The sequence below is a fragment of the Candidatus Dependentiae bacterium genome (genome assembly GCA_013821315.1).
Taxonomy (GTDB): Bacteria; Babelota; Babeliae; order Babelales; family Babelaceae; genus JACDHA01.
Genome location: JACDHA010000002.1, coordinates 1 through 57,671 on the forward strand (window position 1 = coordinate 1; position 57,671 = coordinate 57,671).

53 protein-coding genes (1 of these 53 running past the window's edge) are annotated in these 57,671 nt (G+C 35.2%); 28 read left to right on the forward strand and 25 right to left on the reverse strand.

Annotated elements, in window-relative coordinates:
* Positions 1 to 307 precede the first annotated feature (307 nt).
* From H0X48_00585 to H0X48_00605, 5 genes are read left to right on the forward strand one after another with little or no spacing between them, the layout of a single operon-like run.
* Positions 308 to 1,069 carry a M48 family metalloprotease gene (locus tag H0X48_00585; GenBank protein ID MBA3953804.1) on the forward strand — a complete coding sequence of 254 codons (762 nt, stop codon included), beginning with the start codon at positions 308 to 310 and terminating at the stop codon, positions 1,067 to 1,069.
* 10 nt (positions 1,070 to 1,079) lie between these two features.
* Complete coding sequence (locus H0X48_00590) at positions 1,080 to 1,796, forward strand: hypothetical protein (GenBank protein MBA3953805.1); 717 nt, start codon at positions 1,080 to 1,082, stop codon at positions 1,794 to 1,796.
* Between the two features lie 3 nt (positions 1,797 to 1,799).
* Positions 1,800 to 2,582, forward strand: coding sequence for a hypothetical protein (locus H0X48_00595; GenBank protein MBA3953806.1), 783 nt, complete (start codon positions 1,800 to 1,802; stop codon positions 2,580 to 2,582).
* Positions 2,579 to 3,286 (forward strand): hypothetical protein, encoded by a 708-nt coding sequence (locus tag H0X48_00600; GenBank protein ID MBA3953807.1) that lies wholly within the window; start codon positions 2,579 to 2,581, stop codon positions 3,284 to 3,286. Before H0X48_00595 ends, H0X48_00600 begins: the two co-directional genes overlap by 4 nt.
* Before the next feature lie 38 nt (positions 3,287 to 3,324).
* Positions 3,325 to 4,023, forward strand: a complete 699-nt coding sequence (locus tag H0X48_00605) for a hypothetical protein (GenBank protein ID MBA3953808.1) — start codon at positions 3,325 to 3,327, stop codon at positions 4,021 to 4,023.
* Between the two features lie 81 nt (positions 4,024 to 4,104).
* On the opposite strand, the gene H0X48_00610 is transcribed toward H0X48_00605, so the two are convergent.
* Entirely contained in the window at positions 4,105 to 6,666 is a 2,562-nt protein-coding gene (locus H0X48_00610; protein MBA3953809.1) for an AAA family ATPase, read from the reverse strand.
* A gap of 216 nt (positions 6,667 to 6,882) precedes the next feature.
* Between H0X48_00610 and H0X48_00615 the strand changes: the two genes are divergently transcribed.
* Positions 6,883 to 9,576 (forward strand): hypothetical protein, encoded by a 2,694-nt coding sequence (locus H0X48_00615; protein ID MBA3953810.1) that lies wholly within the window; start codon positions 6,883 to 6,885, stop codon positions 9,574 to 9,576.
* 174 nt (positions 9,577 to 9,750) lie between these two features.
* Here H0X48_00615 and H0X48_00620 read toward each other — a convergent pair whose 3' ends face one another.
* On the reverse strand, positions 9,751 to 11,016 hold the full coding sequence (locus tag H0X48_00620) for a GIY-YIG nuclease family protein (GenBank protein MBA3953811.1): 1,266 nt from the start codon (positions 11,014 to 11,016) through the stop codon (positions 9,751 to 9,753).
* A gap of 251 nt (positions 11,017 to 11,267) precedes the next feature.
* Here H0X48_00620 and H0X48_00625 point away from each other — a divergent pair, with 251 nt between their 5' ends.
* Positions 11,268 to 12,005, forward strand: a complete 738-nt coding sequence (locus H0X48_00625; protein ID MBA3953812.1) for a superoxide dismutase — start codon at positions 11,268 to 11,270, stop codon at positions 12,003 to 12,005.
* A 23-nt stretch (positions 12,006 to 12,028) separates the two neighbouring features.
* Here the strand turns inward: H0X48_00625 and H0X48_00630 are convergent, their stop codons facing one another.
* Positions 12,029 to 12,565, reverse strand: a complete 537-nt coding sequence (locus tag H0X48_00630; GenBank protein MBA3953813.1) for a hypothetical protein — start codon at positions 12,563 to 12,565, stop codon at positions 12,029 to 12,031.
* Between the two features lie 124 nt (positions 12,566 to 12,689).
* Between H0X48_00630 and H0X48_00635 the strand changes: the two genes are divergently transcribed.
* The 4 genes from H0X48_00635 (at position 12,690) to H0X48_00650 (ending at position 15,339) form a co-directional block, all read left to right on the forward strand.
* Positions 12,690 to 13,904, forward strand: a complete 1,215-nt coding sequence (locus H0X48_00635) for a M23 family metallopeptidase (protein ID MBA3953814.1) — start codon at positions 12,690 to 12,692, stop codon at positions 13,902 to 13,904.
* 80 nt (positions 13,905 to 13,984) lie between these two features.
* Positions 13,985 to 14,410 (forward strand): hypothetical protein, encoded by a 426-nt coding sequence (locus H0X48_00640; protein MBA3953815.1) that lies wholly within the window; start codon positions 13,985 to 13,987, stop codon positions 14,408 to 14,410.
* 60 nt (positions 14,411 to 14,470) lie between these two features.
* The gene (locus H0X48_00645; protein MBA3953816.1) at positions 14,471 to 15,010 is read left to right on the forward strand and encodes a hypothetical protein; all 540 of its coding nucleotides are present in this window, start codon (positions 14,471 to 14,473) and stop codon (positions 15,008 to 15,010) included.
* Positions 15,011 to 15,024: 14 nt separating this feature from the next.
* Complete coding sequence (locus H0X48_00650) at positions 15,025 to 15,339, forward strand: hypothetical protein (GenBank protein MBA3953817.1); 315 nt, start codon at positions 15,025 to 15,027, stop codon at positions 15,337 to 15,339.
* A 128-nt stretch (positions 15,340 to 15,467) separates the two neighbouring features.
* Here the strand turns inward: H0X48_00650 and glnA are convergent, their stop codons facing one another.
* The 5 genes from glnA to H0X48_00675 all read right to left on the reverse strand — a co-directional run bounded on the left by glnA (position 15,468) and on the right by H0X48_00675 (position 19,568).
* On the reverse strand, positions 15,468 to 16,874 hold the full coding sequence (gene glnA / locus H0X48_00655; GenBank protein MBA3953818.1) for a type I glutamate--ammonia ligase: 1,407 nt from the start codon (positions 16,872 to 16,874) through the stop codon (positions 15,468 to 15,470).
* 87 nt (positions 16,875 to 16,961) lie between these two features.
* Positions 16,962 to 17,675, reverse strand: a complete 714-nt coding sequence (locus H0X48_00660; protein ID MBA3953819.1) for an amino acid ABC transporter ATP-binding protein — start codon at positions 17,673 to 17,675, stop codon at positions 16,962 to 16,964.
* Entirely contained in the window at positions 17,662 to 18,321 is a 660-nt protein-coding gene (locus tag H0X48_00665) for an amino acid ABC transporter permease (GenBank protein MBA3953820.1), read from the reverse strand. Before H0X48_00665 ends, H0X48_00660 begins: the two co-directional genes overlap by 14 nt.
* Positions 18,318 to 19,085, reverse strand: a complete 768-nt coding sequence (locus tag H0X48_00670; protein MBA3953821.1) for an amino acid ABC transporter substrate-binding protein — start codon at positions 19,083 to 19,085, stop codon at positions 18,318 to 18,320. Before H0X48_00670 ends, H0X48_00665 begins: the two co-directional genes overlap by 4 nt.
* 24 nt (positions 19,086 to 19,109) lie before the next feature.
* Positions 19,110 to 19,568 carry a hypothetical protein gene (locus H0X48_00675; protein MBA3953822.1) on the reverse strand — a complete coding sequence of 153 codons (459 nt, stop codon included), beginning with the start codon at positions 19,566 to 19,568 and terminating at the stop codon, positions 19,110 to 19,112.
* Between the two features lie 147 nt (positions 19,569 to 19,715).
* Here H0X48_00675 and H0X48_00680 point away from each other — a divergent pair, with 147 nt between their 5' ends.
* Complete coding sequence (locus tag H0X48_00680; protein MBA3953823.1) at positions 19,716 to 21,392, forward strand: hypothetical protein; 1,677 nt, start codon at positions 19,716 to 19,718, stop codon at positions 21,390 to 21,392.
* 312 nt (positions 21,393 to 21,704) lie between these two features.
* A complete protein-coding gene (locus tag H0X48_00685) occupies positions 21,705 to 22,388 on the forward strand; it encodes a hypothetical protein (GenBank protein MBA3953824.1) in 684 nt (227 codons plus the stop codon).
* On the opposite strand, the gene H0X48_00690 is transcribed toward H0X48_00685, so the two are convergent.
* From H0X48_00690 to atpD, 3 genes are read right to left on the reverse strand one after another with little or no spacing between them, the layout of a single operon-like run.
* On the reverse strand, positions 22,385 to 23,998 hold the full coding sequence (locus H0X48_00690; protein ID MBA3953825.1) for a DUF87 domain-containing protein: 1,614 nt from the start codon (positions 23,996 to 23,998) through the stop codon (positions 22,385 to 22,387). The genes H0X48_00685 and H0X48_00690 overlap by 4 nt on opposite strands.
* Positions 23,995 to 24,234, reverse strand: coding sequence for a F0F1 ATP synthase subunit epsilon (locus H0X48_00695; GenBank protein ID MBA3953826.1), 240 nt, complete (start codon positions 24,232 to 24,234; stop codon positions 23,995 to 23,997). Before H0X48_00695 ends, H0X48_00690 begins: the two co-directional genes overlap by 4 nt.
* 5 nt (positions 24,235 to 24,239) lie before the next feature.
* Entirely contained in the window at positions 24,240 to 25,709 is a 1,470-nt protein-coding gene (atpD, locus tag H0X48_00700) for a F0F1 ATP synthase subunit beta (GenBank protein ID MBA3953827.1), read from the reverse strand.
* 232 nt (positions 25,710 to 25,941) lie between these two features.
* On the opposite strand from atpD, the gene H0X48_00705 reads away from it, so the two are divergent.
* On the forward strand, positions 25,942 to 27,609 hold the full coding sequence (locus tag H0X48_00705; GenBank protein ID MBA3953828.1) for a hypothetical protein: 1,668 nt from the start codon (positions 25,942 to 25,944) through the stop codon (positions 27,607 to 27,609).
* A gap of 22 nt (positions 27,610 to 27,631) precedes the next feature.
* The gene (locus H0X48_00710; protein ID MBA3953829.1) at positions 27,632 to 29,422 is read left to right on the forward strand and encodes an ATP-binding protein; all 1,791 of its coding nucleotides are present in this window, start codon (positions 27,632 to 27,634) and stop codon (positions 29,420 to 29,422) included.
* 101 nt (positions 29,423 to 29,523) lie between these two features.
* On the opposite strand, the gene lon is transcribed toward H0X48_00710, so the two are convergent.
* Positions 29,524 to 31,887: an endopeptidase La gene (lon, locus tag H0X48_00715; GenBank protein ID MBA3953830.1), complete on the reverse strand. Its 2,364-nt coding sequence runs from the start codon at positions 31,885 to 31,887 to the stop codon at positions 29,524 to 29,526.
* Between the two features lie 222 nt (positions 31,888 to 32,109).
* Entirely contained in the window at positions 32,110 to 34,089 is a 1,980-nt protein-coding gene (gene priA, locus H0X48_00720; GenBank protein ID MBA3953831.1) for a primosomal protein N', read from the reverse strand.
* Positions 34,090 to 34,320: 231 nt separating this feature from the next.
* Between priA and H0X48_00725 the strand changes: the two genes are divergently transcribed.
* The 3 genes from H0X48_00725 to H0X48_00735 all read left to right on the forward strand — a co-directional run bounded on the left by H0X48_00725 (position 34,321) and on the right by H0X48_00735 (position 40,049).
* Positions 34,321 to 36,099: a hypothetical protein gene (locus H0X48_00725; GenBank protein ID MBA3953832.1), complete on the forward strand. Its 1,779-nt coding sequence runs from the start codon at positions 34,321 to 34,323 to the stop codon at positions 36,097 to 36,099.
* Positions 36,100 to 36,213: 114 nt separating this feature from the next.
* Entirely contained in the window at positions 36,214 to 39,015 is a 2,802-nt protein-coding gene (gene polA, locus H0X48_00730) for a DNA polymerase I (GenBank protein ID MBA3953833.1), read from the forward strand.
* Positions 39,016 to 39,170: 155 nt separating this feature from the next.
* Positions 39,171 to 40,049, forward strand: coding sequence for a hypothetical protein (locus H0X48_00735; protein MBA3953834.1), 879 nt, complete (start codon positions 39,171 to 39,173; stop codon positions 40,047 to 40,049).
* Positions 40,050 to 40,131: 82 nt separating this feature from the next.
* On the opposite strand, the gene H0X48_00740 is transcribed toward H0X48_00735, so the two are convergent.
* The 3 genes from H0X48_00740 to H0X48_00750 all read right to left on the reverse strand — a co-directional run bounded on the left by H0X48_00740 (position 40,132) and on the right by H0X48_00750 (position 41,975).
* Positions 40,132 to 40,386, reverse strand: coding sequence for a DUF378 domain-containing protein (locus H0X48_00740; GenBank protein MBA3953835.1), 255 nt, complete (start codon positions 40,384 to 40,386; stop codon positions 40,132 to 40,134).
* A gap of 61 nt (positions 40,387 to 40,447) precedes the next feature.
* Positions 40,448 to 41,362 (reverse strand): ATP-dependent DNA ligase, encoded by a 915-nt coding sequence (locus H0X48_00745; GenBank protein ID MBA3953836.1) that lies wholly within the window; start codon positions 41,360 to 41,362, stop codon positions 40,448 to 40,450.
* 25 nt (positions 41,363 to 41,387) lie between these two features.
* Positions 41,388 to 41,975 (reverse strand): DNA ligase, encoded by a 588-nt coding sequence (locus tag H0X48_00750; GenBank protein MBA3953837.1) that lies wholly within the window; start codon positions 41,973 to 41,975, stop codon positions 41,388 to 41,390.
* Between the two features lie 91 nt (positions 41,976 to 42,066).
* Between H0X48_00750 and H0X48_00755 the strand changes: the two genes are divergently transcribed.
* Together H0X48_00755 and H0X48_00760 are read left to right on the forward strand one after the other, a co-directional pair.
* Entirely contained in the window at positions 42,067 to 42,897 is an 831-nt protein-coding gene (locus H0X48_00755; GenBank protein ID MBA3953838.1) for a hypothetical protein, read from the forward strand.
* A gap of 82 nt (positions 42,898 to 42,979) precedes the next feature.
* Complete coding sequence (locus H0X48_00760; protein MBA3953839.1) at positions 42,980 to 43,888, forward strand: hypothetical protein; 909 nt, start codon at positions 42,980 to 42,982, stop codon at positions 43,886 to 43,888.
* On the opposite strand, the gene H0X48_00765 is transcribed toward H0X48_00760, so the two are convergent.
* A complete protein-coding gene (locus H0X48_00765) occupies positions 43,878 to 44,447 on the reverse strand; it encodes a hypothetical protein (GenBank protein MBA3953840.1) in 570 nt (189 codons plus the stop codon). The two genes, H0X48_00760 and H0X48_00765, sit on opposite strands and share 11 nt — an antisense overlap.
* 165 nt (positions 44,448 to 44,612) lie before the next feature.
* Between H0X48_00765 and thyX the strand changes: the two genes are divergently transcribed.
* From thyX to rho, 5 genes are all read left to right on the forward strand, one after another.
* Positions 44,613 to 45,341: an FAD-dependent thymidylate synthase gene (thyX, locus tag H0X48_00770; GenBank protein ID MBA3953841.1), complete on the forward strand. Its 729-nt coding sequence runs from the start codon at positions 44,613 to 44,615 to the stop codon at positions 45,339 to 45,341.
* Between the two features lie 109 nt (positions 45,342 to 45,450).
* Entirely contained in the window at positions 45,451 to 45,837 is a 387-nt protein-coding gene (locus H0X48_00775; protein MBA3953842.1) for a hypothetical protein, read from the forward strand.
* 478 nt (positions 45,838 to 46,315) lie between these two features.
* On the forward strand, positions 46,316 to 46,570 hold the full coding sequence (rpmA, locus tag H0X48_00780; GenBank protein MBA3953843.1) for a 50S ribosomal protein L27: 255 nt from the start codon (positions 46,316 to 46,318) through the stop codon (positions 46,568 to 46,570).
* Positions 46,571 to 46,686: 116 nt separating this feature from the next.
* Positions 46,687 to 47,592, forward strand: a complete 906-nt coding sequence (gene secF / locus H0X48_00785) for a protein translocase subunit SecF (protein MBA3953844.1) — start codon at positions 46,687 to 46,689, stop codon at positions 47,590 to 47,592.
* A 116-nt stretch (positions 47,593 to 47,708) separates the two neighbouring features.
* Positions 47,709 to 48,983 carry a transcription termination factor Rho gene (gene rho, locus H0X48_00790; GenBank protein ID MBA3953845.1) on the forward strand — a complete coding sequence of 425 codons (1,275 nt, stop codon included), beginning with the start codon at positions 47,709 to 47,711 and terminating at the stop codon, positions 48,981 to 48,983.
* Positions 48,984 to 49,055: 72 nt separating this feature from the next.
* Here the strand turns inward: rho and H0X48_00795 are convergent, their stop codons facing one another.
* From H0X48_00795 to H0X48_00815, 5 genes are all read right to left on the reverse strand, one after another.
* Positions 49,056 to 49,235 (reverse strand): hypothetical protein, encoded by a 180-nt coding sequence (locus H0X48_00795; protein MBA3953846.1) that lies wholly within the window; start codon positions 49,233 to 49,235, stop codon positions 49,056 to 49,058.
* A 59-nt stretch (positions 49,236 to 49,294) separates the two neighbouring features.
* On the reverse strand, positions 49,295 to 50,173 hold the full coding sequence (locus H0X48_00800; GenBank protein MBA3953847.1) for a hypothetical protein: 879 nt from the start codon (positions 50,171 to 50,173) through the stop codon (positions 49,295 to 49,297).
* 10 nt (positions 50,174 to 50,183) lie between these two features.
* A complete protein-coding gene (locus H0X48_00805) occupies positions 50,184 to 51,227 on the reverse strand; it encodes an AI-2E family transporter (protein ID MBA3953848.1) in 1,044 nt (347 codons plus the stop codon).
* Positions 51,228 to 51,308: 81 nt separating this feature from the next.
* On the reverse strand, positions 51,309 to 52,331 hold the full coding sequence (tsaD, locus tag H0X48_00810) for a tRNA (adenosine(37)-N6)-threonylcarbamoyltransferase complex transferase subunit TsaD (GenBank protein MBA3953849.1): 1,023 nt from the start codon (positions 52,329 to 52,331) through the stop codon (positions 51,309 to 51,311).
* Entirely contained in the window at positions 52,328 to 52,999 is a 672-nt protein-coding gene (locus H0X48_00815; protein ID MBA3953850.1) for a hypothetical protein, read from the reverse strand. The genes tsaD and H0X48_00815 overlap by 4 nt, the downstream gene beginning before the upstream one ends.
* A gap of 117 nt (positions 53,000 to 53,116) precedes the next feature.
* On the opposite strand from H0X48_00815, the gene H0X48_00820 reads away from it, so the two are divergent.
* Together H0X48_00820 and smpB are read left to right on the forward strand one after the other, a co-directional pair.
* Positions 53,117 to 53,608 (forward strand): DUF2062 domain-containing protein, encoded by a 492-nt coding sequence (locus H0X48_00820; GenBank protein ID MBA3953851.1) that lies wholly within the window; start codon positions 53,117 to 53,119, stop codon positions 53,606 to 53,608.
* Between the two features lie 76 nt (positions 53,609 to 53,684).
* A complete protein-coding gene (smpB, locus tag H0X48_00825; GenBank protein MBA3953852.1) occupies positions 53,685 to 54,149 on the forward strand; it encodes an SsrA-binding protein SmpB in 465 nt (154 codons plus the stop codon).
* Positions 54,150 to 54,248: 99 nt separating this feature from the next.
* Here smpB and H0X48_00830 read toward each other — a convergent pair whose 3' ends face one another.
* Positions 54,249 to 55,160, reverse strand: coding sequence for a polysaccharide pyruvyl transferase family protein (locus H0X48_00830; GenBank protein MBA3953853.1), 912 nt, complete (start codon positions 55,158 to 55,160; stop codon positions 54,249 to 54,251).
* A gap of 59 nt (positions 55,161 to 55,219) precedes the next feature.
* On the reverse strand, positions 55,220 to 56,053 hold the full coding sequence (locus H0X48_00835; GenBank protein ID MBA3953854.1) for a hypothetical protein: 834 nt from the start codon (positions 56,051 to 56,053) through the stop codon (positions 55,220 to 55,222).
* A 261-nt stretch (positions 56,054 to 56,314) separates the two neighbouring features.
* Here H0X48_00835 and H0X48_00840 point away from each other — a divergent pair, with 261 nt between their 5' ends.
* The gene (locus tag H0X48_00840; protein ID MBA3953855.1) at positions 56,315 to 57,079 is read left to right on the forward strand and encodes a glycosyltransferase family 2 protein; all 765 of its coding nucleotides are present in this window, start codon (positions 56,315 to 56,317) and stop codon (positions 57,077 to 57,079) included.
* A gap of 81 nt (positions 57,080 to 57,160) precedes the next feature.
* Here the strand turns inward: H0X48_00840 and H0X48_00845 are convergent, their stop codons facing one another.
* Positions 57,161 to 57,671, reverse strand: the 3' portion of a protein-coding gene (locus H0X48_00845) for a hypothetical protein (protein MBA3953856.1). Its footprint extends 245 nt past the window's final position; 511 of the gene's 756 nt are visible here — the last part of the coding sequence; its start codon lies beyond the right edge, outside the window; the stop codon is at positions 57,161 to 57,163.

Below are 57,671 nucleotides of genomic sequence, written 5' to 3' on the forward strand. Positions count from 1 at the left end.
ACTAAAAAACATACCAGCGCTTACAGCTATAGTCATAATTTCAGCACTGCTCATATTACACAAAAGGCTAAAAGTATGCGCATTTCCATTTAAGTTGCATTTTTAGTTGTTTTTAACAAATGGATTGCACTTGTAGGTTCTTGAACATTGTTCTTAAACTATACGTTTAGCAAAAACTTTTAACACATTTTGCTAGTGCTAAAGTCATAAAAATTTTTACAAGCAAAGTTAATTATAAAAATGAGGCGGTTGAAATTAACTGTAAAGCGGTTACAGTTAAAATAAACTGCTTTATTTAAAGGTCTCTATGCTAAAAATCTCTTATAAAAACGCTTTTTTCTTGTTTTTTTTAAATGTCTTTCTCGTTACTTGTAGTCATGCTCATGAAGCAGATATAGTTACAAAAATTTTGAGAAAATGTTCAGAATTTACAAAAGGACAAATTACGCCTTTTGGAAAACAAGCTTTACCCCTAAAAGAAGAACAAGAAATTCGTAAAATTTTAAAAGAACTTTCTATAGAAGCCGAGATCCCTCTGTATGCTATGACTAACAGTACAATCGCGAAATTTGGTCATACAAATGCGTTTGCATTTGACGGTGCTCTTTATTTTAATCCCTGTTTTAACGAAACATTATCATATGAAGAAAAACGCTTCCTGGTGGGCCATGAAGCAGCTCATTTAGAAAAAGAGCATTCTAATAAACGTGTACTTATGAGTGTAGCAATCCTAAGTGGTGGCTATGCGGCTCATAAGCTATTAAGTAAATATTTTTGGCCAAAAATTAAAAATGATTATCTAAGACATGCTGCTCAAGCAGCAAGCTATGTAGCAGAAGCGATAGCAAGCGGCTTAATTTCTACAGCACATATTAGAAGTCAAGAACTTGAGGCTGATAGAGTGTCAGCTCTTAAAGGGGGAATTGAAGGTGGTGTACAATTTTTTGATATGTTTGCAGTACATTATGTTAATCCTAGTACCTATGATTCTTATATTAAAAGATTGTTTGTAACACATCCTTCACCTCAAGAACGTAAAGCACAGTTGCTTAAACTCAAAACTAATTAAAGGCTTTTTGATGATTTTTAAAAATATAAAATTACTGGCTTTATTCTGTATAGGTTTAAATCTACTACATGCACAAGAGATCACTCTTAGTCCCTACGCTGAACATTTATCCGGAGGACTGCTTTCACCTGAGCTAGAAAGCACTAGTGCTCAATTGTTTAAAGACTTGGCTATTGCTGTTGTTCCTATGCGAAAACCTTCAAAATGCCTTATAAAGTTTTATCCAAATGTAGTCTATAGAGTGCTCTATTTTAAGCAGTTTAATTGCTGTTATGTTGATGAAGAATTTTTTGCTTCACTTACCTATGATGAAAAGCGAGCTGCTTTAGCATATGCTCTTCATGCTGACAAGTTATCAGGAGAGATTTTTGAAACTAAGATAGAAACAGGATTGACGTTACTAACTACTCAATTAGCAGTTGCTGCAGGATCATATGTTGCTCTTGATTACTATTTTCCTAAAAGCTCAGTTGAGTTAAAGGCATTTGGTACCTGGCCATTATTATTGTGCTCTGCCTTAGTGACTGGTAAGCGCCTAGTGAGATTATTTGAAAATGACGATGTGCTGATTGATGACTCTATAGGTACTAAATTTAACTGTAAAGCTGGTTTGCTTGGTTTATTAAAAAAACAAATCAACATAGATCCAGAATCGAGCTGGCTTTTGTCAACTAACATACATAAACGTATTGCTCACTTAGAAAAAGAACTTATTAAAGGAAACTAATACATGAAAATTAATTATTATATTGTATTTATGGCTTTGTCAGCTATAAATATAATAAAATCGGATGAACCTCAATTAAGCTATTACGGTAAATTTCTTTCAGGTGGTTATATAGCACCCCAAGTAGAAAGTAGAATACAAGGTATCTATCAAGAGTTAGAAATTCCTGTTATGCCGCATATACGTAAAGCAGCACCACATTTATTGGAAAAATTTCCTGAGATAAAGTATAATTTTACCAAATATACCATTATAGATGGTAACTATGTAGATTGCTATTATATAGATGAGGATTTTATAGCCACACTTACTGATGAAGAGTTAAAAGCTGCAGTTATTCGTAATCTATATGCTGGTGAAGCATGGGTTCAGATTACGAATAAAAGAGCAGTTTGGATTGTGCTCTTACCATCAGTTTTGCTCTACGGCTCTATTGGTGTGTCCGCTGGTACTTATCTTTTATTAGAAGAATATTATCCTAAAACAAGATGGCCTAAAAAAAGTTTGGCAGCGCTGGGCTCATTTCTTGTCTTTAATGGTGCAATAATTAAATGTATAGAATTTATAAAAAGAAACGACGAGCTTATTATTGACGAGTACTGTGTCAATAAAGGTAATTGTCGTGAAGGAATGATAGGCTTTCTTCAAAAACAAATTGCTGCTCATCCAGAGCTTGCAAAAGACAAGCTACACACAAGACGTATTGCTCAGTTAGAAAAAAATAGAATAGCACCTGAAGCACCAGTAAACCAACAAAACATACAAATAGAGAAAGAGTCCGTATGATTTCTAAAAAAATATATATTTTACTGATCTTAACTTTTATAGGCTGTAACGGTTTAGCCGTACACCAAGTGCCTTTAAGCTCCTATGCAGAAAATGCATCTGGAGGTAAAGTTGATGAAAAATTGGAAAAAAGAATTAAGGCTATTTTGCAGTCTTTTAAGATAAAAGTTATACCGCACGTACGTAATATTTCAGAAACTATGTTTGATACTGATGCGTCTTCTCGCTGTAATGCTTTGCCAAAGTATGGCTGCTATTATGTTAATGAACATTTCTTTTCTTTACTAACTGATGAAGAGCTGAAAGCTTCTTTAGCTTATACGCTGTATGGTTCTAAGGCAACTGAAGTGCGTCTTGAGCACAAGTCAAATATAACTACCGCTGGTTGGCTGGCATATGCAGCTATTTTAGGCGGGGTGTGGTATAAACTTTCTATAAAAATGCCTCAATTAAGCAAGCTTAGTGCATTTTTATATGCTTCTGCTGCAGGATCCGTTGCTTTTTCCGGATCGCGATTATTCGTTGAAAATATGACTAAAAATGATCGTTTGTATGTAGATAAGCTTATTGTACAAAAGACAAAAAATCCTCAAGCATTAGCAGGGTTTCTTAAAAAATCGGGTGCTTATGATCCTATCTCATTTGACAATGAATCTATGAGAAGTCGTATAGCTGCACTTGAAAATTCTGACTATATATTTTAAACCTTTTTATCTAATTTTATCTTTAGGAATGTATATATATGTTAATAAAATATAGTAAACTACTTTTGCTAGCAGTAATAATGAGCTTTAGTGCTCTCCAAACAGCACAGTTGCCTTTAAGTGACTACGCAGAAAAAAAGTCTGCAGGTAGGCTTTCAGAAAACTTAGAAAATAGAATTGCTACCATACTTGAATCATTTAAAGTTAAGAATATACCCCATATACGCAAAATTTCAGAGGCATTACTTCAGTCTGATCCTGCGGGTTATTATGATGTACTACAAAAGTTTAGTTGTTATTATATTAACGAAGAATTTTTTGCAAATCTTACTGATGATGAGTTGCGTGCATCTCTTGCTTATACTGTGTATAAACCTGAAGCAATGCAAATACGAGCAGCTCAAAAACTAACAACAAGTACTACAGGGGCAACAATTAGTTGGTTAACCTATATTTCGACGTTAGTGTATTTAGACGCTTATTATCCAGCTATTTCTTGGCAAAGGAAACTACTTTCTTGTGGTGCCACTAGCTTATCAGTTTCAGCAGCAGCCGGTTTAGTCAACCGTTCTTTAACCAGTAACGATATTTATTATTATGATAACTATGTTTGTCGAAAAGCTCAGTGCAGAGATGGCCTTATAGGTTTGCTTAAAAAGTTTTATGCTGCTGATAAAGTACTCTTTAATAAAGATGATCTTACTAAGCGTATAGCTCAACTACAAAATAACATTTAGTTGCTTATACAAATTATCAGTAGAGTTTTTAAATAACTTATAAAAGAAGCACTAAAGTCGTTTTCTCTAGTGCTTCTTTTGTTACTCTGCTACAAGTGTGCCATCTTTTACCTTAACGGTAATAGCTGTGCTTTGCGGATTTTTTAATAAGTGCTGCGATACAGGAACACTTATATAAGTTTGAATTGCACGCTTTAAAGGTCGTGCACCAAACTCTGGATCATAGCCTAAATGAGCAGCTTGTTCTAAAGCTTGTGTCGTTACGGTGAGCGTTATACCATTAAGCTCTAAGCGTTCTTCTAGTTGCTTTACTTGTATTTTTGCAATTTCAGTCACATCAGCAGATGACAATGCCTTAAAGAACACGATAGCATCAATTCTATTTAAAAACTCTGGTCTGAAATGCTTTTGAAGCATCTTTTCTATTTGTTGTTTAACAAGAGCAGTAAGTTCTTTTGCTTCAAGAATCAACTGAGATCCTAAGTTTGAAGTCATAATAATAATACAGTTTTTAAACGATACTGTGCGACCTTGACTATCGGTTAAATGACCTTCGTCAAGTATCTGTAAAAAGATATTAAAGACATCCGGGTGAGCTTTTTCTATTTCATCAAAGAGAATAACACTGTATGGGTGTCGGCGTACTGCTTCTGTAAGTTGTCCCCCTTCTTCAAAACCAACATACCCTGGAGGAGCGCCTATAAGACGAGCAACTGCATGTTTTTCCATATACTCTGACATATCAATACGTATGAGTCGTTTAGGATCATTAAACAGAAAATCAGCTAGCACTTTAGCAACTTCTGTTTTTCCTACGCCTGTGGGCCCTAAAAATAAAAATGATCCTATAGGCTTATTAGGATCAGTCAGTCCAGTTCTATGAAGTTGGATAGCATGAGTGATCTCTTCAATAGCTTCTGTTTGGCCAATAACGCGCTGTTTTAAAGTAGCGGCCATATGAAGCAGTCGCTCTGTTTCACTTTTTTGTAGCTTTTCTACAGGAATACCTGTCCAACGAGAAAGTATTGCTGCAATATCATGCTCATCAACTTCTTCTTTGATAAGATGTGTCGTAAGCCCTTTGAGTTTTTCCTGTTGCTGATCAAGCTGTTTATGTAATTCTACTAAGCGGCCATATTTTATTTCTGAAGCACGAGCAAAGTTACCTTCACGCTCAGCTTGAGCAAATTGAATTTGCGCTTGTTCTATCTGTTCTTTAAACTTACTTATAGCATCAAGTGGCGCTTTTTCTGATTTCCATTGATTGAGGAGCGTTTGGTACTGTACTTTAAGCTCACCTAACTCAAGCTCAAGTTCCTGTAGTTTACTTTGAGCCAGACCATTGGTCTTTTCTTTGCTGAGTGCTAATTTTTCAATTTCAAGCTGCCTAATGCGTCGTTCAAGGGCATCGACTGCAGCGGGTTGTGAATCAATCGACATTTTTACCATAGCTGCAGCTTCATCAATTAAATCTATAGCTTTATCAGGTAAAAAACGATCAGGAATATTGCGAGCCGATAATTGGACTGCGTCGATTAATGCTTGATCCTTAATGCGTATACCATGATGTAGTTCGTAACGCTCTTTAAGGCCACGCAAAATAGAAAGAGCATCTTCTTGTGTTGGCTCAGGAACAAGTACCTGCTGAAAACGCCTTTCTAGAGCAGCATCTTTTTCTATATATTTTTTATACTCCCTCAGGGTTGTTGCTCCTATACAGTGGAGTATGCCGCGTGCAAGTGCTGGTTTAAGTAAATTAGATGCGTCCATACCGCCACCAGAAGCTCCTGCCCCTACAAGCATATGAAGCTCATCGATAAACAAAATAATAGTCTCTTGGCTTTCTTCAATTTCTTTAAGAACCCCTTTAAGGCGCTCTTCAAATTCACCTTGGTATTTGGCTCCTGCAATAAGCAGACCTAAATCAAGCGCATAAATAATGCTGTTTTTGAGAGATTCAGGAACATCATTATTAATAATGCGCTGTGCGATACCTTCAACAAGAGCAGTTTTTCCAACACCTGGTTCACCAATTAATACGGGATTATTTTTAGTGCGCCGGGAAAGTATTTGTATTACGCGTCGTATTTCTTCATGCCGCCCAATTACAGGATCGAGCACACCAAGTTTAGCTTGTTGAGTGACATTTTGGCAGTATTTTTCCAGCATTTGATACTGATTTTCTGCATTTTTTTCTTTCACTGTTTTACCTTTACGTACTACTTCTATATGACTAAGTACTGCTTTACGTGTAAACTGCGTGGATTTAAAAAAGCTTTTAATAGATTCAGGTAGAGAATGTGTGTCTGTCCATGAAAGCACAAAAGATTCTAAACTTATATACGTATCACCAAGCTTATCCGCTTCTTTTTTACATGAACTTAAAAACTCTTCAAAACTGCGATCAGCTATCAGTGAGCCCCCTTCAATAGTAGGAAGTTTTGAAAGTTCAGTATCTACGAGCTTTTTAAGTTCTTGAGTTGGTATGGTAAGTACTTTAAAAAAAGAAAGACAAAAGCTATTTTCTAGTCCTGCTGCCAGTAGGTGTAGGGGTACTATACTTGCATTTTTAAGCCTTTGAGCAAGCCCAATAGCCTGATTTATAAGTTCTTGGCTTGACGTTGTAAAAGTATCAAGTGTCATTGTCTAGAGACCTCCACAAATAAGAAAGTTAACACGATACATAACTATTTTACAATAACTGTATCAGTACGCCTATCACCAAATCAAGAAGAGGTCCTAGTCTCTTTAGAGCTTATTAAAAAAATAAGATGCTATTAAGCTTTAATTGCTGTATGCTTGGTAAATAAGTCTATTTTATATAAATATACAATTATTACGTATTGTAAAGCAGTATCTATGAACAAAGCGGTAACAGCTATTTTATTTCTTTTTTGTTTATCATCTAATGTGCTTAAGGCTACCTTGGCATCTATAGCTCTTTTAAAGCAGGGCCAAAAGAAAATTGTTGTTTTAGGTGATAGGCTTTTTACTATTAATAGAAACCCTATTCAATCAGCAGCTCTGTCTAGTAAAGAAGCTTTTACTAAGCTAGATCCCCAGTTAGGTCATTCTGTGCTGGGCTATTTTGATGCACGTGATAGATATCTTGTAAGCGATTTATTGTGCAACTTACAACAATATGCAACTGCTTTTATTTATACTGGTCTTGATAAAAGTTTACTAGCAGCTATTACTAAAAATGATAAAAATGCTTATCTAGGCATGGGTGCTTTATGGCCTTATAATCCTGCATACGGTGCTCTGCAATGGCAAGAAATAAACGTAGGCGGTAAGTTTTTTGAATTTGGATATATATGGGATGCTTTTATATATAGTTGGAATAACGTGCTTAAAGATAAAGGCTTAACGTGTACTACTGTTGAAGCGTTGTGGGCTACTGATGCTCAAGCTAAAAAGAGGTTTTTTACTCAGGATGTTAGAGATTATAAAGTGGTCTTTAAAAAAATTATGGATAGTACGTTTAAGGAGCGTATTAAAATTAAAGACATTGCGCCGTCTATTAAAGAAATTATTTCTTCTCTTAAAAATACACCCGTAAAAAATGTTTCTTATCAAACAAGTCTTAACTCGTATGTTAAAATACTTGAAGCTAGACATGCTCAAGTTATTCTTCTTTTTAATTCTTTTAACCATCCTGGAGACGTAAGCTTGGATGAGTTTTTATTTGAGCTTTTTGAGCGCAGTCAATCATTTTTAAAAATAACCGAAATTGTTCAAGGTACATTAGCGCCTTTGTTTTCTGTGCTTGTCGAAGCGCTCACTATGCATAAGCTCTATCAATCAGTAGAGTTACAAGAGTACACTTTTGTTTTTACTTGTGAAGGTATGGCAAAAACGATAATTAATCAATGCAAAGAAGTAGATTTTGAGGTTGATTATACTATTGCTACCTATAAAAAAGAGGCTGCTACTTTAGAAAAGTCTCAAGAGTATTTACTTGATAGTTATCTTATAGAAAAATGCTTTAGTAAAATAGTAACTTCTAGTGCGTGTATAAGCAGCACAACTAACTCTAGCTCTTTGCCTAGAGAAGTAGAGTCCATCATTGAATGTTTCTCTTGTAAAGAAGCTCTTTCACCACACCAAGCTATAGTTACTTTACCAAGCTCATCTGATAGTGTTTGCTCAAAAGAATGTTTTTTGGATTGGTATGTGCAAGCAGGACCATCTGTTACAGGCTTTAACTTTTTACTTAATACTATAAGCGACAAAAAATTACTAGAGTTTCTTTATCTAGCTCTCTTTTTTAATGCTTATATGCTCAATCCTTTGTTAAGCTGTGTTAAGCTTGAGGATATTTCTTATGATGTGTGTAAGTTTTTTGAGTTATGGAAAAAAGATACAATATATTATTTATCTGAGAATAATCCACTTATTACTCAGATACTCTCCCTTGCATCTATAGATAGAGCTGTTTTAAGTGATCATCTTACTTTGGTATATGCTATTAAGCGAAAATATCTTAAAGAGCTTTTTTTTGCGGCTTGTAACTCTTGTTATGATACATTCTCTCTTAAAGATGATTTGCTGTATGAGTTTGATGCGTGTTTAAAGGTTGTACAAAGTTCTTACAAAAGAAAGTTAGTTAATAATAAAAATTTTGCAGTTAAATTAACCGATATAAAGTTAATTTTATTATATAAGCAGCTAGTATCACTCGTTAAAAATAAGCTTACTAGTACACCAAATGTAGCTAATATTTTAAACTTTTTTTTAAATCCTATGCAAGAAAATCTAGTCCCTGGAGTAGTGAAGCAAAAAAAAGAAAAAAAGATCATAAAAAAAATACCGTTACAAAACAATAATAAGCAAGAAATACAAACTGACGACTCCTATTGTTTTGATACTGATATAGAGGTGCCTTATATAAAGCCCTCTGATTCTACACAATCGCCTAAAGCTCCATTATGCCCATTTTCTGATTATACTAAAAAACAGTATGTCAGGCTTAGTAACATTTTTGCTCATCAAAAATCTACGATAACGCTCTTTAATATAAAAAAAATAGTTCCAAAAGACAGATGTATTTCATATGGCCTTGTAGCACCATTTGAGTACCATCACAGAATCAACTTGTTATGGAATTTGGAAGGTGCCTGGCGCACTAACGAAGCAGGCTGTGAACAAAGCTCTAGCACTCTCTATGGTGTTGAGTGTTTAGCTTTTAATACTATGCAACTGCATGAGTCTATAGCCCAAAAGCTTGATATGCATCATCTATTTTCTAAAACTGTTGATGCCTATGCTTTAGCCTATGGCATTTTTGAATCAGTAGATGATGATAAGCATATTCAGTTGTCTGTTCCTGGAGTTTTTAGTTTTGATAATGGTAGTAGTAGAGTGGGGTTTTTTCAATATGCTTTTAATAAAAAAACGCATCTTTGTTATCATCGCTGTTTTAGAAATTATTACCAAACAGCTTATATAAGCCCCTATTTGCGTAGTTGTTTAACCAACTTTTTAGATATGCATAAACAAACGCTTCCTAAACATTTGCAATCGATTAGCTTAACTGTATCTTGCAGTTGAAGAGCAATCGATCTTTTAAGCGCTATAATTTGCGTGTGTTCTAAAATACCTTCAGCTTCAAGGAAGCTGTCGAGCGTAGTGCCGTAGTGTACATTTTTATGCATAATCATATTCTTCTCGTTTTTTAAATCTTGCTTTATAAGCTTATATTTCTCTTATCGTATTTGGCTCTCTTTAGTAAGATCTCAGGCCCTTATGGCGTAATGTTTTATGATAAGTAACTGCAAAGTGATGAGCATAGTCACGTAGTCCAATTAATAGTTGCCCCATTGGCGTTTGAATATCTAATTTTACCCCTTCAGGATGCAACGCTGTATATAAAGTCTCTTCTCGTTTGGCAAGACTTATAAAAGGCACCTGAGGAAAAAGATCCCGGACAGCACTCAGTTGTCCTTTGCCACCATCAATTAAAATAACATCGGGTAATTGATTGGTATCTTTATAACGACGACTTACTATTTCTTGTAATGCTGCATAATCATTTTGAGTTGTAACGGTGCCAATTTTAAAACGTCTAAAATTATTTTTATCAGGAATGCCATGGCTAAAACGTACGCATGAACCAACTAAATAACTGCTCTGAAAATGGGATATATCAAAACAATCAATTGAGACTGGCCTTGTTGGCAAGTGTAATAGCTCTTGTAATGCTTCAAGCGCTTGTGTTGGATACGATATTTTATAGCTTACGGGCATGGTAGCTAAAGTAACGTCGCTTACATATTTGTTTTCAGAAAAACCAGTTTTTAAGATATCAAAAATAACTTCTAGATCTCTCAAATAGATGCTTAAATGTTTTGATTTTTCAAATTCTAGCTTTTTATTGTGTTCAGTTATTTGGCTTTTAAGAAGTTCTTGGCAAGCTTTATAATTACCTTCAAGTAATTTTTGAGCAAGTTCTAAACGCACAAGATAGTCTTGGCTATTAAAGGAGCTCAAGCAATTACCAGCGCAACGGTTCATATGGTAATCCAAGCAACCTTGTTCTATACGTGTTGAGCATAAGCGTAATTTAAACATACGGAGTATATATTCATAGACTGTTCGTACTTTTTGCTTATAAATAAAGGGGCCAAAATAGAGCCCTTTCTCTTTTTTTATACGCACTAATTTAAGCTGTGGAATAGTGTCTTGTGAAACCATAAGATACACAAAAGGGTTACCACTTTTAAGGAGAACGTTATATTTAGGTTTAATTTTGCCTATAAGCTGCGCTTCAAGCAGTAGGGCTTCTATTTCACTTTTAGTGATTATATGTTCAACTGAAGCATGTTCTTTTATAAGCTCTTGTACTTTCCAATCAGTGGTATTTTTAAAGTAAGAACTTACACGGTTGTATAAATTTTTTGCTTTACCTATATATAACACAATACCTGCAGTATCTTTAAAAACGTAGACACCAGGTAATTTAGGAATTTTTTGTAAAAATTCAGGTATCATACTCTACCTCTTAACTTTATACTTATTTATTATGACTTAGTAGTATACTTATTATAGCAAAAAATTTAATAATTGTATATTTATTTTAGGATAAAGTGTATTAAACTTAGAGTTTATACAAAAATTAAAAAAGCGAGTATCTTCTTAAAAAGTATTTGTTTTATCTAATGCTCTACTGCTTGACGCTAGGAAGCTATACAAGCTATACTGCTCACTATATTTTAGCTTTTCAGTACATGCCAAGGGAACATATGAATAAGACATTTTTTATCTTTTTAGCATTGACTACTATACCTACATTAGGATCAATTGAAAAAAAACAGGTAACGTCTAAAACTAAAGCTATAGCTCAACAAAAAAAGCACTTTACTTTACCTGCTTTACCTTATGCTTACACCGCGCTTGAGCCTTATGTTGATGCCCGTACTATGGAAATTCATCATACTAAACACCATCAAAAATATGTAGATGAGTTAAACAACGCATTAAAGAAATATCCAGAGCTTCAAAAGAAAAGCTTAACTGCTTTGCTCCAAGACTTAGAAAGTGTTCCAGTATCTATACGTACATCAGTACGCAATAATGGTGGTGGCCATGCAAATCATTCACTGTTTTGGAAAGTAATGAGACCTAAAGGTGGTGGCACGCCTCAAGGAGTGCTTAAAAAAGCGATTATTAACACATTTAGTAGTTTTGATAACTTTAAAAAGCTCTTTAACGATGCAGCTAAAACACAATTTGGTAGCGGTTGGGCTTGGCTGTGTTTGGATTCTAAAGGCAAACTTGTTGTAACTGCAACAGCCAATCAAGACACGCCACTTTCTCAAGGTCTTATCCCGCTTCTTTGTTTAGATGTATGGGAACATGCCTATTACCTTAATTATCAAAATAGACGTCCTGATTATATAGAAGCCTGGTGGCATGTGGTACACTGGCCTTACGTTGAAAAACGTTACCAAGATGCTCTAAAAGCAACAGTAAAGAATTGAGCTTTATATAGTAAGTCTTTACTCTATGAAATAGTATAGCTATAGGTATACGAATTTGTTAAGGGATTATATTCGTATAGTGTGTTGTTAGAGGTACTTGATTGTAGTATGTCGCGTATAAGTGCAGCTTTGGTATACCATGTAATAAGTTTTTGATTAAAAATTTTCTCTTCTTGTTCTGCAAGTTGATCAAGCTTTACCATTGCGAAAAACATACCAAGAGTTACAGCTCCAAAACCTAAAGATTTGTAGTTATGTAAAGCTATAGTTTTATACAGAGCTAGACAATCAAGTGGTAAAAGCGCAGTGGCTATATACCGTTTGCTTGATCTAAAGTTGCGTCTATTATTTTCTTCTAAAGCGTTTTTAGCTAGATTGAGCTGTACAGTCGCAGAGCTTAAAGCCAATGTATGCTGATTGTCGGTTAACTGAGAATTTTTCAGGTAGGCTGTTAAGCCAGAAATATCTTGCTCGGCTATGGCTGTGTATACTGCTTTCTCATTTTCACTGTAAGCTTGAAAAATAGGAATCAAACACAAAATAAGTACCATTTTTTTCATTACTGCGTCCTTTTTTTTAGAATAACCACTAACGATCTAAACTATATTTTACTAGTTTCTAAAAAATAGTTATAGTTAATAGTATAAGTAGTTATTAAAAAATAAATACAGCTAAAAGGAAATTATGAGCTCATTAATACGTTATGGTATAGTGTTTATTGGATTGGCTGGAGCCGCTTGGGTAGGATGTAATACGTACGCCTACTTTTTCTCAGAAACTGCACCAACTCTTTCTGTTGCGGGTATTGAGCCTGATAGTTGTTATGCAGGTGATGTTGAGTGTACTGTTACTGGTAAAGATGCCTATAAAGTAGCAACTATATCGTTGTCTCTTGATGATAAACCGCTTGCTGAAAATTTTAAGATCAACAAAAAAGCGTTTAAGCATACGTTTAGTATTCCTACTAAGACATTGAGTCATGGCAATCACAAGTTACATATAGAAGCTCACAATGGTACATTTAATAAAGCTAAAAGTACTAAAGATATCTCTTTTTGCGTAGATAATTTACCCCTGCAAGCTGCATTTGTTAAAGGTGACACAGATGCTAAAGTATTTCAAGGTCGTACGTTACATATCCAGTTTCAGGTAAACAAAGAAATTAAAGAAGCACAGGTAAAAGCCCTTTCTAAAACGTATCCTTGCTTTGCCGAATCTGCAGGATCATTAATTTATGAATGCTATATCCCCACTGAATGTGATGAAATTGCTAATGAATATCCTCTGACTATAGAAATAAGCGATAGGGTAGGTAATACTATTCACCTTGAAAGCAAATTCCAGGTAGTGCTTTTTCCGTTTAAAAAGCAAAATTTAAAATTTGATGCTGATAAAATTAAAGCAGAAAATGAAGCGGGTCTTAGTGAAAAGCATTTGGAAGCTGAAATAGAGGCTCTAACGCATAAATCTCCACAAAAAAAGTTATGGCAAGGTGTTTTTGTAACTCCTACTGAAATTAAAGAGCCGCGTCAAATTACCACTGATTTTGGTGTTATAAGAACTACGCAAGAACGTGGTCTTAGACAACATAAAGCTTTAGATCTGTATAATACGCCACGCAGTGTAGTGTGGGCGCCACAAGATGGTATAGTTGCTCTTAAAAATCGCTATGCTCATAGTGGCAATACGATAGTAATTGATCATGGTTATGGTGTATTATCGCTTATATTCCATTTAGATTCTTTTGCTAATATAGAAGTAGGTGAAAAAATCAAGCGCGGTAACCCAGTAGGATATTTAGGTAAAACGGGCTATGCTACTGGCTATCATGTCCATTGGGAAATGCGTGTAAATAATATAGCTATTGATCCTATGCAATGGACTAAGCACGATTTTTAATGGTAAACTAATTTTTTAATGCAAAGAGCTCTCTTGATGAGGGCTCTTTTTGTATGATTTTAAGCTTAAACAAGGATACTATGAACTATTTTTTTGCTACTCTTTTTTGCGCTTGTTTATACTTTACTAGTAGCTTTACTATGCATTTAGATACTACAAAAATGACCTCACTTGATAAGAGCAACTATATTGGGTATTTAGAAGATAAACTAAAACAAAAAGATGCTATGTTTACTCACCTTCTTAATAAAGTAGAAAAAGCACAAAAAGATATTAAATTGTATGAGCAGAGTAATGCTGATGCTGTTGTGCATACTCAAGTTACTTTAAATGAATTGAGTACTCAACTGTATTATAAAACTGTAGCTCTTTATTGTGTCTCTGCAGGCTTAGTGCTGAGTATATTAGCGTATATATATAAACCTGAAGCTTCAAAAAACAAAGACAAACAAAAAGAACTCACACCAGATCTTTCACCAGAGAATTCTCAAGATGAAAAAGCTTGAATTTCTCTGGTCTAGTAAGTAAGCTCAAAAGAAAAGATTCAAGAGTACAAGAGAGTATGTGTGAGTATTATAAGTTATTATTACAAAAGCTATTTTTACTTTAGTAGATTGCCACGGACAGCCCAGTACTGTGTAACCACTACCTGTATTGCTTTATCAGTATTGTTTTGGTGGTTGCTTTGTTATACGCCTATTAGAGCATCAGTTGCTTACTATAACAAAAACGTTACTTATTTAAACAAGCAAAAACAAAAATATGTAACTTATTACACACAAGACACTCAAGCACATGCTATAAATAAGCAGCCGCTAATACAAGACGTGCAAATACATCATGCTCTTGCATGGGTTATTGATTGTGCTCGATCTCATGGGCTACTTATTGATAGTTGTAAAGCTCAAGAAAACTATGATAAAAAAGAGTATACAAGCGCGTCTTTTGTGTTTTCTTTTCGTGGTTCAGTAGCAAGCTTACTCTCTTTTTTTAAGTGTCTTGAGCGCTCTCGTTATGTAGTAAGCTGTCTTTCAAGCACTATAAAACGCATAGATGATAGTTTTGTGCACTGTACATTTGAGCTTGAATTTTTTACAGCCCCCTAAGAGCCAGGTACCCTATGAACAATTATTTCTCTTTTTTGTTTGCTTTAACGTTAATGAGCAGTAGTTTAGCAGAAACTCCTAGAAATCCTTTTAAGTACGGACATTCATGTCTAGCTCGTCCCTTTTGTGAATGTATAGCATTAGGACAAGTAGGAGCAGATCCTTTTGGCTTAGTAAGCGTTAATGGCATACTCTATACAGTTAAAAAGGGTGATAGAGTAGCTGGTTATGAAGTAACACACTTTACACATAAGGGTATTATTTTTAATAACAATAAAAATCAAGAAGTGCGGCTTTTTTTAAAACAAAAAGCCCTTCAACTTACATAAGCTGAAGGGTTAGGGGGGTGAACAATACTAGGATGTATTGTTCGTTTAGGGACGTTTTGTAGTCTTAATTAATGTGATGATCGTAACAGTGTATTTTGTTATTGTCAAGCTAATACTAGAAACATTTTTTATAGATAGTTTTCACGTTCCCAATCGGTTACTGCTCTATCAAATTCTTGGCATTCTTTGCGCTTAAGAAGTAAATATTCATGCCACGCCTTTTGGCCCAAGAGCTCTTGTGCTAAAGTGCTCTTTTCAAGTTCATCAAGGGCTTGTGTTAAGCTTGTTGGCAATGACTCTATGGCACGTTCTTTAAGCGCTTCTGGTGTTAGCTTATAAAGATTATCGGGTATTGCTGGTGCAAGCTGCTTATTGTTTTTAATACCGTCAAGTCCTGCTTTGATTAATGCTGCACATGCTAAATAGGGGTTACAAGTTGCATCAGGACATCTTATTTCTGCACGTGTGCCTTCAGATGCATCTGCATGTATTTCGGGAATACGAATAAGAGTACTTCTGTTTTTATTGCCCCAGCAAATATAAATAGGGGCTTCGTACCCAGGAACCAAACGTTTGTAAGAGTTTATCGTAGGGTTAAGTAACGAGCTAAATTGTTTAATTGATTCGAGTACGCCAGCAATAAATGATTGTGCTACTGGTGACAAGTGGGTACTTTCTTGTTCGCTGTAAAATACATTACGTTTTGTAGTTGTATCGTACAGACTAAAATGGATGTGCATGCCACTGCCATTTTGATTTCTATGCGGTTTAGGCATAAAGCTTGCATGCAATCCTATATCTTGAGCGCGTACTGTAAGAGCATGTTTAGCCACTATTAATTGATCAGCTAAAGCAAGAGCGTTGCCATACTTAATGCTTATTTCATGTTGTCCTGAGGCAACTTCGTGATGAAGTTTTTCTACTCCTACACCAAGCAGTTTAAGATCTTTTATTATAAGTTGTTTTTCTTGGTGTTTTTTGTTGTTTGTCTCTGGATCAAAATATTTTTTTGCATCAGAGGCACTCGCTGTTGGATTACCGTCTTTATCTCTTTGGAACAGAAAGAATTCAAGCTCTGGGCCTACATTAAGTTGGTATCCCAAGTCAGCAAGTTCTTGACAAGCTCGTTCTAAAATATAACGTGGATCAGCTTCGTACCGTTCAGTTTTGTTTTTGTATATGTTTGCTATAAGCCAGGCTGTTTTGGTATCCTCAGTTGTCCAGGGAAGTATACGCAAAGTAGAAATATCAGCTTTCAGAAGTAAATCACTTTCAGTGATACTGCTGTACCCATTAATTGATGATCCGTCAAACATAAGTCCATCAGCTAGTGCATTTTTTACCTGATCTAGAGGTAAAGTTACTTCTTTTAAGTTACCCAGTAGATCACAAAAAGAGAACATAACAAAGCTTACCTTTTGATCTCTTAAATGTTTTAAAATACTCTCTGTCGTTTGAGAGCAGAGTGCAGGAAAGCTTATATTTAAACTTAAAAATAAAAATGCTTTAGCTACTCTATGAAACTTCAGACTCATTATAACTCCTTGATACTAAAAACAGTAGAAATGGGATGCCTAGGTATGAGTTATAAATTATTGTGTAAAAATTAGCAATACTTGAACTTAAGATCCTTCTACAAATTTCTTAATGTCTGGATAAGCATCTTTATTTAAAATAAAATCTTGAGAAGAAGCTGTTTGTGCTAGAGCACCATTTTCCATAAGATAGATCGTACAGTTTAGCTTATCAATAAGTACCGTATCATGGGTAGCTATAAGTACTATATAGCCTTGACGTGCAAGATCTTGTAGTGAGGCTGCTACTTGACTAGTAAGTAAAGGATCCAGTGCTGATGTTGGTTCATCTAAACATAAAACACGTGGTTTTAAGGCAAGACTACGTGCTAATGCTAAACGTTGCTTTTGGCCGCCTGACAGATTGGTAACAAGAGTTTGCTTTTTATCAGCAAGACCGTAAGTAATCAGTAGTTTATGAGCAATCTCTTGTGCTTCTTGAGCAGTTTTTCCTGCAGCTCGTTCAAGCGGAAAGGTAATATTACGCTCAACGGTCATGTTGTCAAATAAATTAAATTGTTGAAATACCATACCAACTAAGTGCTTTTTTATAGCTTGCTCTGGAGTTAACGTTACCCCGTCAAGTACAATCGTGCCTTGAGTATAGTCTTCTAGATTATTTAAAATACGCAGAAGTGTTGATTTACCTACACCTGAAGAGCCTAAAAAAAGAGCTATTTCTCCGGTTTTAACTGTAAGGGATATATCATTAAGGAGCGCGCGTGAGTGGTAAAATTTTGAAAGATGATTAATTTCGAGCATGACGTAACGACTTTTCAGTTTTATTGACTATAAAAGATACACATCCTGTCATAAGCAAATATAAAATGCCGGTAGCAATATAGACAGGTAAGGCTTGATGTGTTTGTGACATAATAATAGTGCCTCGTTGATATAATTCCATAACACCAATTAAAGATGCTAAACTTGAATCTTTAATAAGTGTTACGAGTTCATTGCCTAAAGAAGGCAATATAGTGCGTAATGCTTGCGGTAAAACAACAAAACGCAGCAGATCTGATTTGCTTATGCCTAAGGTTTGAGCAGCTTCAATTTGTCCATAAGGCACTGCAAGAATACCCGATCTTACCACTTGGCTTATATACGCACTACTATTAATGCCGATAGCAAGTACTGCTGTAATAAACGGATGTACATGGATACCCGCGTAAGGCAATATAATAAGATCCAAAAAGAATATTTGTAGTAGCATTGGTGTGCCACGCACAATAGTTACAAATAATGCTACAAATCTACGCAGCATGGGTGAGCCTTGAGTTTGAGCTATACCAAGCAATGTACCGCCACTAAAGCCTAAAGATGCTGCTAAGAATGCAAGTGATAGTGAGGTGCCCGCACCTTTTAATAGAGCGGGCAGATTATGTTTTAAAAATTCTAACGTTATCACAGAATTTCCCATTTTTGTTTAAGTGCATCGAGTGTGCCATCTGCTTGCATAGTATCAAGTGTTTTTTCTATATCTTGAGCAAAAGAAGCAGGAAGTTTACTTGACACTGCTAATGCATAATTTTCATCAGTTTCTTCAAGTCTTAATGTATTGAATTTATTGCCATCTTTATCAAGCTCTTTTAGGTATGGTTTTAAGCTATAATTAGATACCACAAGAGCGTATGCTTTACCACTTTCAAGCGCAGTAAATGCATCAGCTAATTTAGGTAATCTTACCAGTGTTATGTCCGGTATATTAGACATGTATAAATCGGCTATGTACCCCGTGTTGACTGCAACTGTTTTATTTTTTAATTCTTCTAAACTGGTAAGTTTAGGGTTTTTAGCAAGGGTTACTACAAGTAGTGGATTACCTGTAACATAAGACTTGGTAAAGTGAACATTTTTTGCTCGTTCTGGTGTTGGTGTCATCCCAGCAGCTATAACATGAATGCGTCCTAGTTCTATTTCAGGAAGCAGTGTAGTAAAAGGGCGATCTTTAAGTTCAAGGGTAAGGTTTAAACGATTAGCTAGTTCTTTTACAATGTCTATATCAAGGCCAACAATAGTATTATCTAAATCTCTATAAGAAAAGGGTGGAAAGTCAGCGCTTGTTCCTGCTACAAGAACTTTTCCTAAAGGTTTATAATCGTTGGTACGACGGTACCATACAACTGTAAATGCTGCTGCGGCAACAAGCATGCCAATAACTAGTTTTTTCATCTGAAATCCTTTATGTATATGGTTTTAAGTAGCTTTAAAGCCTACTAATGAGCGTACAGTAGTGTACGTTGTTTTAATAGTTTTACTCGAAAATGGTACAACAAGTACAGTGTTTTCACCAGCAAGTGTTGCTAAAATAGTTTTATTGGCTTGCTTATCAAGATATTCAGCTACAAAACTTGCCAGTCCTTCGCGTGTCTTAAGTACAATAAGAGTTTCGTTATGGTTAACAGCAGTAACAGCAATCTTAAGCATTTCGCTTTCGGTGTTTTGCTGTGGTAGCTCATAGAGCATACGATTATTAATAAGCTTTTTGATTATACCTAGTTGTCGCAAATCGCGAGAAATAACTGATTGATTGGCTTGTATGCAATGTTTTTCTAAAAGCATATGAGCAAGTGTCTCTTGATCTTCTATCTCATACTGAGCTATCAGTTCAAGTACTGCTGCATGTCTAGAAAGAAGCTCTTTTTTTGTTGCCATATATTCTCTACAAAACGAATAATTATTCAGTATTTATTACATTATAATCTCTATTTTTTTCTAAAGCAATAGGGAGCTGTTGCAAGAATCAAGAGATATGTGATACTTAAAGTACTTTAACTAGAATTAATTCTTAGGAGATTTTTTATGAATAGATATATAAATAGAACCAACTCTATAACGTATACACTTTTGTGCGGTATGCTTGTTGCTCCTGCCACTAATGTAACAGCTGCATTTACTATGCCCCGCTCTTTAAGCAAAGATCAACTTAAATATGTATGTTATTTTACCAGTGGTATAGCAACAGTTGCCACTACGTGTGCAGTAACTGAGTATTTTAATAAACGTAAGCTCAGAGCTCGACTTGAACGTGATATACAAGCTTATAAAGCTCAAACACAAAAAGTAAATAAAGAACTTGAGCTTATTAAAAGTGAAGAATATAAACTTGAGCAAGAACGTGAGTTTCTTTCCTCTCTTAGTCAGCTGTTGAAAAGTGTTACAGCTAAATATAAAGATGAAATTGGTTGCGCTCAAGGTCCTTATGATAAAAACTCTTTAGAGTCGACTGTTAATTTGGTACATAAAATTCAAGCTAAAATACAGCTGCAAGGGTGTTTAACAACTGCTTATATTCAAGAGCTTAAACAAGATCTTAATCAAATAAGTAAAGCAAGTGAAAATCTAGCGGTAAAAGCATTGGAATGGTCACAAACAGCTAGTAAAGCAGTATATAGAGATACTATTACTACCTTAAGTGATGCTCTTAAAGATTTAGGCTATAGATTGCAGTCAACAGCGTTTACTGCTGAATACTTTAAAAGTATAGTGGAACTAAATATAGCTTTAGCACAGAATTATGAAAATAAGTATGCAACCGAATTAAAGCTACAAGCTCAAGCTTCGAATGCTGAACATTATGCAGCAGATCTTGATGCTCATATTCGTGCTTTATATAGTGATGCTCAGTATCAATTTGCTTATTTAAGTTATGTAGCTAAAGTTCAATCAGATATTTCTACACTAAAAAGCTTTGTGCATAACGTGCCAACAAAACCAGCTCAATTAGACCCTTTTACAGCTACTATGCAGAGAGCTCAAGGTCTTATTGCTAGTCTTGAAACTCTTGTAGAATATGTTGTTACAACAGCTACTTATATACAAGAAAAGCAGCACAAGCCTGAGTTTGATAGACAAGAGGCACGTGCAAAACAAGAGTTACATGAAAAACAAGAACGTTTAGCTCTGCAATTGCGTGAAGCTCAAGCACGTATTGATCAAGAAAAACGGGTAACTGAAACTAAGTTACAACAAGAACGAGCACGTGTTAAAACTCTTGAAAATCAGTATGCTGAGATTGAGCGTGAACGTAAAGCTCTTGACGTTAAAGATCGCCAGATAGCACTTGAACGTGCACGTATACGTGACGGCGTAACCATACAAGAGGCTCTGAGCAATAATAATAATGACTGGAATTATAAGTATTCAAGCTTACACCAACATTATACTGCAGCAGTCAACGCGCAAAATGGACTTACTGCGCAACTTAATGCTATACAGGCAGAAAAAGCTGCTGAGCTTGCTCGTATAAACAACGAATTAAATCAAGCTCGTACTCAAATTAAAAATCATGAAACTAACTATCACAATTTAAATCGTGATTATAAAGCACTACAAAATAAAGCTCACCAAGCAGCTAATACCTTAGCAGTTCTTGATATTACTAATCCGCCATTTAATCCTGATATGGTAGACGGCCTAAGAAATTATATTAATACTATTAAAACGCATGCACGTACAGCACGTAATACACTTGCATAATTATTAAGTTATTAATTTTACTTAACAGTAGAGCCTGGGTTAAACCAGGCTCTATTTATTTATTGGTTAGCAGTTTTTATATTTACTTTTAGTGTAATGTATGTAAATCAATCAATGTATGTAGTGATTTACATAAGCCTTATTAACTGATTTACATACATCTCTTGAGTAAGTCTATAAATATGCTCTGATATTATTTGCTCTGGCTTTGAGATAAAAAGTGGTAAAGTATTCATTTAAGAGTTTCTATTTTTTAAACGAAACATCGAGTATACTACTATTTAACAATCACTTTCTTATCTCGAGATAATTATGATAAAAATAATAAGTATGCTTTTAGTTGTGTCTTCTGTTGGTGCTGAACAGCTGTCTTTGCCGCAAAGTTTAGCAAGTAAGCCCATTGTGCATTTAAAAGTACGGCAGCTAGACAATTGGTCTTGTGGTTATAATGCTCTTTATAATGCCTGTTTAGCAGAACAAAGGGCAGGTCTTAATAACTCTTCTAGTATTTTATCCCATTTTGAATTGCTATGCTCATCTTATTTGCGTAGTAAGCGCGCTAATCCTCAAGAAGCTAGTTCTAATACTACGCTTACAGATTTAGCCGATAAACTTAAGCTTGAGAACTTGTGTTGTTTATATCTTGACAAGCACAATACTGTTGAACCATTTTTCGATACACCAACTTCTATTACTTTTAAATATGGCCTTTCTCAAAGAGAAAAAGATCAATTAATGGAAAAAACAAAAAAGCAGCGTGGTGTTACTCTTTTTAAAGAACTCAAACAAAAATTTATTGCCCAAAAGCTTTGTTGTATGCATTTTATATGTAACGTTCAAGAAGATAGTATAAAACATTGGGTATTAGTATCACTTGTAAAAAAATCACCAAGCGATGTTATGCTCTATATTTGTGATAATATGAACAGAAAAATAACTGAACGTTCTCAAATTAAAAAATATATAGATTATCTGTATAATTTTTTTATCGGTTAAAATAATTCATGTATAAGCTCATGTAGTGGCTTAACATGCACTTCTTGCATCATAGCTTTATAAAACTTTTCATCATATTCACGCGTTTGTATAACTACGGGCATAGCTATAGCATGGCCAACAATTACTGCCTGTTTTTTAGTTTCAAGTGTTGCGAGTACTGAGCGTAATTGTGATGCATTGCTTACACCATTGAGCACTGCTTGGATATCTTTTTCATCGTTAAGTTGCGCTATTATTTTTGTACCTATCTGAGAAAGCACTTCAGGATCAATACCAGAAGGGCGCTGATCAACTACTAAAAGAGATACATAGTATTTACGCATTTCACGTGCTATAGTGCCAAAAATAGTTTGTCGAGCAGCTTGAGGATTTAAAAATTTATGTGCTTCTTCAATAGTAATCATAAGCTTTTTAGGTTCGTCTGCTTTTTTATGTGATCCTAAGAATTGCTCAGTTTTGCGCATATATAACGTGTGTATACGACGTGTGATAATATTAGCAATAAGCAAGTAACAAAACGTTGAAGTAAAGTTACCAAATTCTATTATTATTGAGATACCTTTATCGATATACTCTATCATGCGATCTATAACGTCGTTATGTCGTTCATGCTCAAGAGTTGATTGTATAAACGGAAAGCGCTCTATAGTTTTAAGCTTTCTATACAGTGCTGCAATAGATTCTGGATGTGCTCCGACTTCTTGAGCAAATTCCTTAAGTCTGTCGCCTTGTGACAAAAAGGTTTCAAGCCAATTCTTTTTATATTTAGCAGCTATTAAATAAGCAGCTTCGTAGGCGGTAGGGTTTAAATTAAGTTCAGTATCAAGTGAAATAATATCTTCAACAGCTAGAGCGCTATACGGTATAGTGAGCTCAACATCAGGGTTTCCGCCACGTCGCCTAGTGGAAGCTGGATCAAGAGAAAAAATTACCACTTTATCAGGAAACAGTGTCTTTAAACCTTTAACAAACGATTCCTGGTTGCCTTCTTTGCGTGCCTGTAAACCATACTCACTGTGCATGTCAAAAATAAGATTTACTGCTTTATCGTTATGAATAAGGCCTGCAAGCACTAAACGTGTTAAAAACGTTTTACCTGTCCCTGTTTTTCCAAAAATACCGTTACTACGCTCGGTAAGCTTTTCTAAATTAAGACATACAGGTGCTTCCATGTCCAGAGGGCATCCTATGGTAAAATATTTTTTACTTGGATCTTTTTCATCGCCAAAAATAAGAGCAATTTCTTGAGCAGTGGCTTCAAATACGGCAGAAAAATGTGATGGGATAGTTTTAACCGGTGCGGGTATGTTATGTGCTGTAAGCATGAGCATAGGACGTAATGTTGCCGTAGCATAAATGTCTTTGGTAGCGAGTGCTTGCTTAAGAAGTGGTTCTTGTAGTGTTGGCGGAAAAAGTAAAATATCAGGATGACTTACTTCTAACTTAAGATCAGTTATCAATGAAAAAAAACGGCTTTGATCACCATAAATTGAAACGAACTTACCCGTTTTTAAACCTTCAAGATGCGCATTACCATTAATACGCATCATAAGACCATCAGTAAGTGATCCTGCTATAATATGACCAATAGGCAGGGCTTTATTCATGAATAGGCCAACAGGGTAATATCGTCTCGATTAACCTCTAAAATGCCACCAGCGAGTGTCATAATGGTGGTAGAACCATCTTCAAGGCTTAGCTGAATTTCTTTGTTAGGTGCCAGAGGTGCTATAAGCGGGGCATGACCTGGCTGTATAACAAAATTACCTGTAGCCGTTTCTACTTCAAGCCAGTTAATTTCAAGGACTTGTGATCCTGTAGGAGAAATAAGAGTAAATTTCATAGTTGTTATAATTCGTTAGTAAGTTTTTCTGCTTTGCTAAAGGCTTCTTCTAAAGTTCCAACCATGTAAAATGCTTGCTCAGGCAAGTTATCGCATTCACCATTAACAAGTCGTTCAAAATCATGTACCGTCTTATCTTTAGGTACATAGCGTCCAGGAATGCCACTAGCAAATTCAGCTGAATGGAGCGGTTGTGTTAAAAACTTTTGAATACGTAAAGCACGTTTAACCAATTGCTTATCCTCTTCAGAAAGCTCATCGATACCCAAGATAGCAATAATGTCTTGTAGCTCTTTGTACCGTTGCAAAATAGATTGTACTTTACGAGCTACAGTATAATGCTTTTGGCCCACAATATGAGGATCGAGACCTTTAGAATTAGACTCCAGTGGATCAACTGCTGGATAAATACCAAGCTCAACTAAACGACGAGAAAGTACGGTGCTTGCATCTAAATGAATAAACGTTGTTGCTGCTGCCGGATCGGTTATATCATCAGCAGGTAAATAGACTGCTTGAATGGAAGTAATAGATCCGTTAATAGTGCTGGTAATGCGTTCTTGAAAGGCGCCCATTTCTGAAGCTAATGTTGGTTGATACCCTACCGCTGAAGGCATACGGCCAAGAACAGCTGATACTTCTGAGCCTGCTTGCACTAATCTAAATATATTATCTACAAATAACAGTACATCGCGCTTTTCGCTATCTCTAAAATATTCAGCCATAGTAAGTCCTGTAAGGCCAACACGTAAACGGGCACCGGGCATCTCTCCCATTTGGCCAAATACAAGCACTGCTTTATCAAGTACATTAAAACGTTGCATATCAAGCCAAAGCTCGTTTCCTTCACGTGTACGCTCTCCAACACCGGTAAAAACAGATACACCTTTGTGCTCAATGGCAACGTTACGAATAAGCTCAGTTACAAGCAATGTTTTACCTACGCCTGCTCCACCAAAAAGGCCAATTTTTGAACCTTTTAAATAAGGGCACATAAGGTCAATAACTTTAATACCGGTCTCTTGTATCTCGTTTTCTATGCGTTGCTCAATAAATAAAGGAGCTTCACGATGTATAGGCATAGTAAGGGTATTATTAACAGGACCACGTTCGTCAATAGGTCTGCCTAAAACATCAAATACGCGGCCTAATGTTGCAGGACCAACAGGTACTTGTATGGGGCCGCCTGTATCGATTACAACCAAATCGCGGCTAACGCCAAAAATATTTTCAAGAGCAATACAGCGGACTACGCCGTCGCCCAACTGTTGAGCAACTTCTACGCTTGCTCTGCGCTCTGGGTTACCCTGTTGTGCAGGAATAATAACTTGTAATTCATTAAATATATCGGGTGAATGTTCACGGGGAAACTGTACGTCAATGATGGTGCCGCTTACACGTAAAATAGTACCTGTACTAGGTTCTTGAGCTGTTGCACCTGAAACTTGGAGGTTATCACTTTCTGGTGAAATCATAATTTTTACCTTTTTGCTTCTGCAGTAGCTTATTAAAAGATGTTTTTATAGCTTTCAGTATAAAATAAGATTGGGTTAGACACAAACGTTATCTTAATTTTGTATAAACGTCTTACAAGAGGTTTAGTTGACCATTTGCAAAAAAAGTTTACATTTATAAGCTTATAAGTATGCATCTAGTGTCTCAATTATTATTATTTTAAAAATAACAAACAACAGCTAAGTGGGGTTTATGATTAAAAAAACTGCGCTTATAGCGCTCTTAAGTACGAACTTGCTTAGTGTGAATATATCTTTTTCAATGGAAGAAGGTCTACAGGCAGCTCATGTGGCACAAGCACCTGAGCTAAAAAAAACTATCTCTCCAGAGAGAATGGCGCAACTATTGCAACGTGCACAACAAACAGTAGATAAAGCAGCTAAAGTTGATACTTCAGCTTTACTCGCTCGTGTTGAAAAAGCACGACAAGCTCGCGCTGCAGCTGAAAGTGCTGCTGTTAATGCACAAATAAAAAGTCAAAATACGTTGCTGACAAGCTTTAATCTTTTTAAGGCTCGCTTTTCTTCTGTTACTCAACCAGTTACTGTTACTACGCAACAGGAACAAGATGATGAGGGTAGTGAAACAAAACCAAAAGTAGTTACTAGTCTAAAAAGTATCATTTTGGGAAATAACCTTAGATTAGACTTGTCATCTAAAGCGCCCTTTATTCAAGATATTGGTTTTAATACTAAAGGTTCTAAAGCTGATACTGATCAAGATGCTAGTATTATTACACTTGGCGTCTATAAGCGCGATATTATAGAGGCTGGTTTAGCTGTTGCTCAAATAACAGCAGAAACCCTTTTTTATAAAAGAGTACAACAACGTATGATTTGCCACATTGTTGACTCTATAGAAAACGATACAGATAAGTTTCTTGAGCTTTTAGAGGCAACTCACAAAGGCCTTATACGTTGTGACAAATTATATAATGAAGCATCTTTTTTAAATAAAGTTAGTTATGCTCAGAGTCGCAACTCTATGCTTTCTTATTTACATACCTATGTTAAGAAAAATCATACCTATCAGTTGCCTCTCAATCCAATTAAGTCGAACATCTTTTTTGACTCTTTGGCTCTTATGGCAGCAACTAAAGGGCTTGAGAAATTGCCAGATAAGCTTATTGCTCCGTGCAATTTTACTACACCTCAAGTAAATACAGGCATACCGAATTTATTTGCATACCTTACAACTAATGCAAAAGGCGTTGGAGGTAATTTACAGCCTGACAACATTACTATACCTCAAATAAATACAGGCGTGCCAATACCTTATTTATTTCAAACAACCTACGCAAAAGATGCTGAAGGTAATTTGCAGCCTATATATTTTTGGCAAGCTCCTCCTTCGGCATTTTCTGTAATAAAAGGACTAGCTAATCCGCGCCTCTTAGTAAGTAAGGTTTTATCAGGAGCAAATAGTCAGATGGCTGAGCTGCTTAATAATAGATTACATCTAGGTTTACCTAAATGGGTATATTCAGATGGGGTTCACTATCTCACTGATTATATGACGCTAGTGTATGGAGCTCAAATATTTACGAGTAATGCTTTAGATGATTGGTCTGAGTATCTTGAAACTCATCTTGAAAAGGAAATTAAGTTAGTTAAAAAATATAAACGAGCTCGTGACGAAAAGAATGAGCCGAAAGCCCAAAAGCGATTGGTAAAAATTAAAAATTTTGTGCTAGCAAGTTACAAAGATAAATCGATCTTACCTTGTTCACTTATAAGTAAATGGTGGAAAAGCAAAAATTCAGGGCAATCGAGAATAAATACTCTTATAACATTACCGGCCTATGGACTTTTAGCGTATAAAGCATATAAAACATATAATTATTTTTTTGGATCTAAATAACTAGTAATAAAGGAAAAAACACATGTATAAAATTGGTATAAAAAATAAAGTTCTTAGTTTAAGCATTCTTCTTCTACTCTGTAGCTCTTTGTATGCTGGAGGAGATAATAATAGCAATGGTGGCAAAGCTGAAGTAAATGGTGCTGGTGACGTTCTTAGAGATGCAGGACAAAATATTGGTAATCTTATGGATATGTTTGGTAACGGAGCTAATCAACTTTTCGGAGCTTTAGGTAATATTGGCGGAAATATAGGAGATGCAGCTGGTGGTGTTGTCAATAATGCTGGAGTACAAGGAGTTGCTGGAGCAGCAGCACATGGTGTTGAAGCTCTTTTTAACTCACCTGCAATGCGTTGGATGGGTAGTAAAATGGCTGCTGGGCTTGAAGCAGGTATTGACTTCGCTGCTGCACAAGCTGAAAAGTTTCAACAAGAAAATTTAGCAAAAGTTGCTAAATTACGCCAAAAACTTGAGAGCCGTTATTTAACTGCTGGTGAAAGACAAGATATTCTTGAAAGAATAGACGAATTAAAAGAAGCTGCTAAAAAAAATCGTGAACGTCTTCAAGAAACTATAGACAATGCAAATAAAGCTGCTTTTGAAACTTACCAAGCAGCAATAACTACTGCTCAAGACTATGCTAAACAAAGTCAATTAGGTAACCAAAAGCTACAGAGAGCTGCTGTCAATGCAGAAGCAAATAAAGAAGCTGCTATTGAAAAAACAAAAGCTATTATTGCAGCAGTAACCGATAAAAGCAATATTAAAAAAGCTGTTGTTGCAAGTACTGTTTTAATACTCAGTTATTATACTATAAAATATGGTAGTGCGTTAGCTCATGACGCTATTAAGCATTACTACAGAAATCCTACTCTTTCAACTGATACAACGCTTATTAACCCCTTGCAAGCTGCTAAGCAAAAATTAGTAAGTAAAATAACGGGTATAGAGCCAAAAAAGAGCTCAGTAAAAGATGTAATTTTAGAGCCTGAGCTTGCCAAGCGTGTAGACGTACTTGATAAATCTATACAAAACACAGTAAAAAATGGCGCTCCTTTTGGTAATATATTATTCTACGGACCTCCTGGTACAGGTAAGACTATGCTTGCAAAGCGTCTAGCTTTAAATTCTGGTCTAGAATATATTTACTTTACTGCTTCTGCTCTTGAGCAATATTCTCTTGAAGAAGGTTTAATTAAGCTTACTGAGCTTTTTGAATTTGCAAAAAGATCTTCTAAAAAGCTTATGATTGTTATTGATGAAGCTGAAAAGCTGTTTGCTAATCGTAGCAATCAAGTAAACGATAAAACAGGTAAATTGCTTACTCATGTATTAGGCTATACAGGTACAGAAAGTTATGACTTTATGGTTGTTGCATTAACCAATAGACCCCAAGATCTTGATAAAGCATTTTTAAGCCGTTGCGATGATCGTATTAAAATAGATGCGCCTGGCTTTGAGCAACGTCGCGCTATTATCAAAAAATACTTCACTGAATATTTATTTGAAGCAGCTAAGCCTTTAGTGGTACCTAAAAATCGTTGGGGCACATTTGTAAACTGGCTTGATAATAAACCACAGCCTGCTAGACGTATAACTATAGATAAAGCAGTACTTACAGCTGATTTTATCAATCAGTTAACAGAAAAAACTGACGGTTTTGTTGGTCGTGATATTTCAAAAATGGTTATAGCTATTCTTAAAGCTACGTATGTATCTGATGATGCTCACGTAACTCCTGAGCTTGTAAACCAAATAGCAGCAGTTAAAATAGCTGAAAGAGCAACAGAAAATACTGCTACTTGGCTGTAGTTTCATAAGCACTAGGCTATAAACTGAGAAACAAAAAAGAGAAGCTGGATGAGTATTTGTCCAGCTTCTCTTTTTTATACTTAACTAGTAGATTTGACTTTTTAGTGTCCTATAGCTTTAACTTCTACAGGCATTAAAACGCGGCTTAATACTTCGTCAGCATGACTTACCCAAATAACATTAATACCTTCGGTAATATCCTCTGAACCGATAAGGTCATTTTTGTTCTTTTGCGGCAAAATAATATGAGATATCTTGTTGCGTTTAGCTGCAAGTATCTTTTCTTTAACACCACCTATAGCCATAACGTTACCACGCAGGTTAATTTCACCAGTCATCGCATAATCTGCGTTTATCGGTCGCTGAGTTAACGCAGATAACAGTGAAGAAAGCAACGTAACACCAGCTGATGGACCATCTTTAGGAACTCCGCCTCCAGGCACATGGACATGCAGATCGTAATGAGTAAACATCTTAGGATTAATGTTAAACTCAAGAGCATGCATTTTTACGTAACTTAAAGCTGCTTGTGCAGATTCACGCATAACGTTGCCCAGAGATCCTGTAAGTATTAACTTACCTTTGCCGGGCATTGCTATAGCTTCGATTTTTATCATTTCGCCGCCATACGCAGTCCATGCAAGACCATTGGTTATACCAATAGTATGCGCACCTTGAATGTCTTCTTCGATAAACTTACACGGCCCTAGATACTTTTCTAGATTTTCTGGTGTTATAGTAATAAGCGAATTGCATTCAACGAGTACACGTGCTGCTTTAGAGCATACTTTTTTAATTAAACGCTCAAGTTCACGTACTCCAGCCTCTTTAGTATAATTAGTGATAATGTCACCGAGCACTTGCTCACTAAATTCAAGCGGTTGACCACCTAAACCTGAATCATTAAGAGCTTTTTGTACTAAATGCTTTTGAGCAATTTTAACTTTTTCACCATGAGTGTAACCACTCAGTTGAATAATCTCCATACGATCTCGTAGGGGCTCCGAGAGTGTTTCCAAAGTATTAGCTGTTGCTATAAAAATCACTTTAGATAAATCAAAAGGGATACCTAGATAGTTGTCGTAGAACGTTTTGTTTTGTTGTGGATCTAATATCTCAAGCATAGCGGCTGAAGGATCGCCTCTAAAATCTGCACCTATTTTATCTAACTCATCTATAATAATAACAGGGTTAAGAGATCCTGCTTTGCGGATGCCTTGAATAAAACGTCCTGGCATTGCACCAACATATGTTCGTCTATGGCCACGTATTTCAGCTTCATCTTTAACGCCACCTAAAGAAATTCTAAAATAGTTACGGCCTAAGCTTTTTGCGATCGACTTACCAAGAGAAGTTTTACCTGTTCCTGGAGGTCCTGCAAAGCATAAAATAGGTGAATGGCCGTCCGTTTTAAGTTTACGTATAGATATAAAATCTAAGATACGCTCTTTGATTTCTTTAAGGCCATGATGATCTTCGTCAAGCACCTGTTTTGCTCGTTCTATGTCAAGATTATCAGTTGTTTCTTTACCCCAAGGTAAAGCAAGTACCCACTCTAAATGAGTGCGTGTTACTGCTGCTTCCATAGAATCAGGAGATGCTTTTTCTAAGCGATTAAGCTGGCGGTTAACTTCAACACGTACTTCTTCTGGCAAATCAACTTCGGCCATTTTAGTGCGCATACGCTCAACTTCATCAGTTTCGTCTTCGCCTAACTCTTTTTTTATAGCCCGTAATTGTTCACGCAAATAGAACTCTTTTTGGGATTTATTCATAGAGTCGCGTGCGCGGTTTTTAATATTCTCTTGCATTTCGCTTACTTCAAGCTCTTTTGCTAGATAGGTATACAAACCTTCAAGAAACTCTTTGTGACTACGTGCTTCAAGTAGTGCTTGTGCTTGATCGACGCGTAACGTTAGATGAGACAAAATAAAATCGGCTATTTTTTCTGCGTCATGAATTTTTGACAGTATTATATGAAAATCAGGACTGAGCGCATGGCCTGAAGCAGAAATTTGCTCAGCTACTGTTTTAATATTTTTAATTTGTGCAGAAACTTCTGTCGCATCAGTAAGCTCTTCAAAATGGATAGGCTCAATATGTGCTTTTAAAATATTTTCTTCAGCAACAATATCAAGGACTTCAGCTTTTCCAAGGCCTTGTACCAATATTTTTATACCGCCTTCAGGTATTTTAATAAGACGCATAATAGACGCTATAGTGCCGACTTTATATAAATCTTTTGTGCCAATAGCTCCTTGATGCGAATCAGACTGTTTGTTTGATGCAAGCAAAAGAATCATTTTTGATTCTTCTTGCAAGGCACTGTTGATTCCATTTATGATCCGTTCATCAAGAACCAATAACGGTACAATCATATTTGGAAACACTACAACGTCCATTGTCGGGACAACTGGCAGCGTTCCCGGCATGGCATCATAGATAGAATTGTTGATAGTTTTCATTCTACTCCCCCTCTATTAGGTTATTTACTATCCCTTGTCTTGAGTGTAGCTAAGGTCGTTTAAGAAACACAATATTTGGGCAATATATAATCTAATGAGCCATTGAACATGAGGGTCTAATCTAGTAGTATTCTAAAATACGCTAAGCATCACGTTTTACAGCATTTTTAAGAGTAGTTTTACTGTTCATTTTTTGTTTGCAGTTGGCATTAAATAAAAAAATTAATTTAGTGGATTAGGAGTAAAAAACAGAGTGCTTTGATAGTTATTTTTATTTAAGGCTGCGTATAATCTTAGTAGTTGATTAATGTCAGGGCACTTAAGATATATTTTGCGCATGCTTACATTTTTTATTCTGTGCACAGGTGGTTGTGCCGGTCCTAACACGGTAACTGATAAGTTTTTCTCAAGGGTGTACGTTATAAGAAAATCTGCAACTTTATCTGCTTCTTTTTCAACACAGGCAGCTTGGGTATGACGTAGTTCAATTTCAGCAAGGCGTATAACAGGAGGATAGCGTACAATCGTGCGCTTCTCAAGTTCAAAATTATAAAATTGAAGATAGTCTATTTCGTTTAAGTAGTTAAATACAGGATGATCAAGCATACATTGCACAACAACTAAACTTTCAGTTGATTGACGTCCAGCGCGTCCGGCAACTTGAATAAGCTGTTGCAAGGTAACTTCAGCTGCATTATAGACAGGAAAGCTTAAATTAACATCTGCCCATAAAATACCTACAAGAGTTACTTTAGGAAAGTGGTATCCTTTAGTAATAGTTTGAGTACCTACCAAAATATCTAGAGTACCTGATTGAAAGTCGTTTATAGTCTGTTGCCAATTTTTTTTATTTACTGTTGCATCCAAATCGGCTCGTGCTATACGAGCAGTAGGAAATAGCTTTTCAAGGATAGCAACTATTTGCTGAGTTCCCACACCTTTTTTAAGTAAGTTTTTAGGCCCGAGTTTGCAGCTAGAACACGCTGTCGGCTCAGCTTGCGTAAAATTACAGTAATGGCATATTAATGTTCCATTATTATGAAACGTTAAAGTAACTGAGCACTGAAGGCAAGCAGGTATAAAGCCGCAACCGGTACATTGGATAAAAAAGCTGTGACCGCGTCTATTTAAAAAGAGTATGGTTTGTTCTTTTTTAGCAAGTCTATCAGCTATGGCTGTTTGCAGTTCTTTTGTAATCCAAAAATGTGCTCGTTGCTCTTTGTTTTCTGTAAGCTTAACCCGTTGTATTGTAGGAAAGGCACCCGCAAAACGATGCTTTAATGAGAAAAAATGCCAATTTTTAGTTTGAGCTGTATACAAAGAACTTAAAGAAGGCGTTGCTGAGCCAAGTACAATAGGTATTTTTGCAAGTTGTGCACGCAGGAGCGCTGCTTCTTTAGTGTTAATACGTGGGTATTTTTTCTCTTGAAAGCCTACATCATGCTCTTCATCAATAATGATAACACCTAAGTTTGCTATTGGCAGCAATACAGGTAAATGGACACCAATAATGACAATGGGCTGCGCTGTAAGTAATTGCTCCCATAAAGTCCGTTTTTCTTTAATGCTTGTAGCTGAATGGAAGCCATATATGAGTACGCTCTCAGGTAATTGTTTTTTAAGGAGCTGAGTAAACTGTACGGCAAGAGATACTTCAGGTAGTAGCAGCAATACACTTTTGTTGCAGCTTAGAGCATGCATAATAAGTTGTTTATAAATTTCAGTTTTACCAGACCCTGTTACGCCATGGAGTAAACTAGGGTAATAGCGTGGTGACTCTATAATTGGAGTAAGAGCAGCTACGATAATTTTTTGATCTTCTGAGAGAGTAACATCAAGTGGTCTATGCTCAAGAATAGGGCTTGTTACGCTTTGTTCGATTTCTTCTTTTTCTTTTAAAAATATGCGTACGCGCTTAAAAAAATAAAAAGGATCTAAAGCATAATAGATGCTTAACTGTTTAATAAATTGTTGATAATAAGTATCTTGAGGAAAGGGTTCTAACGAATGTGCAGTACGCAAAGCAAATGAAACAGGATTTTTAAGATGTTCAAATTGCTCACAGACTAAAGCGGTTTCTATACGTTTTTGAAAAGGGACTTTAATTAAAGTTCCTACCAGATTTTCTGATGCTAATTCAGTGGGAACGGTATACGTAAATATTTCTTTATATCCGTTAAGCAACCTGACGTTGATGAGCATTTGATGGCCATATTTCTGTAGTAGAGTAAGATCGATATATATTAAGAATACGCGGTTATTTGAAAAAGAAAAGCTGCTTTTAGAAACTGATGTGTATAAGCTTGCTTAAAGTGCACTCTTTAATAATAGCACTAGTAGTGTGTTTATATAATTTTTATTTGACACTATTAAAAACTTAGTTATTATTAAATTATATCAAATAAAATAATTATTGCTTATTAGGAAACTTTTATGACAACATTTTCAAAGTATTTATTCAGTTCTGTGCTTATCTGTTTACTTTTTTCTAGCTTAAGTGTTTGTATGCATGAAAGTTCTATAGATCAAATGCTTGACAACGTTTTATCACATCCAATTGAACAGTTAGCTAGTTCAGATTTATCTACTAAGGAACATCTTAAGACAGCTCTGCTTAAAAAATATAGAAAAGTATTAACTCCACTAATTTCTAATTTCCCTATTACGTCTAAAGTGCTTAGTGGTCACACTGATTATATAACTTCAGTGGCTTTAAGCCCTGATAGTAAATATGCTTTAACTGGATCTTTAGATAAAACTGTTCGCTTATGGGATACAACCACTCTTACTTGCAGACAGCTTCTAGCATCTACAAGTGGTATAAAGATTGTGGCCTTTAGCCCTGACAGCACTTATGCTCTAGTAGTTCCAGTAGGTAATATAGTATATGTATTTAACTTAAAAACAGGTAGATCATATAAGTTGCAAGGTCACATAAGTACTATAACCTCACTAGCAATAAGTAGTGATAGTAAGTATGTATTAACAGGGTCTCGTGAAAAAATTGCTCGTTTATGGGATCTAAAAACAGGGCAATCCCAAATGCTTATAGGTCATAATGGTTGGATAACCTCAGTAGCCTTAAGCCCTGATGGTAATTATGCATTAACAGGGTCTACTGATAAAACTGCCCGCTTATGGAACTTAACTAATTGGAAAAGTTATGAACTCCCTCATCCTGGCGTAGTAAGGTCAGTAGCGTTTAGTTCTGATAGTAAGTTTGCTTTAAGTGGATCAGAGAGTAATGCGTCAAATGATGAAACTGTACGGTTAGTAAATGTAACTACTTGTAAAAGTCGTGTACTTCTCTATACAAGGAATGTGCGCTCAATTACTTTCAGTTCTAAGGGTAAGCATGCTTTAATTGAATTCTATAAAGGACATAGTAGTATATGTCTATTAAATGCAGAAACATTACAATCACGAGAAGTTGAATGCTCATATGATACTACAACTGTAACATTTAGTGCTGACGATAAGTATATTTTAAGTGGATCAGGAAATGGTAATCTTAGTGTTTTTGATAGTGAAACAAATACTAACAAAGAAATTCTTAAGGATCATACTACTTCTCTCTCATGTATATCATGCAGTGCTAACGGTAAGTCTGTTTTAACTGGCTCTAAAGACACTACGGCATGCTTATGGTCTATAGAAAGTATAGACGACTTAACACTTGAGCAGCTTGTATTTCTTGTAAAGCTAGAAACACACTCTTTTAGATTTATTGATGCAGATAAAGAGCACGTGTTAGATTCTTTTACCTCTTATATAGATAGCTCGCCTAAGCTCCCAAGTGAAAAATATGCCACTAATTCTTTAATTAAAGCCTACATAGATGATAAACGTAATCACCTTTTACAAGCAGTTGCTCATGATTCTGTAGCAACTGTAGTATATCTTCTTAAAAGAGGCTTTAGTTTAAACACTTGTGACAAAGCGGGTAATAACTTATGGCATTATGCATTTAAAGGGTGTGTAAAAGATAGAGTTGCATATCCAAGTACAAATGTTCTTCAATTGTTGCTTTCACTAGAAGGTACCGATAAAGGATGTAGAAAAGCTAATAAGGCAGGTCTTTCTCCCTTAATTATCGGGCTTCAGTACAACAAAGAATTTACGCAAGAATTTATTTTTAAGTACTGTGATATAGTCTCTGAAAAAACTGAAAATGGAGAAAGCAAAAGCTTTAGCCGATGCTCAATCCAATAAGAAATTTTATTATTTTCTATAAAAAGGCTCGGTAATTCGAGCCCTTTTTTTTGTTCAAGGTTAGTTAACGAGTAGTGTTAATAGTTTAATTTTACTTAAAAAAGCAATTGTGTCATGCTTTTTAAGATTATTTTAAAACTTTTTACTATAGAGCATGTTTATGCTAGATCATTACACTTTAAGACTACTGAGGTTCCGGTGGATACTGCCCCAAAAAATAGAGTATTTATAATTGATGGTTCTTCGTTTTTATATAGAGCTTATTATAGTATTAGGCCGCTGCATACAAAAGATGGTATTGCTGTTCAGGCTGTCTACGGCTTTTGCCGTATGATTAAAAAGCTTATTGATACGTATCAGCCAGAGGGTTTGGTTCTTGTATGGGACAGTAAAGGTAAAACAGTACGTCATGAAATGTATGAAGATTATAAAGATTCACGTCAAGCTGCACCAAGCGATTTAGTTTCTCAAAAAGAACTTATACAAGAGTTTGCTGATAATATCGGGCTCATACAAGTACAAATGCAAGGTGTTGAAGCTGATGACCTTATGTATTCTATTGCTAAAGACCTAGAGCGAGAGCAGTGTCCTTCAGTTTTTGTAACTTCTGATAAAGATATGGGTCAGGCAGTTAGTGAGTATATCTCTATTTTAGACCCCTTTAAAGAGGCTTTTATAACTGTTGAAAGTTTACAAGAAAAGCTTGGCTTTGAGATAGCCAAGATACCATTTTATTATGCTCTTGTAGGTGATGCCGCCGATAGTATTCCTGGTGTTAAAGGTATAGGGCCTAAAGGTGCGCAACAATTAGTGCAGCAATTTAATTCTCTTGAGGATCTCTATGCTAGTATTAACGCAGTAAAATCTGTCCGCATTCAAGAACTGCTTATCAATGCTAAAGCAGAGGCTTTTTTAAGTGAGCAACTTTTTATACTACGTATATACGACACCGCATTAACAGCGCAAGGTTGTGTTTTTGAGCGCAATAACTGGCATAAAGCACGTTCTTTTTTTGAAAAGCTAGAATTTAAAACATTAGTAAAAGATATAGATAGTCAAAGCTTAGACAAGCTACAAACAGTAAGTTCTGTGCCAACGCTTCCCTTACATGGTAGGTACACCTTTATACTCGTAAACACAAAAGAGTTGCTTAACGAAGTGTGCAACCACATACGTACAGCTAAACACTGTGCACTTGACACAGAAAGTGACGGACTTAAACCATTACAAGCAAATTTAATTGGAATATCTGTCTGTGTACAAGAGGGAGTATCATATTATATTCCGTTTGGTCATATAACTGATGAGCTGCAACTTTCAAAAACATACGTGCTTGAGCAGCTTAAGCCATTATTTGAAGATGAACATATTGCAAAGTATTTGCATCATGCAAAATTTGATGCTCTGATGTTGTATCATGCTGGAATAGAACTTAAGGGCATTGTCTTTGATACCATGATTGCTGCAAGCTTAGTCGTTCCCGAAGGGCAGCGTATAGGTCTTAAATATCTTTCTGAGTATTATTTTCAAGAGCCCATGCTTTTTTGGAATGATGTTGTTAAAAAAAATAAATATAAAGACTTTTCTTATGTTCCCTTAGGCATCGCAACTGAGTATGCTGCAGCTGACGCTCATCAAACATATAAGCTTTATAACTTGTTTATGAAAGAAGTGCATGATCGCAAGCTAAAAGATTTATTGTTCCATTTAGAAATGCCTACTATGCAGGTGCTCTACGAGATGGAAAAAGAGGGTGTCTTTGTAGACGTTGCTGTTCTAGAGCAGATTAATACAGTCGTTACACACGATATTACGGTGCTACGCAATGCTATTACCGATTTGCTTGGTGAAAGTTTTGCTACACTTAATTTAAATTCACCAAAGCAACTTGAAGATCTGTTATTTAATTATCTTAAGCTTCCTGCGGTTAAAAAAACCACTCAAAAGACCGGATATTCAACTGATCAAGAAGTGCTTAAAGAACTTGCGCTCCTGCACCCTGTGCCTGGCCTTATTGCAAAATATCGTGAACTTTATAAAATTAAGAGCACCTATTTAGAAGGCTTGCGTGATGCTATTAATCCTCATACAGCAAAAGTGCATACAACTTTTAGTCAGACAGCAGTTACTACAGGTCGACTTTCAAGTTCAGAGCCAAATTTGCAGAATATTCCTGTTGATAAATTACATGTACGTGCTGCATTTAAGCCAAGTGAAAACTATCTGTTTTTATCAGCCGATTACTCACAAATAGAGCTTCGTGTTCTTGCTTATCTGTCTCAAGATACTACTTTACTATCTGCATTTACTACAGGCCAAGATATCCATACCCTGACTGCAGCAGGTCTTTTTGATGTACCGCTTGAGTCGGTAACGCATGAGCAACGCCAAACAGGTAAACGCATTAACTTTAGTATTCTTTATGGTTTAACTGCTCATGGGCTTTCTAAAGATCTTCACATTAGTCATAAAAAAGCAAAAGAATATATCGATCGCTATATGGCACAGTATCCAGGTGTAGTTGCATGGATGGAAAAAATTACAGAGTTTGCTCAAGAAAAAGGGTACGTAGAAACCCTCGGTGGTCGGCGCAGATACTTATCTGGTATTCGTGAGAAAAATAGACATCTCTATGATCTTGCTCGTCGTGCAGCTATTAATACCGTTGTACAAGGTACTGCAGCTGAGCTTATGAAAAAAGGTATGGTAAACTTACAAGCACACTTTGCTCAAGAGTCGCACAAAGCTAAAATACTTATTCAAATTCATGATGAGCTGCTTATTGAAGCGCACAAAGACTATCTTGATTCTATACTAAGTACTGTTGAAACTATTTTAAAAGAAGTAGTAAGTTGGAACGTGCCTCTTGGTGTTTCAACACGCATTGGAGCTGACTGGCAAGCTGTTACCAAGTAAAAAGCTTGTTAAGGTAATAAGTTAAAACATACTCTTTATTATCACAAATAAGCAAGTATTTGATAAAACTAATAATTTTATTGAAAATTATATAAATAATAGTATACTTAATAGTATCCAGTAGTTATTTTTAGTATTTTACTTTAAGAGTTATCATGAATATAAGAAAAAGCTTAGCGCTTATTATGGTATTGTTTGTTTGTTGTAAAAGTTATGCCATGAGTAAATCATTGCAAAATCAGACAGTTAAGCAATTGATTGTAAGTTTATATAAAACCAAGCAGTTACCAAGAAGCATCTATACCATATGTAAAGGTGCCAATGTGTATAATCTTACTGAGCAGTTACAATCGTTAGGCTATAAAGACAATACTTTGTTGTCATATATTGGTTTTGCTAAAACAGCTTGCCCGGAGTTAATAGAGCATTTAAAAAAGAGCCTAATACAAGCTTATAGTGCTGATACTATGACAGGTCAATCGTCACACTCTTGCGCAATTATACTCAAGGCCTATATATATAAACTGTTTGAGACAAAAGAAATTACCGAAAGTCAGTATAGATTGTTTTGTTTGGTCTCAATGGGTAACTTAGCTGAATATATGTTAGCAAAATATAACTGTTCTGCCAGACAACTGATTAATCTCTTTTTTTCTGAAAAGTTCTATTCTTCTAAAGATACTATGTTATCAGCGGTTATAAACAATTTACAAGGCATGAAAGTTATAGATTTTGTCTATAGCCTCATTATCTATATGCATGAGATTGGTGATCTTAACAGTCTTCCTCCGGTAGAGGTAATAAAAGAAATAGCTTCTAATGTAGAAAACTTTGATTATAATCCTACACTCTTAGCTAGTCTTATAGCCTTTAGAACTAATATAACTGCTGCAATACAACATTATAGAGTATGTCTTGATGATGTTAAAGAAAGTATACGCCGACATACACTGCAACTACAGCAAAATTTAAAAATTAAAGATGTTGATCATCTGTTACCTGAAGATGGTATGATGTTTATTCTAGAACTATAAAAGTAACTTATGATTAGGTGACAATGGGGACAATGGGGGTTGAAACCAGAAAAAAGGGGGAGTGAAAACTCCCCCTTTTTTATTACTCGGAGCGACTTGAATTTGTATAGCTGCTGCATAATTTGCAATTAGCAAAATGAGTAGCGGCAAGTACTAAAGCTGAAAGACCAACAAGAATATAAACACCATTCTTAAGCATTGGATATGCTCCAAGAAGTTGTTCTACTAAGTTGAAATCGAATGCTCCTACAAGGCCCCAGTTTAATGCGCCTATTATAGTTAAAGCAAGTGCAACTAAATGTACTATTTTTGTTGTATCGTTAACTGTTGATGCCATGGTAACTCCTTTTTAAGTGTTTTTAAGCTTGATTTATCTTATAAAGATAGTTACGCAATAGTCAACTTTTTTGTAAATTGACTAGTATTCTTTGAGCTTTGGTAAGTAATTGAGCTTGGTTTTTAAGACCCTTCCAAGGATCTTGTAGTGTTTCTAAGCGCTCTTGTATAGATTCTATAGTGTAACTTTGGGCTCTTAATGCTGGATTATTAAGCTCGTGCCAGAAAAGAGGCGTAGCCACTGGTGCATTTGGTTGAGCTCGTACACTATAAGGTGCCACTGAGGTAGCGCCATATTGGTTGCGTAGTGTATCAATAAATACGCGTTGCCCCCGTTTTTGTTTGCTAAATTCAACGGTAAGTTCTTGTGGCTGTTGTTTTACTAGTAACTGAGCACACTTATCAGCAAACTCTTTAACTTCTTTAAATTCATGTTTTCTGATAAGTGGCACTACCACATGCATGCCACGTGAACCTGTGGTCATGACAAAGCTTTTCAGTTCTAAGTGCTCAAGTAAGTGCTTAAGAGCAAGAGCTGCCTTTTTAACTAAAGAAAATTGGCTAGTATTAGCTGGATCTATATCAAATATCATACGGTCAGGATAAGAAAGTTTATCTATTTTGCTTAGCCACATATGCTCAGTAATACATGCCTGATTAGCTAAGTAAATAAGAGTTGCTTTGTTTTGACATAGAACGTACTCGTTAAAACCACCTTCTTTGGGTACTTGTGCTCTTTTAATCCATAAGGGAAAATAATCAGAAGCATCTTTTTGGTAGAATCCTGTGTTAGTAATGCCATCAGGAAAACGTTGCAACATAAGAGGTCTATCTTTAAGATAGGGTAGCATAGTTGCAGCTACAGCAGCATAATAATCAATTAACTGTTTTTTGGTTATGGCAGGTGGAAAAAGTATCTTGTCTGCGTTAGTAATCTCTACGCTTTGGTTTGAGAAAAAAAGCTTATACGTATTCATATTTTTTCTAGCTTGTTGTTGGAGGTTACTTTTTTTGCTTTTCAAGATCTTTAATAGTTGTATTGCTGAGCACCGACTCAGGAGCTTGTGTAGTAATAGTAGACTTATCTTGAGCTTGCTCGTAGCGCATTTTAACTAAAAGCCAGCTACCTTGAGCATATAAATGTGTTTTTATAAGTGCAAAGCCACCCTTTAATTTTTTACCGTGTAATTGTATGGTAATTTCACCACGGTTAAGGCTTTCTTGCATAGTTACATCTGTTTTTAAATTGGTATACGTACCGGTGTCCCATACGATAACAGCACCTGCACCATAATTGCCTTCGGGGATAAAACCTTCAAAGCCTGCATAATCAAGCGGATGATCTTCGGTTCTTATTGCTAAACGTTTAATTTTTGGGTCAATCGATGGGCCCTTGGGTACTGCCCATGAGACTAAAACACCGTTGATTTGCAGTCTAAAATCGTAGTGCATAGAACGTGCATCATGCTGTTGGACGACAAATATATTTTTTGTATTTTTATTATGCGATTGCTTCCCTGTAGGCTCAGGTGTAGATTCAAAATTTCGTTTAGTTTTGTAGAGTGTCAAGTTTTTTTTTGGTGAACTCATAATTTTCCTTTACAGAGTATTGCTCTTGCTTATGCTACTTATTACACTTATTTAGTAGCAATAATTATTAATTTTTATGTGAGAATATACAATGACCAGATTTTTTTGTGTAGCGTTTATACTATTGCCTGTTTTTTCTAATTTTTGCTGTTTGATCTCTTTAGATATTTTTAAAAGCTCAACAGGTAGCTATGTATACTTGTACACTGAAGATAGGTATGCGCTTAATGCTACAGAAAAATTTATGCAGCTTGAGTTGTTTCAAGCTCTTTTAGAGAGAGAGCACCATGAAAAATGTACACTAGTTTTACAAGGTGATAGCTTTTCAAGGCAGTTAGAAGATGGTTTAGATAAGAATGTTTTTTCTCAATTAGTTATACAAGATCCAGATTTTATAAAAGAATATTTTGAACCGTTAAAAGCATTTAGAAATCATACATTTAAAGATATTTTCACACAACTTAAGCAGCATCTATCATTGCTGCAGGGTGTATGGCAAGTTTCTGATATATGTATGCAAGATATCCTACAACAAATAAAAACGCTTAAGCTTGTATTGAAACAATATAATCTTGATACAACAACTGAGTTAGATCAAGCAAATCAGTATTTTGCTACCTGTACTTCGTATAGTGATAGTAACAGCGATTTTTTTGCTAATCCCCTCCAGGAGTTGCGTGATAGCTTTTTAACTTTGTGGTTATTTGGCAAGATTACTTTTCAGCCGGCTGAAAAATTAATTGTTATCACTACTGTCAAACAAAGTAGTGCTCTAAAGCAACTATTGCTCGAAGGTCACTATACTCTTGTTGATCATTATGGTAGTCAGCATGTTCATCAGCCTTTACCGCTAAAATATATAAAATGTATAAAGAAAAAAAACAGCAAAAAGCATCATACGTCTGATTGTGTACTCATGTAGGTATGGTCTACCTTTTGCTCTTGGGTAAAGTTGAGCTTAAACTATTAAATAAAATATAATTACATCAAAACTAAGGTCATATATGTATAAAGTAAGTTGGTTGGTACTGGTATCTTTAAGCATACAGTATGCTCAAGCTATTTTAGTGAAAGTTGATGTTCTTAAGAGTCCAAGAAACCAGCTTGTCTATTTATACTCAGATTTTCATGATTTTAGTAACCCAGAACTCTTATATAGTCAACTTCAAAATTTTGTCCAAGCTTTAGCAACTCACGAACAAGAATCAAGTGATACGCTTGTTGTGTTAGTTGAAAAAATAGCGTTGCTTTTAAAAAGACGCCTTAAAGATCCTTGCATAACTAATAGACTTGAAGAAGAAATCCAAGAAAAAAACTTGAGTAATACACTTTATGAAGATATAGAAGTTCGTAATGTGCTCATGCTTGCTTACTTACTTTTCAACCCACAGGTTACTTATACAGGAACTCATGAAACCATTGAAACGTATACTTTTAGAGCTTTATTTGAAGAAATAGAGCTGTATACAAACAAATGCACACCCTTGGGACTTAAACATGCAAGGGATATGGGTCTAATAAACTACTACATTGAGTTGCTCTCTGAGCTTATTGAGCAAAATAATTTTAATCTTGATTGCTCTTTGCTGAAAACAGCTCAAGAATTACAACTGGCGGGAAAGAAAAGTATAGTAGCTGAATTGTATAAGTTAATAACAGATATTGGTGTCTGTTTTTTTGATATCATGCTGTATGAAAAAATTCAAAATCATCCTGAAGATAAAATAGTAGTAGTTGCCGGTAGTGGCCATGTGCTTATGGTTAAACAAAAGTTACTGAGAGATAACTATATTTTAGTATATCAGGGTGGGTCTGAAAATCATCTAGATGCAGCACCAGAGCCTTTAGATTTGGGCCCTGGTGAATTTAGAGAAAAAAAGATTATTAAAAAGACAGAATGTCTTATTGTATAGTGCCACCTTTATATCCAGGTACAGGTTCAAAGTCACCTATAGTGGTTGAAACAGGTTGATTTTGCCCATTACCAGCTTGGCCATAGCGTTGACCTGCATCAGTAAAACTTGTTTTATAAATATAAGTACTTACTGGGCTATAGGCCGTTTTTGTTATGTCAGCCACTACTGTGTAAGTATCTTTTCTATCTAGGTTTGCTTGTGCTTCTTCTAGAGGTACAGTGTTACTGTAACCAAAGAAACCAATGCTGCCACCTAAATACAGTGCTTCACGTTTTAGTAAATCTTTTATAATCAAAGATTCATGAGCTGGAATAGAATAATCAAAATTTTTACCAAATAAACTATCTTTAATGATAGTTCCTGGTTGAATTGCAAGTACTACTGCTGCCAGTGTTCCAGCAAAACCTTGTGCTTGGCGAATTGTTCTTATACCATCATAACTTTTAAGTCTTACAGGAAGAGCCTTATTAGTATTGTTAATAAGTTGAACATCAATAGGTTTTAAAAAGCTTGTGGTTCCTAAAACGAGAGACATAATAAATAACTGTTTTTTCATACTTTCCCCTTAAAATAATAATTTTAAACATGCAGAGATACTTTAATCTTAGCTTATATTATTTATTTTATAATTGTCAATAATTAATAAAATGAGGTGATATGTTTAAGCATGTTAAAATCTGGTATACTAAAGTGAAAATTTTAGTTACCTTAAGGAGCGATTATGCAATTAACAGAACAAACAGATCTTTTTGTACCAGACAATACTCACTCTTTAGGGCAGAAATTCGATCCTCTTAATGACTCTATAAGTTCGGTAGAGTTAATACGTGTATCGGGATCTGATGTTGATATTGTAAATGCGGCTCGTGTTTCTTATGGTAAATCTACTACAGCTTTGTCTGATCGTGATAAAGCACTTATACAGTATCTTATGGATCATGATCATACAAGCCCTTTTGAGCATAATCAGCTTTCTTTTAGAATTAAGGCGCCTATTTTTGTAGTACGTCAATGGATGCGCCATCGTATGAACTCGTATAATGAAATAAGCTATCGTTATGTAAAAGCACCACTTGAGTTTTATATACCAGAGTATTGGCGCAATCAAGACACTAAAAACAAACAAGGATCCGTAGGCTCTTTTAAAGATGAGCACTTTACACAAATATATAAAGAATCTATTGATGCTGCTATAAAAGCGTATGAGCAACTACTTGCTCATGGTGTTTGTAGAGAGCAAGCGCGTGGCGTACTACCCGTAAGCACGTATACTGAATTTATTTTTACGTGTAACTTGCATTCACTTATGCATTTTATAAAACTTCGTTTACATCCCGGAGCACAAAATGAAATTAGAGCATATGCTCAAAATATGCTTGATTTAGCTTTAGATCACTTTCCTATGGCTCTTACAGCTTGGAAAAATAAATATAGCAAACAATCTGAGTAACACAGGTCCAGTTTGCTTTAAAGCTTTATATTGCCAACGGTCTTTTAACTTAGGTACTATGGTAGAAGGTCACCCTTTACCATTATGTTAATTACAGGAGTTAAAAATTATGAAACTACTCAACACAATTATTTTAAGCATAGTACTTGTTGGCATGATGCCCACAGCAAAAGCTGACTGGTTAAAGTTTAATAGAAAAAATGTTATAAAGGTAAGTAAAATAACGGGTGCCTCTGTTATATTTACTTGTGCTGCTTTACGTAGTATACATTCAGGGTTACTAATCTGGGGTCTATCAAGTGGTAAAGTTGAGCCTGATAAGCGCTATAAGATTCATGCAGGAGCCAAGTTCTTTGCTATCAATGATGCCGTTTTTAATGCAGCTTTAGCAGCATATATTGCTTATCAAACTGTTGCTTACGTATGGCCTAAAAGTGTAGATGATGATACTCAGACTACTCAAGATACAAGTGATTCTTCAGATAAAAAAGAATAACATTTTTAATTTAATTTTATAATTTCAATTGCCAGGCAATTTGCAGTTAGCAGCGCCAATAGATGCCTCTTTATTTCTAGCATGTATGTATTGTGCAAGCTTTACTGATCTTTTTCCTAGGGCGAGTTTAATGCTCGCCTTTTTTGTTGTTGTAAGATGAGTAGCTTTGACTTTTTTATCGATGTAAGTGATACTTAGAGTAAAGGGTAAGCTTTAGATTCAAATAGACTTTCTAGGTATGTATCAAAAACAACTCTATAAAATAAATTTAAGCGATATGCTTAGTGCAAGAGCGTTTGGGCGAGATTGCTCAAATGTTCTATTTCTGTTAGACTACTAAGTAATAAGTAACGGACTCTTCTAAAGAAACTCAATTTCCCTGATTATAACCACTATTTCGAGATCTTTAGGTAGAACGTTGTATTAAAAAACAATTGGTGTAAAAATATTTTATATTTATTAGAACGAAGGAATTACTATGGCAACGAGTAAGACCGGCGGTTCGACGTCGAACGGCCGGGATAGTATAAGCAAACGTTTAGGTGTTAAATTATTTGATGGGCAAACTGTTACAGGTGGTGAAATTATCGTACGCCAACGTGGTACACGTATTCATCCTGGTAATAACGTAGGTCTTGGTACAGATTATACAATCTTTGCTACAGCACCTGGTCTTATCAAGTTTCATTTTGGTCCTAAAGGACGTAAATATGTTTCAGTGCTTTCTGTTTAAGCATATGAAAAATTAAGCCTGTGTACTCTCTTAAAGTCACAGGTTTACGGTTCTCCCAAAGAAGCAACAAGTAAAAACATTCCCGTGCCTATTAGTAGTAAGGCGGAGAGAGTATTATGATAGATTTTCTGAAGTTCCGTCCATTTTCTGCAGCATTATCAGTGTTGATATTTGCAACATTTATTGGTACCTATCTTTATAAATATAACACTAACCCTAATCATCAAACTTTTAATTACAGTGTCGACTTTGTTGGCGGTATTCAATTGCTTTTAAAGTTTGACCGTCCGGTTACTGGTGAGCAGTTGGTGCATATTTTAGATACTAAAGGATGGCCTGGTACGGTAACTCGTCAATTTTCCTCTACAGAACATTTAATTCGTGTAAAAAACGAAGCAAGTAAATCTCAAGACGTTACTATAGAAGCTGAAAAGATTCGTACGGCGTTAGAAGTAGGTTTAGGTAGCAATAAAGTTATCGTTAAACAAACCGATAGTGTTGGAAGCGGCATGGGATCGGCATTGCGTGCAAAATCGCTGTATGCTCTTCTTTTGAGTCTTGTATTGATGCTCTTATATATAGCATTACGATTCTGGTCTTTTTCATATGCTATGGGCGCTATAGTGTCATTATTTCATGATGCTTTAGTTGTTTTAACTATATTTTTATTGTTTGATAAAGAGATATCTATTAACGTTGTTGGTGCTATTTTAGTAGTACTTGGCTATTCTATTAACGATACTATTGTAATCTTTTCTAGAATTAGAGAAAACGTACAACGTATGCCAGGAACACCTATAGCTCAGGTAGTTAACTTAAGTATAAATGAGACATTAAGTAGAACATTACTTACCACCTTTGCTACAACGCTTGTAGTTGTTGCTTTGTTGGTTTTTGGTGGTGAAACATTACGTGATCTTTCTTTAGCATTGCTTATTGGTATTGTTTTTGGTATTTATTCTACAATTTTTATTGCATGTCCTGTGATGTTAATGTTATATAAAGATAACAAAGCAGTATAACATCGCGTCAATAACATATATATTAGTAAAATTTATAAGTACTTTATAAAGGCTGTTAAAAGCTTTCATAAAGTACTTGTCTACACATTTTTTTTCATACTACAGGAGATTTATGCATGAGAGAACAAGATTTGCGTGAGTTAGGGCTTGCTGACTTGCAAACTCAGGCTCGCAGACTGGGCGTTGTAGGTTCTACCCTTATGTCCAAAGACAATTTAATTAAAAACATACTTGAGTTAGAAGCTAATCCAGATAAAGAGCTTGAAGTAGAAGGGTTACTTGAAAAGTTACCTGATGGCTTTGGTTTTTTAAGATCTTCTCGTTTTGATTATGTTTCAGGACCAGACGATATTTATGTGTCTCCTTCTCAAATTAGACGTTTTAATTTACGTACTGGTGATACTATATCCGGAGTAATAAGAAAGCCTAAAGATGGCGAAAAATATTTTGCTTTACTTAAAATTAATAAAGTAAACTTTCAAGATCCTGCTACTTCTGGTGACCGTCTGTTTTTTGATAGACTTTCTCCGTTGCATCCTCATAAAAAGTTTAATTTGGAATATGATCCTTCGTTTATATCTACCAGAATAATGGATCTCTTTACACCGCTTGGTAAAGGGCAGCGTGGCCTTATAGTAGCACCACCTAAAGCCGGTAAAACTATACTTCTTAAAGAAATAGCACAAACGCTTGTAGGTAACCATCCAGAAGTATATTTGATTGTATTATTGATTGATGAGCGTCCTGAAGAAGTTGCCGATATGCGCCGTACTATTAAAGGTGCTAACGCAGAGGTAATTAGTTCTACTTTTGATGAGCCAGCTGAACGACACGTGCAAGTGGCGGAGCTCGTGCTTGAAAAAGCTAAGCGGCTTGTAGAAGTGGGTAATGACGTTGTTGTCTTGCTTGACTCTATCACCAGATTGTCACGTGCCTATAATACTACAGCTCCAGCTTCAGGTAAAATTTTAACCGGTGGTATAGATGCTAATGCTCTACAACGTCCAAAAAGATTTTTTGGTGCTGCTCGCAATACCGAAGAAGGTGGCTCGCTTACTATTATAGCGTCATCGCTCATAGAAACTGGATCTCGTATGGACGAAGTTATCTATGAGGAGTTTAAAGGTACAGGAAATATGGAAATGCATATGAGCCGTAAACTATCTAACCGTAGAACGTTCCCTGCATTTGATCTGTTGCTTTCTGGTACACGCCGTGAAGAATTATTGTTAAGCGAATCTGAACTTAATAAAGTATGGGTACTAAGAAAATTCTTAGCCACTATGAATACTGTAGAAGGTATGGAATTTCTTATTGAGAAAATTAAGAAATTTAAGACAAATGAAGAGTTTCTTGAGTCTATGCACAAAAAGAATGGTGCTGGATCTTAATTTCTATCTATATCCCTTGAGCTGCAACGCTATTGGGACAAAGTATGTGCCCAATAGCGTTTGTTGACTCTCTTAACTCAACAATAGTTTTAAAGCTTTAGTAAAGACAACCAAAGCTGCAATAATGATAAATGCAATAACTAATTGATAAGTTATATCAAGTCCCCACTGAGTACGAGCTAATTGGCCTAAAGTTGCCAAAGAGACTACAAGTAATACTGTTCCTAATGCGTACCTGCTAAGTGTATCCATGATAACCTCTTTTTTAATTTTAAATAGTTTGCTTGTTTAAGGCTAACATAGTCTTAGTATCAGGACAACAGCTCTTTTTTTACTCGTGCAGGCTGTGTATAAAAGTACTGATAGAGATTAGCTAATACGAGTGCTTCAGCTACTATTAAAATAGAATTAAGATAGAGCATAACTAAAATAGTTACTGTGCTTAATCGCTCTGGTGCCAAAAAACCAAAGGTTGGTGTTATGTCTTGCCCATAATGGTAATAAAAAAGAGAAGTAAGTAGTACAAAACCAACATCAAAAAACAAATCTGCTCCTAAAATATTACCAAGACGCTGTTTAAAAGCAGAAAACGTTTTGCGTAATAACATCAAAAAAGACTGGGACTGGAACATTAAGATAGGTATAAAAAGTGAACTACTTAATTGCCAACTCAAATAAAGAAATTGTCCTACTATACCCCCTACATCAGAAATCAGTAATACAAAGCATTGGATAAAAGTCCACATAAGTAATTGGGGTACTTTTTGGAATGCTTTTTTAAAACTGTGTATAAGTGTTGATCCACTAAAAAGAGTATAATAGGTAGCTGCTGCAGAAGAGAAAAGCACAACAAAAACTTCAATAAAAAACAAGAGTGTATCTAAACTGCTAGCTGCTAATTCTTGGTTTGGTAGCCGCTTTGAAAGTGATATATGTTCTGAAAGAATATCAAAAAAACCTCTTCCCATAATAGGCTCAACAAGTAGCGCTGAAACAGAAATATCAGGATCAATGCGACTTGTAATATATAAGCGAACAAATTGTGTTGCTGTTATCAAAGCACAAAATAAAAAATATTTTTGATGACTAAAAATAATAGCTTTAAAGGTACCTTGTAGAATATGCCAGCCCACACGAACTCGTTTAAAAAATCGCATGCCATTACGAGCTTGGCTTAATAATCTTAACATGCTCTTTCCCTTATTTTTCTCGGCCAATAAGGTAACCGATAGGTTTTAAACTTTCATAGTTATCACAAATAACTTTAACGATGCCTAATAAGGGCATAAAAAGAATAAGTCCCGGAACTCCCCAAATTAAACCACCCGCAACTACCGCAGTTAGTGAAGCTAAAGCATTAGTATGCAGCTGCGATCCAACAATAGAGGGCCTTAAGATATTACCTTCTAAAAATTGATTAAAGCTAAAACATGCTGCTACTAGAATAAAACTGCTTAAAGAATCATCTGTTACTAGAGCAGTAATTGCTGGTAGCGCAAAGCTAATAAGTATACCAATATAGGGCACACAATTTAAAAGGCCAGCAAGCACAGCCCATAAAAACGCATAGGGTATGCCAATAAAAAAGAGCTCAATAAAAGTAATACAGGTTAATATAAGAGCAACAACGGTCATGCCCCATAAGTAGCGTGCAGTTACATGCTCTGCTTGTACAAGTATAGTTTCAAGCCGAGCGTGATGAGATGGTTGTGTGCTATATAAAAGAAACTTATACAGGTGACTTTTATAATAAACAAATAAAAATAGATACACAAAAATAAGGAAAAAGCTCATTAAGCCACCAGTAGTACTACTTATCATTTGAATAACAATATTGCCGCTTGATTCAATAAAAGACTTGGCACGTGCTTTAATATACTCTGTTTGCCCTGTAGGAGAAATTGCTAGTTTACTTTCTATTATATGTTGTATTTGATCAAGCTTTTTTTCCAATTTTACGCGTAATTGATTTTTAGGGCTACTAAAACTTATAATTTGGTGTGCTATACTTGCACCCAGAGCAATAAAAGCAAAGCTTATAGTTAGTACTGCTATACAACTGACTATGGTTTTACTAAAGCCTTTATGCTCAAGAAATTGATTGAGTGGCTGCGTAAATAAAGCAAACAGTGCCCCAAAAGCAAGAGGAATTAAAAAAGAGCTCGCATATACCAAAATTATAGTCCCTAAAGTGCCCAATAACAGGAGCAATGTGCTTTTATAAAGTAAGTTTACGTTAACCACCCATTTTCTCCTCTTATATGTTTAAGTAGTTTAAGCCTAGTGTAAACTGTTTAAGTAAAACAAGAGATGGGCATCCAAGAATTAATAAATATCAAGAGTAAAATCATCAAATTTATTTTGTTGCGCTTTATAATGGCCGACAAAAGCTATCATAGCAGCATTATCCGTGCAGTACTGCCGTGCTGGTACAAAAAATTCTTTAGAGCGCTTTTGGCAAAATGCATCTAGACGACTACCAATATACTTGTTAGCAGCTACGCCACCTACAAATGCAACAGCTTTAATGTCTGGATAATGTTTAAATGCTAAAGCCAATTTTTGCTCAAATATATCTGCTACACATACAAGCAGCGAGCTTGCAACTTGTTGTTTAAACTCAAGATCGTCAGGCTTTAAAAACTTTTTTGCCGCTAAATCATACGCATCTCGTTTAACAAGGTCATACAAAACTGCTGTTTTAAGCCCAGAAAAACTAAAATCAAGTGTGTGCGGCATGGGGCGTGGATAGTTAAAAAAATCCTGAAATCCTGCTTGAGCTGCAAGTTGCTCAATAAGGGGGCCCCCTGGATAGGGTAAATTGATCAATTTAGCTATCTTGTCAAAAGCTTCACCAGCAGCATCATCAAGTGTTTGGCCAATAGTAGTATAATCACCAAAGCCATGCACAATATATAAAGCTGTATGACCACCTGAAGCTGTTATGCATAAAAAGGGAAAAGGTATTGTGTGCTCTATGCATGCTGAAAAAGCGTGTCCTTCTAAATGGTTTACACCAATAAGTTTTTTGTTGCTGCTCCAAGCAAGTGCTTTAGCAAAGCATACACCTATTAACAATGATCCAGGCAAACCAGGTTTATTGGTTACTGCTATAATATCAATATTTTCAAGTGTAGTATGAGCAGCATTAAGAGCGTCTTGTACTATAACACTCATTTTTTCCATATGGGAGCGTGAAGCTATCTCGGGTACGACGCCACCATACTGTTGATGCAGCTCTATTTGGGAATAAAGCTTGTTTGACAGTACGCCTTCTTGTGTTGTATATACTGAGGCTGCGGTTTCATCACATGAGCTTTCGATAGCTAAAACAGTTATATTTTTCATCCACCAGTTCTCATTGACAGAACAACAGAACCTTGTTGCAGTATGGCTTCTTTAACCGGACGATGGACAGACTTAGAATCAAAAGCAGCCAGCAAGCTATCAGTTGATTGTGCTGTTAACTGCTGTGCTGTAATCGTAGGCTTTATTATAATAGAGGGTAGTAAAACGCTGGATTCATCAGTATCGGCTGATTCGTCACTTTTTTTTAAAGAATCAATGTGATCAGGATTCATAAGCAAAATAAGTGCTTCTGCTGGTAATCGTAAAGGAAGAGTCTTTTCAAGCTCTAGTTCAATAGACCACTTTTTATCATCAGTATGACGAATATGAAAGAGCTTGCAAGGTTTGTTTGGTATGCGTTCTAAGTATTTAACGTTCTTACCTTCAGCTATCTGCTGTACTTCTTGCGTTATAACAAGAGGAAAATAGGTACGTATTTGATCTTCTGGTAATACACAATAATTAGAATTAAACTTTAGACTATATCCTTTATAGTAGCCACAAATAGTAGGAATATTTTTAACTGTTGCAGGAAATACTACACGAGTAATATAGACAGGTGCTGTTTTAGCCGCATAGCCTAACACCATTTCTGCGTGCATGTTAAAATTAAAAATGCTTGTCAGTAGGGTAAAAATAAAGGTTAATGGGTAAAGAGAGCGGTTCATAGATACCTCTTTTGTAATAATTCTTTAAATGGATACATTATATTCTCTATACTACACTTTAGGGTACCCTAAAAGTGACGGTTTTGAAAGTCTTACTTATATTAAGCAGGAAAAAAGATGAAAAACTTTATAAAAAGAATGCTGGATAAACTTATTTTTGCTGAAGGTTCTCCTCATACATTAGCGCTATCGTTTTGTTTGGGTGTTTTTATTGCCTTATCTCCTACTATACCGCTTCAAACGCCATTACTTATACTAATAAGTAGATTGCTTGTGTTAAATACAACTGTTGCTGTAACGGTGTTATATATTATTAATAATCCTATTACTATGGTACCCTTTTACGTTCTTGATTACCGTGTTGGTAGTTGGATACTCAAAAAGCTCTCAATAGATGCAGTGGGTTCTAATCCTGAGTGGATGGAAAAATTTTCTCATTTCATCTCGCGCTTTATTGATATTAAAAAATATTTAGGCTCAGAGATACTTTCTTTTTGGCCCTTGCTTATTGGGGGTTTTGTGGTGCCCTTGCTTGTAAGCGCATTTGTGTATCCTGTTATTAAATTAGTATTTGCTCGTTTGCTTTCAAAGCGAGTAGCGGCAGACTAAGAGCAGGCTCTTCAAACTCTTTAGTTGTGGTATACTACTATAAAACAGATTAGCTAGTTATATAAAATTTAAAAGTATAGTTATGAAAATCATTACACAAAATAAAAAAGCATTCCATGATTATGCTGTTTTAGAACATATCGAAACAGGCATCGTGTTGACAGGTAATGAAGTAAAATCTCTTAGAGCTGGTCATATCAATATAACAGGATCGTATGCCTACGTGCATCAAGGTGAACTGATGTTGCTTAATTGCAGCATTACACCTTATGCTTATTCTTATTTAAAGGGCAAAGATGAGCCTGATCGTAGTCGTAAGTTGCTTGTTCATAAACGTGAGCTTACTCGTATTATTGGTGATATCTCTAAAAAGGGTATTACGCTTATACCGTTAAAATTATATTTTAACGAAAAAGGCAAAGTAAAAGTTGATTTAGGCCTGTGTAAGCATAAAAAAGCTCATGCTCAAAAACAAGAAATAAAAGAAAAAGATATTGCTCGTGAAACACGCCGCGAGCTACGTGGCAAATTTAATTATTGATAGTAACAATGACCTGAGTTAGTGTATGCTCAAAAAAAGAGATAAAAAAGAAGAAGAGTGCTTGTTAAAAACAATATGTTTAACAAGCACTCGGTAACGTTACTTGTCTTTCAAGAGGCTAAAATCATTCCCATGAAAATTAACGTTTTTTGATGTATCAAGTTTAAAAATGGTACAGTCATAAATAGCTTTGTTTTTACCGTAAGAATTGTCAAAAAGATGGACTTTTTTACCAAGCATAAAAGCAGCAATGCCAACATGGAGTCTGTCAGTCCACACTTCTTCTGCTTGTGCTATAGGTTGAAGAAAGGCTCTAACTGTTTTCATATTAGTAGCTAAAGAAGTTGAAGCGTCAATTGAGCCATAGCTTGATAGGTCCTTATTGGAGGCAGGTAATTTTATATTAGTACGGGCACTATTTACTTCTATGTCGCTGCGAAAAGCATACAAGACTTTATTAGTTGGTTGGACATTTTTATACCTAGTTAAATCTGAATAAAAAGCTAAATCTTTTGAAAATAAAATATTTTTAGGAAAGGGAACTAACTTTTTACAATGTTTATACGAGCTTATATCTCGACAAAATAAAATAACATTAGATGGTAGTTTTTTTAAAAGCTTCTCGTTACCTCTAATTGTTTGAGGAAGAATAATTAAAGTTTTAACTTTTGGAGCATATTTTTCAACAAAAGAACTTCCCCAGCTATAATAAGGAACCAAACAGCCTCCGCCTGAATACATAACAATGTCAGCGCTCATTATTGCTTGATGATTATCAGAAGCTATAACAGGGAGCCCGATAGACTTAAACAAGCATTTAGTGCCATACCAAATTAAAGCATCTCCTGCATTGCCAGAATTTCCTACAAAAACAACTTTTTTATTTAAGGTTTCCTTTTTTAGATATAGACCTATATTTACTTCTTGTATTTGTTCAGCAATAGTATTTGTATAAACGATATTTGTTAATAATATACAGGTAGCAATAGTTGTAAGTCTCGAGCTATTCATAAATTCACCTTTTTTTATAAGTCTCTAAATGTTAATAACACTTTTAGTTTCCACTAATTCTATAGTGTGCTTATTTGTAAAGCAATACTATTTTTTTTACATAGATATAAAGCTAGATTTCTATTACCGTTTCTTCCGTAGTTAGATACGAAGGGGTAAAGTTTGATATAGTTAAACAAAGCGTTTACATCATAGTTTTTATCAAATTTCCTAGCAAATAAGCATCCTGTGCGTTTAGCTTTTATAATTAGACTTAGATCTTTTTGATTATTAAAATTACTAAAAGTATAGGGATGAGGCCCTCCATTACTCCAATCAACGAATGTTCTATTTTTTTTAACAACTTCTTTTAATAAGTTATGAGCTGCCAGAAATGTTCCTGCATAATGCTCGTTATCACACGAAGAACGATCTGTTAGGGCAATATAGTAAGTATCTTTTGCCATTAATTCAGTATGCTTTCTATTGAGTATAATCCACTGGCTGTGTTTCATTTGTAATTTTAGAGGTATTCCTTTTAGTTGGCGTGTACGGTCAGGATTAGAACCATTGATTGCATGTGGATTAGGAAAATAGTTAAATTCACTTTTATTATGCCTCATAATAGCTTTATAAGTGTCTTCGAAGGAACATAGAGGAAGAGTCGATTCAGATAAAAAAACAAATTTCGAGTTTGCCGGATCTTTTAAAGCATGTTTAATAAGCTCTATTTGAGCTCTCATTGTATTGCTCCACGTAGTTGGCTTTTTACTAGGTAATTCATATTGTTTAAAGGGAGAAGTATCAGGCAAGCTATGTTTAGAATGAATATAAATAGAAGAGTAGGACTCTTTTCCTTTAAAATAATTTTCCCAGATATTTTCATGATATAGAGTTGATATAGTAAGGAACAAAAATGCTATTTTTATGATTTTCTCATTATAAAATTTGCTTATTAACTTTTATATTTAATATAAAGTAAAAATAATAAGTAGGTATAACTCAACTTTAAGATACTACGAGTGCAAATTACAAGGGATATCTAAAATAGCTATAAAATTATGGATACTTAAAAATAGTATTGAAAGACTATTGTTGTTTTATTTAAGATTGATAACGTGTTTAGAATATAGAGATAAAATGTATTGTTAAAAACGTATTGAAAGGGCACTTTGGTGAGGCATTATTTTTTTAAGTGTTTTTTTTATACACTTTTGACAATTTTATATGGCAGCTTGCATGCAGGCCAAAAGTCTATAACAATATTTGAAGGAAATGAAAATCCAAAAAAAAAGGTTATCAATGTTAATACTAGCCAAGTTTATCATACATCTTTACATTTTTTACTTACAACAATAGGCAGGCAATCTATTTTTAGAATGATCAAAAGCCTAGAAAATCAAGTAAAACCACAGGACTTTCTTACTATAGTGTTTGATAGCAAAGACAGAGACTCTGTTTTCGAGGCGGTAAAAACTAAGGTAACTGAGTTGCCTTGTAAAGTAAACGTCATGTGGGAAGAAAAAAACTTAGGGTATTGGGGCCATGCAATCAGAAATAAGCATAACAATTTACCTGGTGACTTTATACTTCATTGTGATGATGATGACATCTATCTACCAGGTAGCTTAGATACTATACGAGCTGTATGTCAAAATAAAAATAAGTTATATGTTTTCCGTTTTCGCATGTTAGGGTCTAATGTCTGGAATGAGCCTAGAATAGCTATGTCAAATATAGGTACACCTTGTGGTGTTATTCCTAGTGCATATAACTTGTTATCTACATGGGAACCTGTTGTAGGTGGAGATTGTATGTTTTATGAAAACTTAGCCAAAGCCATTGGTGATAATAAATTAGTATTTGTAGATTATTTAATTTACTTTGTTAAAAACTCTGGCCATGGTAGAGCAAATTTGATTAACCAATTGCAAGTATGAATTTACTAGTAAAGTTTATAAAAGAGAAAAGTCTTGCAGTTTTAACTGCAAGACTTTTCTCTTTTATAAAGCAACTATATCTTATAGTTTAATATAATTAAATAAAGCAGTTGAGTTATAGCTTTTATCAAATTTTCTAGCAAATAAGCATCCTGCACGTTTAGCTTTTACAATAAGACTTAGGTCTTTTTGATTATAAAAATTACTAAAAGTATAAGGATGTGATTCAGAGCCTCTGTCCCAATCTACAAACGTTCTATCTTTTTTGACAACTTCTTTTAATAAATTATGAGCGGCCAGAAATGTTCCAGCATAATGTTCATTATCACAGCTATAACGATCTGTTATGGTGACATAGTAATTATCTTTTGCTATTAATTCAGCATGCTTTCTGTTGAGTATTATCCATTGGGAGTGTTTCATTTGCAAATTTTTAGGTATTTCCTTTAGGCTTCGAGCAGGATTAAAAGCAGAACCATTGATTGCATGTGGATTAGGAAAATAGTTAAATTCACTTTTATCATGCCTCATAATAGTTTTATAAGTGTCTTCGAAGGAGCATAGAGGAAGAGTCGATTCAGATAAAAAAACA

Coding starts and splice junctions, on each gene's coding strand:
- H0X48_00585 (MBA3953804.1), top strand. CDS start 308: ATGCTAAAAATCTCTTATAAAAACGCTTTTTTCTTGTTTTTTTTAAAT.
- H0X48_00590 (MBA3953805.1), top strand. CDS start 1,080: ATGATTTTTAAAAATATAAAATTACTGGCTTTATTCTGTATAGGTTTA.
- H0X48_00595 (MBA3953806.1), top strand. CDS start 1,800: ATGAAAATTAATTATTATATTGTATTTATGGCTTTGTCAGCTATAAAT.
- H0X48_00600 (MBA3953807.1), top strand. CDS start 2,579: ATGATTTCTAAAAAAATATATATTTTACTGATCTTAACTTTTATAGGC.
- H0X48_00605 (MBA3953808.1), top strand. CDS start 3,325: ATGTTAATAAAATATAGTAAACTACTTTTGCTAGCAGTAATAATGAGC.
- H0X48_00610 (MBA3953809.1), bottom strand. CDS start 6,666: ATGACACTTGATACTTTTACAACGTCAAGCCAAGAACTTATAAATCAG.
- H0X48_00615 (MBA3953810.1), top strand. CDS start 6,883: ATGAACAAAGCGGTAACAGCTATTTTATTTCTTTTTTGTTTATCATCT.
- H0X48_00620 (MBA3953811.1), bottom strand. CDS start 11,016: ATGATACCTGAATTTTTACAAAAAATTCCTAAATTACCTGGTGTCTAC.
- H0X48_00625 (MBA3953812.1), top strand. CDS start 11,268: ATGAATAAGACATTTTTTATCTTTTTAGCATTGACTACTATACCTACA.
- H0X48_00630 (MBA3953813.1), bottom strand. CDS start 12,565: ATGAAAAAAATGGTACTTATTTTGTGTTTGATTCCTATTTTTCAAGCT.
- H0X48_00635 (MBA3953814.1), top strand. CDS start 12,690: ATGAGCTCATTAATACGTTATGGTATAGTGTTTATTGGATTGGCTGGA.
- H0X48_00640 (MBA3953815.1), top strand. CDS start 13,985: ATGAACTATTTTTTTGCTACTCTTTTTTGCGCTTGTTTATACTTTACT.
- H0X48_00650 (MBA3953817.1), top strand. CDS start 15,025: ATGAACAATTATTTCTCTTTTTTGTTTGCTTTAACGTTAATGAGCAGT.
- glnA (MBA3953818.1), bottom strand. CDS start 16,874: ATGAGTCTGAAGTTTCATAGAGTAGCTAAAGCATTTTTATTTTTAAGT.
- H0X48_00660 (MBA3953819.1), bottom strand. CDS start 17,675: ATGCTCGAAATTAATCATCTTTCAAAATTTTACCACTCACGCGCGCTC.
- H0X48_00670 (MBA3953821.1), bottom strand. CDS start 19,085: ATGAAAAAACTAGTTATTGGCATGCTTGTTGCCGCAGCAGCATTTACA.
- H0X48_00675 (MBA3953822.1), bottom strand. CDS start 19,568: ATGGCAACAAAAAAAGAGCTTCTTTCTAGACATGCAGCAGTACTTGAA.
- H0X48_00680 (MBA3953823.1), top strand. CDS start 19,716: ATGAATAGATATATAAATAGAACCAACTCTATAACGTATACACTTTTG.
- H0X48_00685 (MBA3953824.1), top strand. CDS start 21,705: ATGATAAAAATAATAAGTATGCTTTTAGTTGTGTCTTCTGTTGGTGCT.
- H0X48_00690 (MBA3953825.1), bottom strand. CDS start 23,998: ATGAATAAAGCCCTGCCTATTGGTCATATTATAGCAGGATCACTTACT.
- H0X48_00695 (MBA3953826.1), bottom strand. CDS start 24,234: ATGAAATTTACTCTTATTTCTCCTACAGGATCACAAGTCCTTGAAATT.
- atpD (MBA3953827.1), bottom strand. CDS start 25,709: ATGATTTCACCAGAAAGTGATAACCTCCAAGTTTCAGGTGCAACAGCT.
- H0X48_00705 (MBA3953828.1), top strand. CDS start 25,942: ATGATTAAAAAAACTGCGCTTATAGCGCTCTTAAGTACGAACTTGCTT.
- H0X48_00710 (MBA3953829.1), top strand. CDS start 27,632: ATGTATAAAATTGGTATAAAAAATAAAGTTCTTAGTTTAAGCATTCTT.
- lon (MBA3953830.1), bottom strand. CDS start 31,887: ATGAAAACTATCAACAATTCTATCTATGATGCCATGCCGGGAACGCTG.
- priA (MBA3953831.1), bottom strand. CDS start 34,089: ATGCTCATCAACGTCAGGTTGCTTAACGGATATAAAGAAATATTTACG.
- H0X48_00725 (MBA3953832.1), top strand. CDS start 34,321: ATGACAACATTTTCAAAGTATTTATTCAGTTCTGTGCTTATCTGTTTA.
- polA (MBA3953833.1), top strand. CDS start 36,214: ATGCTTTTTAAGATTATTTTAAAACTTTTTACTATAGAGCATGTTTAT.
- H0X48_00735 (MBA3953834.1), top strand. CDS start 39,171: ATGAATATAAGAAAAAGCTTAGCGCTTATTATGGTATTGTTTGTTTGT.
- H0X48_00740 (MBA3953835.1), bottom strand. CDS start 40,386: ATGGCATCAACAGTTAACGATACAACAAAAATAGTACATTTAGTTGCA.
- H0X48_00745 (MBA3953836.1), bottom strand. CDS start 41,362: ATGAATACGTATAAGCTTTTTTTCTCAAACCAAAGCGTAGAGATTACT.
- H0X48_00750 (MBA3953837.1), bottom strand. CDS start 41,975: ATGAGTTCACCAAAAAAAAACTTGACACTCTACAAAACTAAACGAAAT.
- H0X48_00755 (MBA3953838.1), top strand. CDS start 42,067: ATGACCAGATTTTTTTGTGTAGCGTTTATACTATTGCCTGTTTTTTCT.
- H0X48_00760 (MBA3953839.1), top strand. CDS start 42,980: ATGTATAAAGTAAGTTGGTTGGTACTGGTATCTTTAAGCATACAGTAT.
- H0X48_00765 (MBA3953840.1), bottom strand. CDS start 44,447: ATGAAAAAACAGTTATTTATTATGTCTCTCGTTTTAGGAACCACAAGC.
- thyX (MBA3953841.1), top strand. CDS start 44,613: ATGCAATTAACAGAACAAACAGATCTTTTTGTACCAGACAATACTCAC.
- H0X48_00775 (MBA3953842.1), top strand. CDS start 45,451: ATGAAACTACTCAACACAATTATTTTAAGCATAGTACTTGTTGGCATG.
- rpmA (MBA3953843.1), top strand. CDS start 46,316: ATGGCAACGAGTAAGACCGGCGGTTCGACGTCGAACGGCCGGGATAGT.
- secF (MBA3953844.1), top strand. CDS start 46,687: ATGATAGATTTTCTGAAGTTCCGTCCATTTTCTGCAGCATTATCAGTG.
- rho (MBA3953845.1), top strand. CDS start 47,709: ATGAGAGAACAAGATTTGCGTGAGTTAGGGCTTGCTGACTTGCAAACT.
- H0X48_00795 (MBA3953846.1), bottom strand. CDS start 49,235: ATGGATACACTTAGCAGGTACGCATTAGGAACAGTATTACTTGTAGTC.
- H0X48_00800 (MBA3953847.1), bottom strand. CDS start 50,173: ATGTTAAGATTATTAAGCCAAGCTCGTAATGGCATGCGATTTTTTAAA.
- tsaD (MBA3953849.1), bottom strand. CDS start 52,331: ATGAAAAATATAACTGTTTTAGCTATCGAAAGCTCATGTGATGAAACC.
- H0X48_00815 (MBA3953850.1), bottom strand. CDS start 52,999: ATGAACCGCTCTCTTTACCCATTAACCTTTATTTTTACCCTACTGACA.
- H0X48_00820 (MBA3953851.1), top strand. CDS start 53,117: ATGAAAAACTTTATAAAAAGAATGCTGGATAAACTTATTTTTGCTGAA.
- H0X48_00830 (MBA3953853.1), bottom strand. CDS start 55,160: ATGAATAGCTCGAGACTTACAACTATTGCTACCTGTATATTATTAACA.